Consider the following 57,091-nt stretch of genomic DNA (forward strand, 5'->3'; position numbering starts at 1 on the left):
CACTCCCCCCGGCTCGCTTTTTCGTGGTGTTCTAACGGGCCAGCCAGGGGGTTCCGGGTCCCCACGTTGGTGAAATCGATGTTGCGCCCCCCCGGGCCGCGCGGCGCGCGGTGACGGCCGCCGCGGCATGGCCCCGGGTCCGCACCGCACTGCATGTACTGGTGGTGGCGGTCGGGGTCGCCGCGGCGGGGAAGGAGTGACTGTGCCGATCACGCTCGTCCACGTCGCCAAGGACTCGGTGTGGGTGCGTTGGCTGCGCCAGGAGTGGATCGACCGGCTCGCGGTCACCCGGATGGTGCCTGGCATCGAAGTCGCCGATGTGGTGCCACCGGCGGGGGATCTGATCGTCATCGTCAGCGAGGTACTGCTGGCGGTGTGGGGCAGGGAGTCGTCGAACTGGGCCGACCTGGTCGCCGCCGATCGCGCGATCACGGTGTGCCTGAGAGGGATCGACGCGGCGGCGCTGCCTGCGGCGCTGGCGAGCCTGCCGCTGGTCGACCTGGCCGCGGACGAGGATCATGTCCGCGCGCGGCTCGGACTCCCGCCCGCCACGGGCGCGCTGCCGTTGCGCGGGGACCGGGTCCGATTCCCCGGGCCGACGGCGGGTGCGCCGAAGGTGGTGCCCGAGTCGCTCACCGAACCGCGCTGGTTCTACGGGCGCTACGGCGAACTGGACGCCATCCGGGCCGGACTGGCCGTCACCGGGGCGGTGGTCCTGGTCGGTACCACCGCGTCGGGCAAGACCTCGCTGGCCAAGACCTACCTCGACCGGCACCGCTCGCAGTACGACCTGATCGCCTGGGTGAACGCGGGGAATCCGACGACGCTGCGCCATGACCTCGTCCGTCTCGCCGGGCCGCTCGGGCTCGAGAATGTCGTCGGAAATCAGGACGCGCATCGGCTGGTCGTGCAGCATCTCGTCCAGATGCCGCAGCGCTTCCTGCTCGTCTACGACGACGCGCGCCCCGATTCGGCAGGCGATCGACAGGCGGTGGGGTCCAAGCCCGCGCCGCTGGCCGAAGTCGTCCCGTGGGGCGGCAACGGGCACATTCTGTTCACCTCGAAAGTCCAGCGCTGGCAGGGTCCCCACACCGTCACGGTCCCGCTGTTCACCGACGACGACGGCGCCCGCTTCCTCAGCTATCACGTGCCCGAACTGGCCCACGACCTGATCGAACTAGCGGTGGAGGAGTCGGCGGGCAGTCCGCTGCTGCTGCACACGATGGCCCGCCGCGGCCGCGAGGACGCGGCCCGTCTCGCTGCCGACCTCCGCGAGAAAGCTTTCACAGCACCGACATTCATGCTCGACAAAGCCGATGCCCGCGAATACCGCGCGGTACAGCGGATACTCGGCAACTCGTTGCGCAGGCTCATCGACGCACCCGCCGGATCCGACGAGCGCGCCGCAGGCTACCTGCTGCGACTACTCGCCTACTTCGCGCCGAACATGCCGATCCCGCTGGTTCTGCTCGAGGCGGAGCCCGACGGTGTCCCCGTTGCCGACACCGTCGATCCGGGCTGGCAGGCCACGGTCCGCCGCAGCCTGCGCGACGAGGACCGGCGCACGCGGTTGCTCGAACTCATCCGCACCGAATCGCTCGCCGACACGCTCACCTTGACGACCCCGGTCGCTGTCGCGGCGACCGGGGTGGTGCTGCACTCGGTCATCACCATGGGTATCCAGGTCAATCTGTCCGACAGCCGCGTGCAGAGCATCCGGCACGAAGCCCATCGCATCCTGTGTGCCGCCGACCCGCGCCGCCCCGACCTCCCTGAACACTGGGAGCGCTACCACTGGCTGTGGCGCCAGCTCGATCCGAGCGGCGCGCTGGCCTGCGACCGGCTCGGCGATCCGCGGCACTCCTGCGGTGGCCTGCTCGGCATGACCGGTCACATCGTGCAGGCGTTGCGCAACCGCAGCGAGCTCACCGCGTCGGCCGCGCTCGGCGAGCGCGCCACCGACGCGTGGGCACCGCATCTGGGTGCGGACCACATCGGGATCGTCCGGCTGCGCACCACCACCGGCGATGTGCTGTGGCAGATGGACCGCTGGGAACAGGCACACGAGATCGCGCGGCGGGCACTGGCGGGGGTCGCGCCGAACCGGGACCGATATCCCGAGGAGTACACCGCGGCCTCGGATCTGATCGCGGCCTGTCTTCGCTCGTCCGGGGACTGGGCCGGATCGGTGGGCTACAACGAGGCCTCCTACGCGACGGTGCGCGCGGTCCTCGGGCCGGAGCATCGCGAGACCTTGCGCGCTCAGCACAATTTCGCGGTCGCGGTGCGCATGATGGGCCGCTTCGCCGAGGCGCTCGAGCTCGACAGCGCCGTCTACGCGAGCAGGCGCGGTGATCCCGACGACGAGGACCAGATCTTCGCGCTGCACTCACGCAACAATGTCGCCCGCGATCTGCGCGAACTCGGCCGCTACACCGAATCGGTGCGGGTTCAGGAGGAGGTGGTGCGCGACATGCTCACCCTGCTCGGTGACCCGCGTCAGCAGCACGTGCTGCGGGCGGAGAAGAACCTGGCCGTCTCCTACCGCAAGGCGGGCAGCTTCGCCGACGGCTACCGGTTGCAGCTGCGTGCCCTCGACCACCACGTCGCGGTGTACGGGCCCGACCACCCCGAATCGGTGGCGGCGCGCACCAACCTGGCCAACGACTGCCGCCTGCTCGACCGGCACGACGAGTCGCTCGAACTGGCCGAGGAGGCCTATCAGCGGTGCGCCGCGGTGCGCCCCGCCCATCCCTATACCGCCGCCTGCGCGGTGAACTTCGCGGCAGCACTGCGCACCGGCGGCGATTTCACCGACGCGCTCGACCTGGACCGGCAGGCCGTGCGGATATTCACCGATCGTCTCGGCGCGGCCCACCCGTACACCCTCGCGGCCGGTAGCGGCATCGCAGCGGATCTGGCCGGGCTGGGCGAGTACGCCGAGGCGGTCGAGATCGGCGCGGTGGTGCTCGACCGGTCGACCGAGGCGCGCGGCGCCGACCACCCGTACACCCTGCAGGTGGCGATCAACTACGCGCTGGACCTGCGGGCGCTGGGCCGGGTCACCGAAGCGGACGGTTTCGAGGCCGATGCACTGGGCAGATATCGCGCGACCCTTGGGCCGGATCATCCGGACACGGTGCAGGCGACACAGCGGCGGCGCGGCACCTGCGATGTCGAACCGCCGCCGATGTAGCCGCTCAGGAAATCGGGAGATAGGTCGACACGGTGACCGAGGCCGTCACCTCGGTGATCTCGGGTAGGGCCGCGATGCGTGGATCGTCGGCGGGGGTGCCGTGGAAGGCAGACGGGCCCATCGCCACGACATTGGTGACGTCAGGGCGGGACAGCTTCATCGGGAACTCGACGGCGGTGTGCTCGGCGCGAGTGAAGGTGCCTGCCAGTGAGTCGGCCAGGCGGCGGTCCTTGTCGGGGTCGACGCTCACCATCCCGAGAGGGCCGATCAGTTCGCCGAGATGACGAGCAGTGGGCGCGACGACGACGAAGCGTCCGCCCGGCGCGAGGACGCGGGCGACTTCGGCGGGGTTGCGCGGGGCGAAGACCGAGAGCACGCCGGTGATGGCGTCGTCGCGCACCGGCAGGCCGCGCCAGGCGTCGGCCAATACGGAGGCCATGCGGGAGTGCGCGCGGGCGGCTCGGCGGGCGGCGGGCTTGGCCACGTCCAAGGCGATGCCGAGGGCACCGGGATGCGCGTCGAGTACATCGGCGAGGTAGTAGCCCGTACCCGCGCCGATTTCGAGCACCGTGGGATCGGTGTCGAAGGCACGGGCGATCGCCGCGGCGATCGGGGCGAAATGGCCCGCACCCTGAAAAGCGGCGCGGGCGTCGAGCATGTCGGCGGTATCGCCGGTCATCTTCGTCGATGCGCCGGTCAGCAGCCCGACATAACCCTGGCGGGCGATGTCGAAGCTGTGGCCGGTACCGCATCGCAGCGCATGATCGTGCGGTTGCAGTGCATCGCCGCACTCCGGGCAGGCCAGAAGTGCGGCGACCTCGGTCAGCGCATTCAGCTGGTGACGCTCTTCAGTTCGTCACCGAGCGCCGCAGCCTCGTCCGGTGTGAGTTCGACGACCAGACGCCCGCCACCCTCGAGTGGAACCCGCATGACGATTCCACGACCTTCCTTGGTTGCTTCGAGGGGACCGTCCCCGGTACGGGGCTTCATGGCCGCCATCCTCTGCTCCCTCCAGATCTGCGCGGTGGTTCTGCGCACTGTTTTCTCGTCTGCCGGTTGTCGCCAACCAGCGGGCTCGCCGGGTGTTCGGCGGGCCACACCGGTCCTATTCTTCCCTATTGCCGTCGCGGGCGGACACCTGAGTGCGAAATGTGACTGCTGAGTCGGTTCCGTTCGGTACCGCGGTCACCCAGCAAACATCCAGGTGATCGTCCACCATGCCGGTTGCCTGCATGAGGGCATACGCCGTCGTCGGGCCGACGAAAGCGAACCCGCGACGCTTCAATTCCTTTGCCAGAGCAACGGATTCGGGTGTGGTGGCGGGCACATTCGCGATCGAGGTGGGCCGTGGGCGTGGCGCGGGTGCGAACGACCACACCAGCTCGTCGAGGCTCACCGGCAGGTCGCGAGCAACTCGGGCATTGTTGATCACCGCGTCGATCTTGGCGCGGTTACGCACGATGCCGACGTCGGCCAGCAGCCGCGCGCGGTCGTGATCACCGAATTCGGCGACCTTCGCGATCTCGAAACCGGCGAACGCGGTGCGGAACGCCGGTCGCTTACGCAGAACGGTGATCCAGGCCAGCCCGGACTGGAAGGCTTCGAGGCAGAGCCGTTCGAACATGGCGTCGTCGCCGTGCAGGGGCCTGCCCCACTCGGTGTCGTGGTAATCGCGGTACAGCTGTGAGCCGGTCGACCAGTCGCAGCGAACGAGGCCGTCGTCGGCGAGCTCGCTCACCCGCGATCCTGGCCCGCCGCCACCTGCGCCTGCCACTGCCGAGCCTGCGCCAGCTCGAACTCGAGTTCATCGATCCGCTCGGCCAGCCTGCTCAGCGCCCAGTCGACCTCACCGGCCTTGTAACCGCGCACCACCTGCTGGAACCGCAACGCCCGCACATCGGCCCCCGTGACGCCGTCGGCGGGCAGCACGGTAGCGGTGGTCCCCTCGGGCAGGGGCCCGAGCTCCTCGGACCGCCCGAATACCGCACTGGCGACGAGGAACAGCATCGCCGCGACCAACCCGACGATGAGCACGTATAGAAGCAGCGTCAGCATGAAGCTCCCCCGCCTCTCCGGGAATTCAGGCCGGATTCGTGCACGGACTTGCGCACCGTTGGCGGCCGACGGTTCTCGAGGTGATCAGGTTTGCCCGTACCCGGTGAGTTACCCATGTTCTACAGATGCCGAGTGGTGTCGATTCCCAGCGACATGCCTGCCAATCCGCGCTTGCGGACGGCGAGTTTGTCGGCGATACCGAGCAGGGCGACGGCGGCGGGGTTCTCCGGGTCGGAGAGCACGATCGGGTTGCCGTCGTCGCCGCCTTCGCGCAGGGCCTGCTCGATCGGGACCTGGCCGAGCAGTGGCACATTCGAGCCGACGGCGCGGGTGAGGCGGTCGGCGACGACCTGGCCGCCGCCGGAGCCGTAGAGCTCCATGCGTGAACCATCCGGCAGGTCGAGCCAGGACATGTTCTCCACGACCCCGGCGATGCGCTGGCGGGTCTGCAGGGCGATCGCACCCGCACGCTCGGCCACCTCGGCGGCGGCGATCTGCGGGGTGGTCACGACCAGGATCTCGGCGCTCGGGATGAGCTGGGCAAGGGAGATCGCGACGTCGCCGGTGCCGGGCGGCAGGTCGAGCAGCAGCACGTCCAGGTCGCCCCAGAACACGTCGGCGAGGAACTGCTGCAGCGCGCGGTGCAGCATCGGACCGCGCCACACCACCGGGGTATTGCCCTGGGTGAACTGCGCGATCGAGATCATCTTCACGTCGTGCGCGACGGGCGGCATGATCATCCGCTCGACCTGGGTGGGCTTGGCGTCGGAGCCGAGCATGCGCGGGATGGAGTGGCCGTAGATATCGGCGTCGAGCACACCGACCGACAGCCCGCGCTGGGCCAGCGCCACGGCGAGGTTGGCGGTGACGCTGGACTTGCCGACGCCACCCTTGCCGGAAGCCACCGCGTAGACACGGGTCAGCGAGCCGGGCTGGGCGAACGGGATGACCGGCTCGGCCGAATCGCCACGCAGCGACTTGCGCAGCTCGGTGCGCTGCTCATCGCTCATCACATCGAGGTCGACGGTCACCGCGCCCGCTCCGTTGACGTCCGCGACGGCCTTGGTGACCCGCTGAATGATCTCGGTCCGCAGCGGGCACCCGGAGGTGGTCAGGTAGATCTCGATGTGCACATCACCGCTGTCGGCGATGGCGATGGACTTGACCATCCCCAACTCGGTGATCGGTTTGCGGATCTCCGGGTCGTCGACCTTCGCGAGCGCCGCCCGCACATCCGCTTCCGTAATCACTGCCATACGCCCGATGTTATCCCCCCAGCGATAACGAGCCATTCGGGGATTCGAAGACGGTCCCGAGACTTCAGCGGGAATCGGCCCGGTTCTGCTCGACCGCCGCCACGAAATCCGGGTGCGCGGAAACGATCAGCTGGTCGGCTGTGTCGTTCATCCAGACATCCGCGAAATACCCGGATCGACTCCAAGCCAGCACCGCCGACAACAACGCGATCGGCATGCACCCAGGGATCACTGCCAATCCCAGCGGTATATAGAACTGCGTGAGCTCGAGTTGTGTGGCTGTGAGAAGGCCGACGATCGTCAGCACTACCGCGAGCAGCGACAGCGCCGCGATCCACCGGAACCGCCGGACCTCGGCCAGGCAGTATTCGCAGGCCGGACACTGGAACCTGACGCGCGCCTCGGCACTACTCCATCGGCTGGGCGGCATCGAGCTCAGTAGGACCCGCACTGTCGGCATCTCCGAATTCGGCCCGCTGGAATTCACCACGAAGTCACGGCGGTCCACAGCAGGCAGGCCGTGCTCGCTGCACAGCTCGGGCATCGACTCGGTCAGGACCAGCTCCATCGGCGTCGCCGCGTAAATCGGGAGCCATTCCGGATTGACCTCGGTGTCGAACACCACTTGCTCGCGGGTCATCCCCGCCCCCGCGAGACCGTCATTGCAGCCACCCCCGTTGCCGGCGTCCGTGGAAATACATTCGCCCCCCTGTCATCGGCGACGCTAGTGGATCCGGGGGAGGTCTTGCGGCTTGGGGGCGAGGCCGCTGGAGTACGAACCCGACCAGGCCATCACGTTGGCGACGTAGGCCATCGAGTTGTTGTAGCGCAGGATCGCCTTCGACTGCTGGGAGAGATCGCGCATGTTCAGGCCGCCGTCGCACAGGTAGCGGCCCGCGGTGAGGGCCGCGTCGAAGAGGTTCTGGGGGTCGGCGATGCCGTCGGCGTTGCCGTCGGCGGCGTAGCGGTGCCAGGTTTCGGGCAGGAACTGCATCGGGCCGATGGCGCGGTCGTAGCCGCCGAGGCCGTCGAGCTCGCCGTCGTCGCTGTCGTGGATGACATTGTTGCCCGAGAGGCTGCCGTCGAGGACGGGTCCGTAGACCGCCTTGATCGGATTGCCCTGCGCGTCGGCTTTGCCGTAGGCGTGGGTGGATTCGACGCGGCCGATGCCCGCCAGCAGCGACCAGGACATTCCGCAGTGCGGATTCTCCACGGCCAGTTGCTGTTCGGCGGTCTGATAGGCGGCGACGGCGATGCCGGGAATGCCGAGCGGACCCGCAGGCATATCGGCGGACGAGCGATCACCCGACAGCGCAACGGTTTTCACGACCGGCGTGGCCGAGGCCGACTGGCGCGCTTCCGCGTGTACGACCTCGGCGAAACCGGCCTGCGGCGCCGCGACCAGCTCGGCCGTCGCCTCCGGCTCGGCGCCGGGCAGCAGGTCGTGCTCGACAGCTGCGTTGGTTGCTGTGGTCGCCTCGGTGGCGGCCGCGGTAACGGCTACCAATCCAGCGGGGACCAAACCGGTCAATGCGATGAGCGAGCTACGCCGAACTGTCGTAGCAGGCTGTTTCCGATGACGACCCACTGTGTGGTGCCCTCCTCAACCGTGTTGGATGAGAAGAGATTACCGCACCCGAGACCTTTTTGTTACCCCTCTGTGATCTGAGTTTCGGTTTGATTTCTACGGAGCCGGTGCGGGGGCGGGCGGCAGCGGGATGACGATGCCGAACGGCAGCGTGATGCCGGGTTGCTGGGTCGGCGCCGCCGGGGCGGGCTCGGCGGGTGCGGGTTCCTCGGCGGGCGCGACACCTGGTTCCGGTGTCTTCTCCGGCGTGACGGGTGCGGGCTTCTCGGTGGGCTCGGCGGCGGCCGGCGCGCACGCGGCGGGTTCGACCACCGGCTGCTCGGGCACGGCCGGATCCTTGGGCGCCGCGGCGCCGTAGGTCTGCTGGGCGGGCTTGTCGGCGGGCCGCGGTGCGGGTTCGAGCGGGTTCGGCATCTGCGCGGGCACCGGCTCGCTCACACAGGTTTCGGGCGGCGCGACCGGCGCCGGGCAGAAGATGCCACACGGGATCGGCGGCAGACCGGGCAGCGTGATCATCACCTGGGTCGGCGTGGTGACCTTCGGGGTGGTCGGGGTGGTCGGCGTGGGCGTGGTGGAGGGGGTGTTGGTCGACGCGGCCAGCACATTGGGCGCCACCAGCGGACCACTGCCCGGCGGGATGATCTCCGGCGAGATGGCCACCTGGCTCGGTGCGCCGCCGGTGCGATACGCCGCCGACCAGCTCAGCACATTGGCCGCGTAGGACATGGAGTTGTTGTAGCGCAGTACCGCTCGCAGTTCCTGGGCGGCCTCGCGCAGGTTCATGCCACCTGAGCAGAGGTACTTGCCCGCGGCCAGCGCGGCGTCGAAGACATTGTGCGGGTCCGAGGCGCCGTCGCCGTTGCCGTCGGCGGCGTAGTGCACCCAGGTGCTCGGCAGGAACTGCATGGGACCCATCGCCCGCACGAATCCGCCGTCGGCTTCCTTGATGATCTCGTTGCCGGGCAATGTGCCGTCGAGGGCGGGCCCGAAGATCGGCGTCGTGGTCGTGCCCGCGGGGTCGGTGCGGCCGCTGCTGGCGTGCCCGGATTCGATCCGGCCGATACCCGCGAGCAGGTTCCAGGTGAGACCGCAGCCCGGCTGTGCCGATTCCAGGGCCAGCTCGGCATTGCGGTAGGCGGCGAGCACGATCTCCGGGATGCCGAGTGCGCCGCTGCCGATGGGTAGCGAAATGCTCTGTAGCGGAACGGTCCCCGCGAAGGGCGCGGCGCTGTTGGCGTTCGGCGAGAGGGCACGCAACCTGCGGGGGGCCTCCTGCGCGATCGGTAGCAGGCCGACGACCTCGGACGGATCGACTTCGGGCGTGTCCTCGGCGGTGCTCGCGGTGGCGGCCAGCAGGGCCTCCGGTGCGGTCGGCGCGGTGCTCGAGTCGCTGGTGTTCACCCCCGATCCCGAGGCGACGAGACCTGCGACTACAAGGGCCGACATCGTTATCGGAGCTGAGATTCGCACGGCCACACCCTTTTCGTCGAAAAGCAGCGAGCCGCAGAGTCCCCCTCCGGCCCGCCCGGAACAACGTGATCCAGGTTACCTACCGGTCAGGAAGTTGTTGAGCATTTCCGGTCATACGTCTGGAGCACCAGGCGAAATCGGGGCGGAAGAGGGCGTTTGACCGGAGGTTTTCTTGCGGACCGCTTTCCGCTTTTTGTCCGTCTTCGGCGCGCCGTCGGGCGTGGTGACCGCGTCGATGCGGTCGAGCATGTCTTTGATCTCTTCCAGTTCCCGGCGCAGGTAGTCGCGGGTGGCGACCTCGCCGACCGCGAGGCGCAGCGAGGCGAGCTCGCGGGCGAGGAACTCGGTATCGGCCTTGGTCTGCGCGGCCCTGGTCCGGTCCTCTTCGAGGGAGACCTTGTCCCTGTTGTCCTGGCGGTTCTGCGCCAGCAGGATCAGCGGCGCCGCATAGGCGGCCTGGGTGGAAAAGGCCAGGTTGAGCAGGATGAACGGGTACGGATCCCAGCGCAGCCACACCACGAACACATTGAGCACGATCCACACGATGACGATCAGCGTCTGGATCGCCAGATAGCGTCCGGTGCCGAGGAACCGCGCGACCCGCTCGCTGCTGCGGGCGAACGCGTCGGAGTCCCAGTCGAAACTGAACCGCGACCCGACCGGGGTCTCCAGTCGCTGCCTGGCCGGATTCTTCTCACTCACGCCGAACTCCCGTGCACCAGACTCTCATCCACCCGGCCGAGCGCCGGTGGTTCCTCTTCCCGCCAGTCCTCGGGCAGCAGATGGTCGAGGACGTCGTCGACGGTCACCGCGCCGAGCAGGTGATTCTCCGCGTCGACCACCGGCCCGCACACCAGGTTGTAGGTGGCGAAATAGCGGGTCACCGCCGAGAGCGGCAGATCGGGTGACAGCGGCGCCAGATCACTGTCGACGATCCCGCCAACCAGATGCGCGGGCGGTTCCCGCAGCAGCTGCTGAATGTGCACGCAGCCCAGGTAGCGGCCGGTCGGGGTGGCCGTCGGCGGTCGCACGACGAAGGCCATCGAGGCCAGCGCGGGCGTGAGGTCGGGGTCGCGGACCCGAGCCAGCGCCTCGGCCACCGTTGTCGCGGGCCCGAGGACGATCGGTTTCGGCGTCATCAGACCGCCCGCGGTGTCGGGGGAGTGCGCGAGCAATCGGCGCACCGGCTCGGATTCCTCGGGATCCATCAGGGCCAGCAGCGATTCGGCTTCGCTCTCCGGCAGCTCGCCGAGCAGGTCGGCGGCGTCGTCGGGGTCCATCGCCTCGAGCACGTCGGCGGCGCGGCGCACCTCGAGATGGCCGAGCAGGTCCACCTGGTCGTCGTCGGGCAGTTCCTGGACCACGTCGGCGAGGCGTTCGTCATCGAGGGCGATCGCCACCTCGATGCGACGTTTCTCCGGCAGCTCACGCAACCGATGCGCGACATCGGCCGCGCGCAGCCCCTCGAACTGGGTGAGCAGGGTCGTCACGTCCTGGCCAGGCCGGTCCACCTCGGCCGGGGTGAGCCCGTCGACCTGCGACCACTCCACGACGTGCACCGCGCGCCTGCGCCCGATCCGCCGATGCCCGCGCACCGCGACCCGGCTGACGATCCAATCCCGTGTCCTGGTCTGCTCCATCCCCAGATCGGCGACGAGCACATCGACGTCGGCCAGATCCGGCAGATCGGGGTCGTTCACCCGCACCTGCGAATCCACGATCTGCGCCAGGGCGAGGAGTTCACCCACGCGCTGGGCGAACCGGCGCAGGCTCACGGTCCCGGTATTGAGCGTGACCATGCCGGGTTCGATCGCGGTGACTCGCAGCATCGGCACGAAAATTCGTCGCCGGGTGAGCAATTCGACGACGAGCCCGTGCACACGCGGCGGCTGGCGCCCGTGCCGGACGGCGACGACCACGTCGCGGACCCGGCCGATAGACTCCCCGTCCGGACCCAGCACCGTCAGGCCGGCGAGCCGGGCGACATACACCCTGGTGGTTGCCATGACCATCAGGTTATCGGTCGGGTACGGCCGCATCAGTCAGGAGGCGCTCCTCATGAAGCCACGTCGTTCGGTGCTCGCTGTACCGGGAAGCAACCCGAAGATGATCGCCAAGGCGAAGACTCTGCCGGTGGACGAGGTGTTCCTCGATCTGGAGGACGCGGTCGCCCCCGGCGCCAAGGCCGCCGCGCGGGCGAACATCGTCGCCGCGCTGAACGAACCCGGGTGGGGTGCGCAGTTGCGGGTGGTCCGGGTCAACGACTGGTCCACCGAATGGACCTTCGCCGATGTGATCAGCGTGGTCGAGGGCGCGGGCAGCTGGCTCGACGCGATCCTGCTGCCCAAGGTCACCGATGCGGGACAGGTGCAGGCCCTCGATCTGCTGCTGACCCAGCTGGAGAAGGCCGGCGGCCTCGAGGTCGGGCGGATCGGCATCGAACCGCAGATCGAGAACGCGCTCGGCCTGCGCAATATCGATGCGATCGCCACCGCGAGCCCGCGCGTGCAGACGCTGGTGTTCGGGCCCGCCGATTTCATGGCCAGCATCAATATGCGCACGCTGGTGGTCGGCGAGCAGCCGGAGGGTTACGACGTCGGCGACGCCTACCACCACATCCTGATGACGATCCTGCTCGCCGCCCGAGCACACGGTTTGCAGGCGATCGACGGCCCCTACCTGCAGATTCGCGATATCGACGGTTTCCGCCGGGCCGCGGGCCGTACGGCCGCACTGGGTTTCGACGGCAAGTGGGTGCTCCATCCCGGCCAGGTGGACGCGGCCAACGAGATCTTCAGCCCACGCCAAGCCGACTACGACCGCGCCGAATTGATCCTGGAGACCTACGCCTTCCACACCTCCGAGGCAGGTGGCGCGCGCGGAGCTGTCATGTTGGGAGATGAGATGATCGACGAGGCAAGCGCCAAAATGGCTCAGGTTGTAGCAGACAAAGGCCGAGCAGCCGGGATGACGCGTTTCACTGCGGCACAGCCGGTCCAGGAATAGCAGAATAGGACTATGACGAATCCCTTGGGCAACTCGAATCGCGGGCGGCAGGCGTTGCCGACGCCGCCGTCGGGCTGGCCGGTCGGCTCCTATCCCACCTACGCCGAGGCGCAGCGTGCGGTCGACTACCTGGCCGACGGGCAGTTCCCGGTGCAGGACGTGACCATCGTCGGTGTCGATCTGATGCAGGTCGAGCGGGTGCTCTACCGGCTGACGTGGGGCAAGGTCATCGGCGGCGGCGTGGTGTCGGGTGCGTGGCTTGGCCTGTTCCTCGGTCTACTGCTGAGCCTGTTCACCACCACCGGTGGCGCGCTCGGACCCCTTGTCGTCGGTCTGCTCGGCGGCATCGTCTTCGGCGTCATCACCACCTCGATCCCGTACGCGGCCACCAAGGGTCAGCGCGATTTCGCCTCGACCATGCAGTTGGTGGCGGGGCGCTACGACGTGCTGTGCGATCCGAAGTCCGCCGAACAAGCCCGCGACATGCTGGCCCGATTGGCCCTGTAGCGCAATGGATGTAGAGAACACGGTCCGCACCGCGGTGCTGGATCACTTCGAAGTCGAGCGCGCACAGGTCGACTCGGCCTCGGTGACCTTCCTCGGGCTCGAACCCGTGGAGATCCTGCGTATTCCGGGCGACGGCGCGGTCCACTACGCGACGCTGGGCGGTTCACGTCATCCGATGGGTGATCCGACCGATCTGCTGGCCGATCCGGTGCGCGGACCGCGCGCCGAACTGATCCTGACGCTGTTGATGAGCGCCGACCCGCAGGTCGGGGTGGCCAAGTCCCTCGGTGTCCTGGTCGCCTCGCCGTCGGTGGAAGGTGTTGTGCTGCAAGCCGACGCGCTACTCGATCTCGGCGAACCGCTGTGGCGCAACGCGAAGTTCACCGCGGTGGTACTAGGCGAGAGCGACATCCCCGCGATTCCGCTGCCCGATCCCGCCGACCCGGTGCGCTACCTCAGCGTCACCCCGGTGACCGCGACCGAGGCCGCCTGGGTACGGGTCCGCGGTGCGCAGGCGCTACGCGACGCGTGGGCCGAGGCCGGCATCGACGTGCGTGACCCCGAACGTGGCGCGGTGAACCTCTAGAGCCACTTGTTTCGGCGGAAACTGCGGAACAACAGCGCGCACAGCCCTCCCATGAGCATCAGCACGGCGGGATAGGCCCACACCTGGTGCAGCTCCCACATGTGGTCGAAGTTCATGCCGTAGACGCCCGCGATCATCGTCGGCACCGCCGCCATCGCGGCGTAGGCCGAGATCTTGCGCATGTCGGTGTTCTGCTGGACGCTGATCTTGGCCAGGGCCGCGTTGACCAGCGCGTTGAGCGATTCGTCGAAGTAGGTGATGTGCTCGGAGACGCTGGTGTGGTGATCGGCGACGTCGCGCAGGTAGCGGCGAATCTCCTTGGGTAGCGGCAGCTCCTGGTTGTGGACCAGTTGCTGCAACGGCAATCCGAGTGGCCCGACGGCCCGCCGCAGTTCGACGACTTCACGTTTGAGCTGATAGATCGCCCCGATGCCGATCTTCGACGTGGGCGTGAACACGGCCTCTTCCATCTCGTCGATGTCCTCTTCCACCGATTCCGACACCTCGACGTAGGAGTCGACCACGTGGTCGGCCACCGCGTGCAGCACCGCGCACGGACCCAGCCGCAGCTGATCGGGATTGCCCTCGAGTTCCCGGCGCACCCCGGCGAGGCCGGTGTGTTCGCCGTGGCGCACGGTGATCGCGAAATGCGGGCCGGTGAAGACCATGATGTCGCCGGTCTCGACGATCTCGCTGATGGCGTGGATATCGTGCTCGACGTAGCTGACAGTGCGCATGACCAGGAACAGGGTGTTGTCGTAGCGCTCCAGCTTGGGGCGCTGGCGGCCCTGCACTGCGTCTTCCACCGCGAGCGGGTGCAGGTCGAAGATCCGGGCGATCTCGTTCATCTGCGACTCATCGGGATCGTGCAGGCCGACCCAGACGAAGCCGGATTCGGTCTTGCTCGCCTCGCTCAATGCCTGCTGCGGGGTGAAGTGTCCCGGTGTGCGTACTCCGTCGACATAGACGCCGCAGTCGACGATGGCGCGCGCGGTCGGCACCGGGATCCGCGGTCGTGGATGCGTGGCCCGGCCCGGGCCACGAAACGACGGCATCGGCGGTAGGGAGGGCACCAGCGCGATCCTACGGCCACCACCCGTCTCGGCGGACGAGCGCGCGCAGGCCGAGACCGCACTGTAAGACTGAGGGTGTGCGCATCGACCTGCATACCCATTCCACCGCCTCCGACGGCACCGACACCCCGGCCGAACTGGTGCGGCATGCCGCGGCGGCCGGTCTCGACGTTGTCGCGATCACCGACCACGACACCACCGCCGGCTGGGCCGAGGCCGAGGCCGCCCGCCCGCCGGGGCTCACGTTGGTGCGCGGCATGGAGATGTCGTGCACGGGCATGGGGGAGGACGGCCACCCGGTGCCGGTGCACCTGCTGGCGTATCTGTTCGACCCCACCGACCGCGGGTTCGCCACCGAACGTGAGCGGTTGCGCGGCGAGCGGGTGGCCAGGGTGCGGGCGATGGCCGACAAGATGGCGGCCGACGGACTGCCGATCGATCCCGACGCGGTGATGGCGAGCGCCGGTCCCGCCGTCGGCAGGCCGCATCTGGCGCAGGCGCTGGTCGCGGCCGGAGTCGTCGAGAGCGTGAACGCCGCGTTCACCGAGCTACTGGCCCCGCACGGGCCGTACTACGCCGAGAAGGCCGACACCCCGCTGACCCGGGCGGTGCAGTTGATCGCGGCCGCCGGCGGGGTCAGCGTGATCGCCCATGCCCGTGCGCGCACGCGGGGCAGGCTGCTCGCGCTCGACGAGATCAGGGCGCTGGCCGAGCTCGGCCTCGGCGGGCTCGAGATCGACCACCCGGATCACAACGCCGCCGATCGCCTTGTGCTGACCGGACTCTCGCGGGAATTGGGCCTGGTCCGAACCGGCTCGTCGGACTATCACGGCAGCAACAAGACCATCGAGATCGGCGCGTGCGCCACCGATCCAGAGCAGTACGAAGCGCTCATCGACAAGGCGAGCGGGACGCCGGTGATCGCCCCGTGACGCTGGTGCGCACGGTCAGCGGCGTCGTCGCGGGCGGGGTGCTCGTGCTGTTGTGCGTGGTCATCGGCGCGGCCGTGATCGGCTCGCGCCGCGACTTTCCCGGGCCGGGCGCCGAATCGCTGACTTGGCATTTCGTGGCCGCGGTGGTGGTGGTCGTGACCCAGGGCTTCGCCGATCGGCGTCGCGGGATGCCGGCATTGCTGGGATCCGTGGCGGTCTTGGTCACGGCCGGCGTATTGCTTTGGACACAATGGTGGGGTTGACGGACGCGTAATGGTTGCGGGCGGGTGAACTGTGCCCGAATATTTCTCTTGTGACCAGCATCGAAACGGACGTCTTGATCCTCGGCGGTGGACCCGCCGGGCTCTGGGCCGCCGTCGCTGCCGCGGCGACGGGTGCGCGGGTGGTTCTGGTCGACAAGAGCCGCTGCGGTTCCAGCGGTCCCACCGTGTACGGCACCACCGTGCTCTGGGACATTCCGCCCGGTCCCGGCCGTGCCGAGGCGGTCGAGAAGGTGTTCGTGGCCGGCGGCGGTCTCGGTGACCGGGCCTGGCTGCACCGCGTCGTCGACGAGACCCACCGGCGATTGCAAACCTGGTCGGGCACCCGCCACCGCGTGCCCGACCCGAACGGCGACCCGGCCCACGTGCACTTCGACGGCGCGAGCTACCTGCGCAGACTTCGTCGCGGCGCGCTGGAGGCGGGCGTGCGCATCCTCGATCATCATCCGGCGCTACAACTGCTCGTCGATCCGGCGGGCACGGTGGTCGGGGCCGCCGGGGTTCAGCGCCACAACAAGTTTCGGCCGTGGGCCATCCGGGCGGGCGCGGTTGTGGTTGCCACCGGTGGCTGTGCCTTCCTGTCCGGCGGTGCGGGCACCGAGGTGAGCACCGGCGAGGGCCTGCTGATGGCGGCCGAGGCCGGTGCCGAACTGTGCGGGATGGAATTCTCCAGTGCCTACGGACTGGCGCCGGTGCTCTCCCGAGTACATCCGCATCCGGCGGTCGCGCCCGGTCTGTCGGTGCATTTCGCGGCCCTCTACGACGAAGCGGGCACCGAACTGCCCGACCGGTATCCGGCGGCGCTCACCGCCATCGCCGACGGCAGGCGGGTCTTCGCCGCCCTGAACGAGGTGCCCGACACCGTCCGGCACTGGCTGAGCAGACACGGCGCGGTCGATGCCACGGGACGGGTTCCCGTCCGGGCGGTGCTGGAGGGAACCATCCGTGGCGCGGGCGGACTCGCTCTCGCCGACACCGATTGCTCGACAACGATCCGTGGCCTGTTCGGTGCGGGCGATGTGACGGGCAGACAGGTGGTCACCGGGGCGGCGGGCGCCGCAGGCGGTCTCAACGGTGCGTGGGCACTGGCCTCTGGCACCTGGGCGGGGCAGGGTGCCGCCGCGTTCGCGGTGGCCAACGAACGGGCCAGCAGCGCGCGCCCCGTGCCCGGCGCGGGCCTTGGCCCCCATGCCCACATCGATCCGCGTTCGGTGGTCGGCCTGGTGCAGGAACACACGCTGCCGCTGCGCCGCAGCTACCGGCGCAGCGCGGGCAGCCTCGCCGACAGCATCGCCGAACTGGACGCCATGTGGCCCGGCGCCCAGTTCGAACTCGGCGGCCTCGGCGTCGGGCAGCTGCGCGCACGCCAGGCGGCTGCCCTGCTCGCCGTCGCCCGGTGGGCGGGCTACAGCGCGCTCGTGCGTGCCGAGAGCCGCGGTATCCACCGGCGCATCGACCACCCCGACGCGTGCCCGGATTGGCTGGTCCGGCTGCGCTGTGGTGGGCTCGACGACGTCTGGGTGCGTCGAGAGGAATGGCCGGAGCCACTCGGCGGCGAGCTCACCGCGGCCACCCCCGCCACGGTGTGAAAGTTCACCGGATGTTCCCGCTGCGCTGCGAGTTTTCGCTTACGCCACGGCAATTCGACACGGCTACGCTCGACACATGACGCGGTTTGGCAATCGACGCACCATGCTGGCAGAATGTTGCGGATTCCCTTCCCTTGCCACCGCCGGGATCGGGGACATCGGCGACCTTCCGCCGTGCGACGCACCGTCGCAGCGTCGGTCGACCCTGCTCGCCCGGACACACCCGTCCGGTTCCGCTCGGCAGATCAGTGCCGCGCCACGCGTACCGGTAGCCACCGCGAAACGCGTGCGGTCGCGCACCCGAAGAGCGTTGTAGCGATCCAACGCCGTAGAAATCCGGCGTCCCAGAAATTAGTAGTTCCGATATACCCGGCGGTAACCGTCCCCCGGTTGAGCCCGACTCGAGCAGGAGTGAAATCGTGTCACCTGTGACTGACGCACCGAATGCCACCGCGGCGCCCAAGGCCGATGACGCAGCGAGCCTCGCTGCCATCACCAACGACGAGATCTTCGCGGGCCACCTCGGCGGCAAGCTGTCGGTCGAGCTGAGCGCCCCCCTCGAGACCCAGCGCGATCTGTCCATCGCCTACACCCCCGGTGTCGCCCAGGTCAGCCGTGCGATCGCCGAGGACGCGGCGCTCACCAAGACCTACACCTGGACCGACCGCCTCGTGGTCGTGGTCAGCGACGGCACCGCCGTGCTCGGCCTCGGCGACATCGGCCCGCGCGCCTCGCTGCCCGTGATGGAGGGCAAGGCCGCGCTGTTCAAGAAGTTCGCGGGCCTGAACTCGATCCCGCTGGTGCTCGACACCACCGACCCCGACGAGATCGTCCAGACGCTGATCCACCTGCGTCCGAGCTTCGGCGCGGTGAACCTGGAAGACATCTCCGCCCCCCGCTGCTTCGAGATCGAGCGCCGCGTCATCGAGGCGCTCGACTGCCCGGTCATGCACGACGACCAGCACGGCACCGCCATCGTGGTGCTGGCCGCCCTCAAGGGCGCGGCCGCGGTGCAGGGCCGTGACATGTCGGCGCTCAAGGTCGTCGTCTCCGGTGCCGGTGCGGCCGGTGTGGCCTGCGCGAACATCCTGATCGCCGCCGGTGTCCCCGACGTGGTCGTGCTCGACTCCAAGGGCATTGTCAGCGCCGGTCGCGACGGCCTCAACGGGGTGAAGGCCGACCTGGCCGCCCGCTCCAACCCGCGTGGCCTGACCGGTGGCCCGGCCGACGCGCTGGCCGGTGCCGATGTGTTCCTCGGCCTGTCCGCGGGCACCATCCCCGAGGAGCTCATCGCCTCGATGGCGCCGGAGGCGATCGTGTTCGCCATGTCCAACCCGGATCCGGAGATCCACCCCGACGTGGCCGCCAAGTACGTGGCGATCGTGGCGACCGGCCGCAGCGACTTCCCGAACCAGATCAACAATGTGCTCGCCTTCCCCGGCGTGTTCAAGGGTGCGCTCGATGCCGGTGCCCGCCGGATCACCGAGGGCATGAAGGTCGCCGCCGCGAACGCCATCTTCGGTGTCGTGGCCGACGAGCTCGCCGTCGACAAGATCATCCCGAGCCCGCTCGACCCGCGCGTCGCTCCGGCTGTGGCCGAGGCCGTCGCGGAAGCCGCGCGCGCCGAGGGTGTCGCCTAGTAAATTCTCCGCTCACAGCGCCTCGTTCCCATCGGAACGGGGCGCTGTCGCGTTGCCGACCACCCGCAGGCTTTACTCGGTGACGACCGATATTCGGGGGTCGGCCTCCGCGCGCGTGAGTCGGCCGGTGCCCGGCGTGCCCGCCCACACCGCCACCGCGAGCAGCCCATCGAGCACCAGCGCCAGCACCGCGACCAGCAGCGCACCGACCAGCACCAGGTCGTATCGGTAGAGCCCGATCCCGTCGAAGATGTAGCGGCCGAGCCCACCGAGGTTGACGTAGGCCGCGATGGTCGCCGTGGCGACAACCTGCAAAGTGGCGCTGCGCAAGCCGCCGAGCAGCACCGGCAGCGCATTGGGCACCTCGACCCGGAACAGGATCTGGCTCTCGGTCATCCCCATCGCCCGCGACGCGTCGACCACATCGGCGGGTACATTCGCGATCCCGGCGTACGCGCCCGCCAGCAGCGGCGGGATGCCGACGGTGATCAGGGCCAGCAGCGGCGGGATCAGCCCGAGCCCGAGTCCGAGCACCAGAAAGGTGAGCAGCCCCAGCGTCGGCAGCGCCCGCATGGCATTGGCGAAGCCGACCATCACCGCGCTGCCGCGGCGCGTGTGCCCGATGAGCAGCCCGAGCGGCACCGCGATCACCGCCGACAACGCCACCGCCAGGAAGCTGTACCAGAGATGTTGCAGCAGCCGATGTTCGATGCCGGTGGGACCACCCCAGTTGGCACCGTCGCTGAGGTAGTTCCATGCTTCGACGAACAGGTTCACGACCGCACTCCCTTCACCCGCGCGTCGGCACGGGTCCACGGGGTCGCGAGGGTGCCGAGCAGGAACGCCAGTCGATCGAAGATCAGCGCCAGCACCAGGGTGACGATGATGCCCGCGATGATCTGGTCGGGATAATCACGCTGATAGCCCTGGGTGAACAGCTTCCCGAGCCCGCCGACGCCGATCAGCGCGCCGACCGACACCATCGCGATATTGGTGACCACCACCACGCGCAGCGAGGCGGTGAAAACCGGCAGCGCCAGCGGCATGTCGACGGTGACGGTACGTCGTAACCGCCCGAATCCGACCGCGTCGGCGGCATCGATCACGCCGGCCGGCACCGTATCCAGCGCCATCGGCACCGCGATCAGCAGCAGCGCGGTCGAATACACGGTGAGCGCGATGATCACATTGAGTGGGTCGATCATCGAGATGCCGACCAGCGGCGGAATGATCACGAACAGCGCGAGCGATGGAATGGTATAGGCCAGGCTCGACATCGTGGTGGTGATCCGCCGGGCCCAGCGGTTTCCGCGCGCCAGCGCACCGACCGGGACCGCGATCACCAGGCCGAGCAGCAGGGGAACCAGCGCGAGCACCAGGTGGGTGCGGGTGATCGCCATGATGTCGGCGAAATTGTCGATCAGATATCTCACGACGCGCCCTGGACGAAGAACTCCTGATTGCGTTCGGCGTCTTCGGTTGCCCGCTGTGCGGCGAGTTGGGTCAGCACGTCGGTGGCGAGCAGTCCGCCGCGCACGGCACCCGCCTCGTCGACGGCGACACCGACGCCAGAGGGTGAGGAGATGGCCGCGTCCAGTGCCTGCCGGAGGTCGCCGTCCGGGGTGAACAGCGAACCACCGGCGGAAACGCTGGAGTCCAAGGGTTTTCCCGCACGCACCCGCTCCACGCCGGTGACGTCGATCCAGCCGCCCGGCTTGCCGAGGGTGTCGACGACCAGCGCCCATTCGCCTTGGGCGAGCCGCAATCCGGCGATGTCGTCCGGCTTGATCGTCCGAATCGGTGCCAGCGCAACAGCTTCGGCACTACGGAACGACAGCCCTCGATAGCCGCGATCCCTTCCGACGAACCCGGCGACGAAATCCGTTGCGGGCTGGGCTAATACGTGCTCCGGGGTGTCGTACTGCTGCAACACCCCGCCGCGCCCGAACACCGCGATCTTGTCGCCGAGGGTGATCGCCTCGTCGATATCGTGGGTCACGAACACGATCGTCTTGTTCAGCTCCGCCTGTAGCCGCTGCATCTCCGATTGCAGTTCGGCGCGCACCACCGGGTCGACCGCGCTGAACGGCTCGTCCATCAGCAGCACGGGCGGGTCCGCGGCCAGCGCCCGCGCCACCCCGACCCGCTGCTGCTGACCACCCGAGAGTTGCGCCGGATACCGCTGCGCCAGACCGCGATCCAGCCCGACCCGGTCCATGACCTCCAGCGCGGCCGCGCGGGCGGCCTTGCGTGATTGCCCGAGCAGGATCGGCACGGTCGCCACATTGTCGACCACCTTGCGGTTGGGCAGCAGCCCGCCGCTCTGGATCACGTAGCCGATGCCGAGGCGCAGTTTCACCGGATCGACCGTCGCGATGTCGCGTCCGTCGATGGTGATGGTGCCCGCGGTGGGGTCGACCATCCGATTGATCATCCGCATCGAGGTGGTCTTGCCGCAGCCGGACGGCCCGACGAACACGGTGAACGATCCCGAGTCGATGTGCAGGTTCAGATCGCGCACCGCGTGTGTGCCGTTCGGATAGGTCTTGTCGATACCGCGGAATACGATGTCGGACAATGGTTTCTCCTCGATGCGCCATACACGCCTAACCGATGGGGGAGTTCAAACCCTGCGCGGTGATCCAGGCGAGCGCGGCGGCCTTCGGTTCGATCTTGCTCTCGCCCGAGACGGCTGTGTTCAGCGAGATCAGTTCGGTGGTGGTCAGTTTGGCCGATACCGCGTCGAGCACGGCGACGGCCTTGTCGGTCTTCTTCGCGGCGTTGAACAGCGGCACCACGTTCTGCGCCGCGAAATTGTGTGCGGGATCGGCGAGCACGACCAGGTCGTTCTGGGCGATCGCCGGCGAGGTGGTGAAGATGTCGGCCGCGTTCACCTGGCCCTCGACCAGCGCGCGCACCGTCGCGGGCCCACCGCCGTCGGCGATCGGCACGAAATCGGCGTCGCTGATATCGAGGCCGTAGGTCTTCTTCAACCCGGGCAGACCGCCGGGGCGCTGCGCGAATTCGGCCATGCCGCCGAACTTCACCTCGGCCGAGTGCGGCGCGAGATCGGCGATGGTCTTCAAGCCCCATTTGTCGGCCGTCGCGCGGGTGACGACCACCGCGTCGGAATCCTCGCCGGGGGCCGGTGTCGCGATGGCGAGGTCGTCGCCGAGTGCCTTGGCGAGTGCGGCGTTCACCTCGGGCGCGGCGGTGGCCGTGGCATCTTTGTCGAGGTATTGCAGCAGGTTGCCGGTGTATTCCGGGATCAGCGAGATCGCGCACTGGCGCAGCGCGGGAATGTAGGCCTCGCGAGAGCCGATATCGAACTTGGTGTCGACCTTGAAGCCGTTGATCCGCAGCACCTCGGTGTAGATGTTGGCCACGGTCTCGGACTCGGGGAAGTTGGCCGACCCGACGATCAACGCGTCGCTCGCGCAATCTCCCTTGGCGGCAAGCGGATCGCTGTTGCCACAGGCGGCGACGATCATGGCGGCGGCCAGCGCCACCGCGGCAACCAGTACCCGGCCCGCCCGCACGGCGAGGCGGCGTGCCGGTCGACGTTGTCCTGGTGAGGAGGAGGCGAAGGCTGTTTTCACTGGTGTCCTTCCGGCAAAGGCGGGCAGTGCGCTGTGCGTGCGACCCGGGGGCCACAGGTACATTCTGGTAGTTCATACTGCCCGCCGTCGGGCCGAATTGCGCGGGTTGACGGCAAATACAGAAAGTTGGTGTCGCCGGATGCACTCGGTCGCCGTGCGTCGAACCGCCGCCGCGATCCTGGTCGCAGCCTGCGCTTTCACCACCATTTCCTGTGCCTCCGACGACGCGAAGACGGTGGTCGCGGTCGGCGCGGATTCGTCGACGGAATCGGTTCTGCTCGCCGAGATCTATTCCCAAGCACTGGAACGCGCGGGCACCGAATCCACTGTCGTCACCGGATTGACGACCCCCCTCGCCGACCTCGACGCAGGCCGCATCGCGGTCCTGCCCGCCCGCAACGGCGCCCTCCTCGACCGCTGGAACCCGACCTCGCCCGCGCGTAAACCCGACGAGGTCGCCGCCGCGGTCAACGCCGCACTCCCACAGGGCCTTTCGGTGACCGACGCGGCGGACGGCACCGACCTGCGCCCCCGCGACGCCCTTCCCGACCCCGACTACACCCTCCGCGCCCAGAACATTCTCGCCCTCTACCGCACCGGCATCTTCGACCGCCGACAGCTGAAAAAGCTCAACTACGTAGCAGGCGAACTGACCACCGAGGGCCTGATCGAGTCGATCAACCAGATCGAAACCGGCACCCGCCCCGCCGACGCGGCCAGAACCTGGCTGGACGCCCACAGCCTGTAGAGCAGGGCCCCGCCGAACACGCGGCAAGTCAGCGAGCAGTGCTGGACCAAGCGGCCTGGGCTCGGCCGATCCGCAGGATGACCGCGATCAGGCACGCCGCGGCGACGGTGAACAGCAGCGCCGACGCCGATCGGCTCGCGCTGAAGATGAACAGGCCGTCGACTTCGGAGTCACGCATTGTCTGAATGGTGTCGTGGTCGTCGGGCATGCGGAGCGAGACGATGCCTGCCCAGAAGGCGATCCAGGCGAGGACCCAGGTGATCCACCAGGTCGCGATCAGTCCCTGGCTGCGGCGCCGCGGTGCCGACGCTGTGTCGACATCGTGGACGAACAGCGCGGGGAACCACAGCGAGACGATCGGAACCACCCAACCCCAGAACGCCCACGGGCGCGACAGATGGTGCGCGGCCGGGGCGAAATTGTCGGCGTTGGCCCGCGCCCGCGACAGCCAGACGGTCACGACGATCCAAGCCACCAGCATCGCCAGGAACGACATCAGCCACAGGGCCACCTCGATCGGAAACAGCGTGTCGCGCGCCCAGTTGTAGTCGGCGCTACCGATATCACCGTCATAGCGTGCCGCGACAATTCGGTAACCGATCCACCGCAGAACCACGGCAGCCCACTGGACGACGACCACGATTGCCGCGAGCGCCACGAAGGCCGAACCCAGCCCCCGTACAGCACGGAAATTCCCGGCATGATGCTGCATTGTCTTGCTCCCCTCCAACATTCGCCTCTGACGGTAGCCGACTCGAGCATGTCGGGCAGGCCGTTGTTCGATGAGAACGGTCGTCCTGTCTCAGCGGATCCGGCCAGGAGCCGACGCGGCTAGGCTGACCGGCCGAAGGGTAGCGAGTTCAACGCTTGGGGAGTGAATAGCTGTGTGGACGAAAATATTTCGATGCATTCCGGTTCTGGCTCTACTGACATTGACCACGGTCGACGTCGTAGCACACGCCGAACCAGACCTGCCGCAACAGGACTCGGTGGTCGTGTCACTGCCGGAACCCTCTGGTTCGGAGGCGATCGGTGTGGTGGATCTGCGCTTGGTCGATACCTCGCGGCCCGATCCGTACAAGCCGACTGTGCCGCGCGAATTGATGGTCAGCGTCTGGTATCCCGCCGCCGATGTGACGGGAGCGCCCGCGCGGCCTTGGCTTTCTCCCGGTCTCACCCGCATCTATGCCGAGAGTCTTGCTCAGATCGGTGCGGCGTCGACGGAACGATTGACGGTCGCGCCCAGCCACGGTCGCCTCGGCGCGCCCGCGGAGACCTCGCGTGGGCCTCGGCCGGTCGTTGTGTTCTCGCCGGGTCTCGGGATGCCGCGTGAGCTGAGTACAGCTCATGCCGAAGACCTCGCCAGCCACGGTTTCGTCGTAGTCACCCTGAGTCACACCTACGAATCATTGGCGACGGAATTCCCCGACGGGCGGATCGAACGCAGCGTGCTGCCGCCGACCACCGATCCCGGCGAAGTCGAGGCTCAGGGCACCAAGGCGACAGCGACGCGGGTAGCCGACACACGGTTCGTGCTCGACAGGCTCGCCGACATCACCGCGGGGAACAACCCGGATACCGACCAGTACCCGCTCCCCGCGAACCTCGCCCGCGTGCTCGACGTATCGAAGGTGGGGATGTTCGGACATTCCCTCGGCGGCGCCACCGCGGCGCAAGCGATGCACGACGACCGCCGGATTGCCGCAGCGGCCAACCTCGATGGGCGCCTCTGGGGCTCGGTCGTCACCGACGGGCTGGACCGTCCCTTCCTGCTCATCAGCCGCGAGGGCCGCAACCGTGACAACGTCGCGAGCTGGAAACAGTTCTGGGCCACCAGCGACGGCCCGAAACTGAATTTCCAGCTCAACGGCGCACAACATCTGTCGTTCTGCGATACCCCGCTGATCGCCGCGCCACTTGTCGCCGCGGGCCTCGTCCCCGCCGCCGCCGCGTCACGGACGGTCGGCACCATCGATCCGCACAAGTCGCTCGACGTCCAACTCGACTACCTGCGCGGCTTCTTCGATACGACGCTGGGCCGATACGACGATCTCGCCCAGCTGCCTGCCACGTTGCTGAACCCGGAGATGGTGCTGGTCCCGTAGGCCTGGCAGGCAGGTCTTTCGGCGACCTCAGCGGGTCGGGGTGATGCGGATTTCGATGCCCTTCAGGGTGGCGTCTTCGATGGGAACGTCGGCGTTCGAGGGGATCGAGCACAGCATGTTGACGCCGCCTCGTGCGACGTCGATGGTCGCGGGAGTGAGGTCCTCGTTGTTGTTGCGGCGATCCTGGATGAATTTCGTGATCGTCAGACGCTGGTCGTCCGCGTCCTGATCGAGGTAGTCGCGGCAGGGGGTGGCGCCGCCGCGGTTGAGTGCTCGTTCCAGGTCGCCGCAGCTGGTGGTTGTGATGGCGACAGCCAGCAACGCGGTGGCTGCGGACCGGAATCGAAGTGCCCCCACGGTGATCCCCCAGATCGTCATGTTCGACTGCCGTAAGTCTACGGCGGTTCTGGCGGCATCGGCTGGTTTCAGCCTTGCCATGCTATGTTCCACTCCGTATATTCCTACTGGAATATTTGGTCTGGAACACAGAGCTGAGTGGAGGTGGCGGGGTGGGGCAGCCTGGGCGGAACGCGATGACGCCGTTGGCTATCGCGGTGCTCGCGTTGCTCGATGAGCGGCCGATGCATCCGTACGAGATGTATCAGCTGTTGATCGCTCGGCGGGAGGATCTGCTGGTCAAGGTGCGGCCGGGGTCGCTGTATCACGCGGTGTCCCGGCTGGCCGACGACGAGATGGTGGCGGCGGAAGGGGTCGGCCGGGCCGGGAATCGGCCCGAGCGGACCACCTATCGGATCACCGATTCCGGACGTACCGCGCTGCGGGGGCGGATCGCCGAGCTGCTGCGTACGCCGGTGCAGGAGTATCCGATTTTCCGGGTGGCATTGGCCGAGGCGCACACCCTCCCGCAAGAACAGGTCGTCGCGCTGCTCGATGAGCGCGTGGAATACCTGAGCCAGTCGCGGACCGACATGGACGTGCTGCTCGACTGGACGCGCAGCCGCGCCGTCCCGCGCCGCTATTACGTTGTCCTGGAATACATTCGCGCCAATATCCACGCCGAACTCATGTGGATCGAAGGCTTCGCCGCCGAACTCGGCAGCGGTGCCGTGCCATGGGAGCAATTCGACCCCGTCACCGGCGAACGGATCACCGACGATCACGCCCACGAATGGCCGGATGGGGATCACCCCGACGCCGCGCCCCGGCCCCGCTGGGCTGCCCGAAGCTGAATCCCTCCCCCCGATTGGAACGAATTCGATGACCACCCAACGCAATCCGTGGCTAGCGCTCTTCGCGCTGGTGGTCGGGTTCTTCATGATCCTGTTGGATATGACGATCGTCGCGGTCGCCAATCCGGCCATCATGACCGAGCTCAGCACCGATATCTCCAACGTCATCTGGGTGACCAGCGCCTATCTGCTCACCTACGCGGTGCCGCTGCTTGTCACCGGCCGTCTGGGGGACAAATTCGGGCCGAAGAACATCTACCTGATCGGCCTCGCGATCTTCACCGCCGCCTCGCTGTGGTGCGGCCTGTCCGGCAGTATCGGCATGCTGATCGCCGCCCGCGCCGCCCAGGGCATCGGTGCCGCGCTGATGACGCCGCAGACGATGGCCGTGATCACCCGCACCTTCCCGCCGGACAAGCGCGGTGCCGCGATGGGCCTGTGGGGCGGCGTCGCGGGGCTGGCGACGCTGATCGGCCCCATCCTCGGTGGCGTGCTGGTCGACAACCTGGGCTGGGAGTGGATCTTCTTCGTCAATGTGCCGGTCGGCATCATCGCGTTCGGGCTGGCCGTGTGGCTGGTGCCCGCGCTGCCGACCAGCGACCACAAGTTCGACATCGTCGGCGTGATCCTCAGCGGAGTCGGCATGCTCGCACTGGTTTTCGGTATCCAGGAGGGCAATTCGCAGGACTGGTCGTTGCGGATCTGGCTGCTGATCGGCTTCGGTGTGGTGATGCTGGTCGTGTTCGTGATCAACCAGGCGCGCAACTCCGGCGAACCGCTGGTGCCGCTGAGCCTGTTCCGCGACCGCAATTTCGCGCTGTCGAACCTGGCGATCGCCGCGATGGGCGCCGCGGTCACCTCGATGATGGTGCCCACGTACTTCTATCTGCAGTCGGTGCGCGAGATGACGCCGACGGTCTCGGCGCTGGTCTTCGCGCCGATGGCGATCATCACCGGTTTCGCCGCGCCGTTCATCGGCAAGATCTCGGACCGGATGCCACCGCGCCTGCTGCCGACCATCGGTTTCACCCTGTTCGCCGGTTCGGTCTTCATCTTCGGTGTGCTCATGACGCCGGATTCGTCGATCATCTGGTTCCTGATCGCCGCCGGTGTCGCCGGTCTGGCCAACGCGTGCATCTGGGCGCCGCTGGCCACGACCGCCACCCACAACCTGCCGGTCGCCCAGGCCGGTGCGGGCGCCGGTGTCTACAACACGACCCGCCAGGTCGGCTCGGTTCTCGGTAGTGCCGCGATCAGCGCCCTGATCGCCGCCCGCCTGACCGCCAACGGTCTCGGCGGTGGCGGCCCGGTCGGGGAGGGCGCGGCCACCGGCCCGCTCCCGCCCCAGATCGTCGACGAATTCAGCACCTCGCTGGCCCAGTCGATGATCCTGCCCGCGGCGATCCTGCTGATCGGCGTCGTCGCCTCGGCACTGTTCGTCGGCCACGGAAAGTCCGGCGCGAACACATCGCCCGAACCGGCGAAGGCCGACGCGAGCAGCTGATCACCAGTCGGCTATTGCACCTGGACGGTGAGGGTGGGGTAGCCGGTGGCGCCGTCGGGGACGACGTCTTGTTCGACGGCGGTTTGGGGTAGGCCGGTGTTGTCGGTAGCGCGGGCGCGCAGGGTGTGCTGGCCGGGGGTGGCGTCCCAGTCGTAGACCCATTGGCGCCAGGTGTCGGTGGTGACTTCGGTGGACAGGCGGGCGGGGCGCCAGTCGCCGTTGTCGATCTGGACCTCGACGCCGGTGATGCCGCGATGCTGGGCCCAGGCGACACCGGCGATCGCGGTGCGGCCCTGCGGGATCCGGCCGCGGCCGCGCGGGGTGTCGATGCGGGTGCCGGTCTTGATCGGGCCCTGCGCCGACCAGCCGCGGCGGGTCCAGTAGGCGGTGGCTTTGTCGAAGCGGGTCACCTCGAGTTCGGTGACCCATTTGGTGGCGGAGACGTAACCGTAGAGGCCGGGGACGACCAGCCTTGCGGGATAGCCGTGCTGGACGGGCAGTGGTTCGCCGTTCATGCCGATGGCGAGGATCGCGTCGCGGCCGTCCGTGAGCACCGACAGCGGGCTGCCCGCGGTCCAGCCGTCCTTGCTGTGGGACAGCACCATGTCGGCATCGGGCAGCGGGCCTGCTTCGGCGAGGAGTTCGTCGAGGCGGTAGCCGAGCCAGCGGGCGTTGCCGATCAGGTCGCCGTTGATCGGGTTGGAGACGCAGGCCAGCGTCACCAGGTGCTCCACCGGGGTGCGGCGCAGCAGATCGTCCCAGCTGAGCTGGATTTCGCGTTCGACCATGCCGTGGATGCGCAGGGACCAGGAGTCTGTGGACACCTGGGGAACGATCAGCGCGGTGTCGATGCGGTAGAAGTCGCTGTTGGGGGTGATGTAGGAGGTGAGCCCGGGTAGCCGCAGATCGGCGTCCGGCGGAAGATCCGGCAACGGTGTTGCGGCCCTTGGCAATTCGACGGTCTCGCGCTCGGCTGTCACGTCGTGGCGGGTACCGCCGAGCAGTCGGCCCGCGAGCCCGGCTCCGAGAGCGAGCAACCCGGTCGCCGCGAGTCCACCGAGCACGCGCCGCCGCCCGGCTCCCGCGATCGTCGCATCGGTGCGGGACCGAGCTTCATCGGGTGCGTCGTCGATCCGCCTGGTCAGCCCACGCAATGCGAGAATTCCGGCGGCGGTACCGATCAGCGCGGGCAGCGCGCCGGCGAACCCGCCAACTCTGCCTGCGCCGATGACAGCGGCGATTACCCCGAAAACCGCGAACGCGACCGACCCGATCGGCCGGGCCGTCCGTTCCGAGATCCCGGCGAGCCCCGCGACGACGACCGCGACAATGCCCATGCACACGAACAGCACGGCCTTGTCGTTCGTCCCGAAGGTCGAGATCGCCCACTCCCTGATCCCATCGGGTGTGTGGTCGACAACCGTCGCCCCGAGTGCGTACGCGGGCGCACTACCGGCCCCGGTGAACACCGCGACCAGCTCCGCCACGCCGAGTACCAGCGCAGCGGCCACGATCCCGGCCACTGCCCGCAAGAACGCCATGGATCGAGCCTACGTCGCGGACCGGATCGCACCGGTGACCATTTCGTGACGGCCGAACGCCTGCCGAATACGCCCGCTGAAAACTACACTGCGTAGTAGAAATGATCCCGCCCGGTAGGAGACCTCATGACCGAGACAACACCGGACTCGACCCTGCGCGCCACCGCGGCGGTCTTCGCCGTCGCACTCGTGGTCCACGGCGCCGACCATCTACGCCGTGGCATGGACGCCACCTCCCAACTCGTGAACGCCCTCGGCACCCTGCAACTACTCTTCGCGCTGCTCACCGTGGTCCTGGTGTTCCGGGGCCACTCGGCGGCCCCGCGCGCCGCGGTGTTCATCGGTTTCGCGAGCGCCGCCGGCTTCACGATCGTGCACCTGCTCCCGGACTGGTTCGGCCCACTCAGCGACAGCTTCATCAACGTCCCGCCGAGCGCCGGCGTCACCGGATTCTCCTGGTTCGCAGCGTTATTCGAGATAGCAGCCGACCTCGCGATCGCTGTCGCGGGCCTGCGCGTACTGCGATCCGTGCAGGTGAGTCCGGCCTGAAAGCACCAGGCGAATGCGCACCCGCCCTTGCGGCGGCGGCGCGTCGCCGGGACCGGAGACGATGGTGAATGCTCGCGGTCGGTAGTCTGCGCGGCATGACAGCACGTTCCTTCTCGCGATTCGTGTCTGCAGTCTTCTTGGCAGCCGCGATTCCCCTGGTATCGCCCATCCAATCCGCTACCGCCGCGCCCTGTTCCGATATCGAGGTGGTCTTCGCTCGCGGGACCGCCGAGCCGGGTGGCGAACTCGGTCTGACCGGTATCTCCTTCGTCGAAGCGCTGCGGGCGAACGCGGGCGGGCGCTCGGTCGGCTCGTACGGCGTCGACTACCCGGCCAGCAGCGACTTCACCGACCGGCTCGCCTTCGCGCACACCGTCGTGCGGGGGATCAGCGATGCCCAGCGCCGCGTCGAATACATCGCGGCGAACTGCCCCAACTCCCGGATCGTCCTCGGCGGGTACTCCCAGGGCGCGGCGCTGGCCGGTTTCGCGACCGGTGCCGATGTGCCGGAGGGCGTGCCGCCGGAGTACGAGACGTACCTGCCAGAGCCGATGGCGGCCGAGGTGGCCGAGCATGTCGCGGCGGTCGCGCTGTTCGGCAAGCCGTCGGACCGGTTCATGCGCGACGCGGACGCGCCCGCGGTCTCGATCGGCGCGCTCTACCAGGACAAGACCATCGACCTGTGTATCGAATCGGACAACATCTGCGACGGTTCCCCACTCGCCCAACCCAATGCCCTGCACACCCTCTACGGCATCAACGGAATGACCGTCACCGCGGCACAATTCGCGGCGCAACGGTTCTAGACAGCCGAAAGGCCGGTTGCGGGAGCGCAACCGGCCTTTCGTATGCGAGGGTCAGGAGTAGATCTTGTCTACTTCGCCCGCGTACTGCTTCATGACGACGGCGCGCTTGAGCGACATCTTCGGGGTGAGCTCGCCACCCTCCTGGGTCCAGTCGACCGGGAGGATGCGGATCTTCTTGATCGCCTCGGCCTTGGAGACCTTGCTGTTGGTCTCGTCGATCGCGGCCTGCACCTCGGCCACCAGCGTCGGGTTCTCGATCAGGGTCTCGATCGCGGTGTCGGCGGCGACGCCGTTGCGATCCTTCCAGCCCGGCAGGGCCTCCGGGTCGAGGGTGATCAGCGCGCCGATGAAGGGCTGGCCGTCGCCGACGACCATGACCTGGCTGATCAGCGGGTGCGCGCGCAGGGAGTCCTCGAGGATCGCGGGGGAGACGTTCTTGCCGCCCGCGGTGACCAGGATTTCCTTCTTGCGGCCGGTGATGGTGACGAAGCCGTCGTCGTCGATGGCACCGAGGTCGCCGGTCTTGAACCAGCCGTCGACGAAGGATTCCTCGGTGGCCTCGGCGTTGCCCCAGTAGCCGTCGAACACGACCGAGCCCTTGAGCAACAGCTCGCCGTCTTCGGCGATCTTGGCCGCGTGGCCCTGGATCGGGCGACCGACCGAGCCGACCCGGATGAACGCGGGGGTGTTCACGGTGAACGCGGCGGTGGTCTCGGTCAGGCCGTAGCCCTCGTAGATCGTCACGCCGGCGCCACGGAAGAAGTGGCCGAGGCGCGCGCCCAGCGGGCCACCACCGGAGACGGCCGCAAGGCACTGGCCACCGAGGGCCGCGCGCAGCTTGCTGTAGACCAGCTTGTCGAAGACGAAGTGCTTGAGCTTGAGCAGCAGGTCGGGGCCGCCCTTGGTCTGGAGCGCCGTGCTGTAGGCGATGGCGGTCTCCGCGGCCGCGTCGAAGATCTTGCCCTTGCCGCCGTCGTGCGCCTTCTGCTTGGCGGAGTTGAACACCTTCTCGAACACGCGCGGCACCGAGAGGATGAAGTCCGGCTTGAAGTCGCCGAACTGCTCGACCAGGGTGGTCCAGTCCGAGCTGTGGCGGATGGTCACCTTGGAATCGAAGGAGATCAGTGCGACCGCGCGGGCGAACACGTGCGCCAGCGGCAGGAACAGCAGCGTCTTCTGGCCCTCGGTGACGAAGGCGGACAGCTCGATACCGCCGGAGCGGGACTCGGCGTAGAGATTCGCGTGGGTCAATTGCACGCCCTTGGGCTTGCCGGTCGTGCCCGAGGTGTAGATCAGGGTCGCGGGGGAGGCCGCGCCGACCTGCTTGCGACGTTCGTGCACGACGGAGTCATCCAGCTCGGCGCCGCGCTCGATGAGCGTGTCGATGGCGCCCTTGTCGATCTGCAGGGTCTCGGCCAGCGCGGGCAGCGAACCGGCTTCGATCTCCTCGATCGTGGCGCGGTGCTTGTCGTTCTCGACGACCAGCAGCTTGGTCTCGGAGTCCTGCAGGATCCACTTGGCCTGCTCGGCGGCCGAGCTGTCGTAGATCGCGACGGTCACGCCACCGGCGGCCCAGATCGCGAAGTCCAGCAGCGACCACTCGTAGCGGGTGGCCGCCATGATCGCGACGCGGTCGCCCAGCCCGATGCCTGCGGCGATCAGGCCCTTGGCGACGCCGATGACGGCTTTCTCGAACTGTGCCGCCGTGACGTCGTTCCAGCCGCCGCTGCCGTTCGGGACGTTGAACAAGACCGTGTTCGGCGTCTCCTGCGCGAAGCGGAAGACGTTGTCGGAATTGTTCGCATCGTCCGGGATGGTGTAGGAAGCCGGAACTTCGAACTCTCGCATCTGTGCCCTTCCAGTGGGTTCTACTCGCCAGTAATCTACGACACGTTCGGCCGGGTCGCGATATCGCCGCCCGAATTGGTCGTCACCAGGCTTTATCGTAAATCGTCTATCGATACCGGCTGAATTGCTTCTCGCAGGAATTCTGCGAGTTCGCTGAGGGCCAGCGCTGCCTCGGTGACCAGCGCGGCCTGCAGTTGCGCGACATGCCAGAGGCCGCGGGTTTCGGTGAAGCGGACGTGCACGCCCGCTCCCCGCAAGGCTGAGACGAGCTTGCAACACTGGTCGTGCAGGAGTTCGCTCACATCGACCTGCACATAGGTGGGCGGCAGGCCGATCAGGTTTCCCGACAGCGGGGCGTAACCCGCTTCGGTTGCGGCGGCGTCGCCGAGGTAGTAGGCGGCGCACGCCCGCGACCACGCCCGGTTGATCACCAGGTCGCGGTCCTTGCTCGGCACCTCGGTGGGATCCACCCAGGGTGCGATGAGGCCGAGTGCGGCGGGCGTCAGCTGATGCCGCTCGATCAGCCGCTGGGCCAGCGCCATCGCCAGGCCGCCGCCCGCCGAATCACCGGCAAGGCAGATCTGCTCGGGCCGGTAGCCGACGTTGCCCACCAGGTCCAGGAACGCGGCCTCGGCGTCGTCGAGACCGGCCGGGAACGGATGCTCGGGCGCCAGCCGGTAGTCCAGCGAGTACACCGCGCACGAGGTCTCGCGCGCGAGCCCGGCCACCAGCGAACGGTGCGTGGCGATCGATCCGACCACGTAGCCGCCGCCGTGCAGGTACAAGATCGCGCCCGCGGCACGTTCCGGCGGGACCGCCCTGGTACGCGAACCCGGAATGGCGGTCTCGGCGATCACGCGCTCGGCCGGGCGTCCACCCAGCTGCAGATGCTGCACCACAGAACCGTCGGGCACCGGCTGCAGCCGCGAGACCGCGTCGAGCAGCACGCGCTGCACCACGACCGGTAGCCGCGCGTTCAGTGTCACCCGGAACACCGGGTCGAGCACTATGCGGGCGATCGGCAGTGGAATCTTGAACTCGCGCATGGAGTTTCCTGGATCTTCTCAGTTCGGCATGAAGCGGCCGTTGACCACGGCCGAGATCCGGCTGTAGCCGGAGGCGAGCAAGCGCACGCTCACGTCGAGCACCTTGGCCTCCCAGCCGATGAGCACGCGGGCCTGGCCCTTGCGCACACCCTCGGTGATGGTCTGCGCGGCCATCTCCGGGCTGTGGATCGCCAGGTACTTGTCGAACAGCGAGGCGGCGTTGGCGCCGTCCATGCCCTCGGCGTAGGTGGCGTTGCGGGCGACGGCGGTCTTGATGCCGCCGGGGTGCACACAGGTGACCTTGACCGGCGCCTTGGCGATCTTCATCTCCTGGAACAGCGCCTCGGTGAAGCCGCGCACCGCGAACTTGGCCGAGTTGTAGGCCGCCTGGCCGGGCACGGCGACCAGGCCGAAGAGGCTCGAGACATTGACCACGTGGCCGTCGCCGGACTCGATCAGCAGCGGCAGGAACGCCTTGGTGCCGTTGACGACGCCCCAGAAGTCCACATCCATGATGCGTTCGATGTCTTTGAACTCGGTCTTGACCACGTCGCCGTGGTAGGCGATGCCCGCGTTGTTGTAGATCTGGTGCACGACACCGAAGTGCGCCTTCACCTGATCGGCGTAGAGCAGGAACGACTCACGCTCGGCGACATTGAGCCGGTCGGACTTGACCTGCGCGCCCAGCTTCTCGCAGGAGGCGACGGTCTGGGCCAGGCCCTCGGTGTCGATATCGGACAGCGCGAGCTTGGCGCCACGGGCGGCCAGGTTCTCGGCCAGTGCGCGGCCGATGCCGGAACCGGCTCCGGTGATCACGCAAACCTTGTTCGTGAAGTAAGCGTCTTTGCTCACTGGGCTACCACTTTCTGATCGTCGGCGCGCGAGGCGTCAGAGGTTGTCACATTGTAGGCATCGACATCGAATTGTCTTGTGAGACTGCGGAACCGGAAGGTGAAGTCGGGCCACAGGGTGGTGTTGTTGCCGTGCTTGTCCAGGTACCAGCTCGCGCAGCCGCCAGTGTTCCAGACGGTCTTGGCGAGCTTGTCCTGCAGCTCGCGGTTGTAGGCCTGCTGGACGTCCTTGCGGACCTCCACAGTGTGCAGGCCCTTGGCGTCGATGGTCGCGAGCGCGCTGGCCACGTAGTTGATCTGCGATTCGATCATGAACACCATCGAGGTGTGGCCGAGGCCGACGTTCGGGCCGACCAGGAAGAACATGTTCGGGAAGTTCTCGATCGAGGAACCCTTGTACGCCTGCTGGCCGACCTCGTCGAACACCTCCGACAGTGAGCGACCGTCACGGCCGACCACCGTCTCGTAGACGGGGGAGTCGGTGACGTGGAAGCCGGTCGCCACGATGAGCGCGTCGATCTCGCGCTCGGTGCCGTCCTTGGTGATGATCGAGCCCGCCTTCACCTCGGCGATGCCGTCGGTGATCACGTCGACATTGTCGCGATCCAGCGCAGGGTAGTACTCGTTGGAGATCAGCATGCGCTTGCAGCCGATCCGGTAGTTCGGGGTGACCTTCTTGCGCAGTTCGGGATCGCGGATCTCGATCTGCAGTTTGGCGCGCGAGATGGCTTCGAAGGCCTTCATCAGTACCGGGAACCTGGTCAGGCCGACGACCTGGGTCTCACGGATGGCGTAGATGGCCGCGCGCGAGAGGCGCTGCGCGCCGGGGATGTGCTTGAACGCCAGCCGCTCGGGCAGCAGATACGGGCGATCCGAGCGCGGCAGCAGCCACGGCGCGGTGCGCTGGTAGACGTCGAGCGTGGCGACCTTGCTCGCGATGGCCGGCACGATCTGGATCGAGGAGGCGCCGGTGCCGATCACCGCGACGCGCTTGCCGGTGAGGTCGGCGTCGTGGTTCCAGCGGGCGGAGTGGAAGATCTCGCCCTCGAAGTCGTTGATGCCCTTGATATCGGGCAGCGACGGCTCGCACAGCGCGCCGACCGCGGAGACCACGGTGTCGGCGGTGAAGTTGCCCTTGGTGGAGCCGATCTCCCACTGCGCGGTGTCATCGTTCCAGCGGATGCTCTGCACGTCGCAGTCGAAGATGTGCCGGTCGAGCACGTCGTAGCGCTCGGCGACACCCTTGATGTAGGACTGGATCTCGCCCTGCTTGGAGAACGAGCGCGTCCAGTCGGGGTTCAGCGCGAACGAGTACGAGTAAAGGTGCGAAGGCACGTCGCAGGCGGCACCGGGGTAGGTGTTGTCGCGCCAGGTGCCGCCGACTTCGCTGCCGCGCTCGAGCACGAGGAAATCGTCGCGACCCTCTTGGCGCAGCCGGATGGCCAGGCCGAGCCCGGCGAACCCACTGCCGACGATGATCGTCTTCACGTGGCGGGTTTCGGCGACCCGGGGCTCGACAACGTTGTCTGTAACCTTACGACTCATATACTGCAGACTACGGCCTTATTGAGACGGAGTCAACAGCTATTGAACCAGATTCAGTAGTGGCTAGGATGACCGTTGTGAGTACCAGGAGTGCGGGAGAGACGAAACGTGTGCGGCTCAGCCCCGAGGAGCGTCGGCTGCAGTTGATCACCCTCGGTGCCGAGATGCTGGTCGACCGGTCGCTCGAGGACGTCTCGGTCGACGACATCGCCAAGCAGGCCGGCATCTCGCGCGGGCTGCTGTTCCACTACTTCGCCTCCAAGCAGGAATTCCACGAGGCGATCGCCCGGTATGTGAGCACCGAGTTCTTCACCGCGATCATGCCCAACCGCGAACTGTCGCTGTTCGACATGCTGCGCGACTCGATCGAACGGTTCGTCGACTACGCCACCGAGCACTCCGCGTCCTACCGCTCCGTGCTGCGCGGGCCTGCAAGCGTCACTCCTGATATGGCCGACTATGTCAACGAAACCCGCGGCGCCATCGCCGATCTCATCGTCAGCGAACTGCCGCTGCCGCCCGAGGATCCCGATCTGGCCCGGCTCACCTTGGCCATTCGTGGCTGGATCGCCTTTGTCGAGGAGACCATCCTCACCTGGATGATCGACAAGCCGATCAGTCGCGAGGCGCTGGTCGACCTGCTGGTCGAGTCGTTGCCCGCGCTGGCGTTGAGTCCCGCACTGATCGCCGCGCTGCGGAGCTGAATCCGGCTCCTACTATCGCGTCTCCGCAATCCCATGGATCTCCGCCTGCACCGCGAGCACAGCGGCTTCGATACGGCTGGTAACCCCGAGCTTGCCGAGAATCCGGCTGACGTATTCCTTGACGGTATTCGGGCTGATGAACAGCCGGTCGCTCACCTGACGATTGGACAATCCGTCGGCGATCAACGTCAGGATCTCGCGTTCCCTTCTGGTCAGGGTCGAGAGCTGCTCCGCCAGATCGCTCGCGGTCATATCTACCGCGCATATCGGCGATTGGGGCCCCACAGAAACTACCGCCCCCAGTTTCAGGACCCGCAAAGCCTCGAGCACGGCCGCGATTCCGAGCTTCACCGACAACACGGCATCCACCCGGTCGGCAAGCGGCGACGGTTCGGTATCCCGGTCGATGACGAGAGTGATCATCGGTGGGTACTCGAGTTCCTGCAACCGAACGGCCGCGCCGGGCCACTCACGGTTCGATTCCACAGCGCCGTCCACGATCACGATATCGGGTCGCAGTCGCTCGTGGGCGGCGACTGTGTCGCGCACGCGGCACGTTCCGGCCAGCGTGAAGTCCGCGGCAGCGGCCACAGCCGCTTCGAATTGTGTTCGCAGCAAAGGCGTTTCGGTGACCAATAACAGAGTCGAATGCCGCGGCTGCTGCGGCAGGGCCGGCAGCGAGTCGATCGTCGCTCGTGGTGGTAGCGGCGGTGGTTGTGCGACTCTGGTCGAGGATTCGCGGGGCTCGGGTTCGATCGCCATTGTTGTTCCCCCCGTGGAACTCTCGCACTCTGGATAGTACCAACGGTACCAATGCATCGGGGTCCCGGAATGTGACAGTCGCCATAGTGAGCGGCCGGGAGTGAGCTCGATCCGGTGCCGCGTCGCTACCGCGGCCGGATCGACCGAATGGCTTGGGTGACAGCCGCCAGTGCCATGAGCCGTACCAGGTCGACATCGGCGTCGACCCGGCCTGTCGCGGCCGCGATGAAGCCGTCACCGTCGAACCGGGCATGGGGCGGAGTGATCGCCCGGGCCAACCCATCGTGCGCGCCCTGGGCCACGATGTGACAGCCCATCTTGTCCAGCCTGGCATTGGTGACCACCACGCCGACCGTCGTGTGTGTCCATGCTGTGGGATCGACGGGCCGTGCGAGGGTCATCGCTCCCAGATCGATCTCGGTCGTTCCGTCATCGATGTCGCCGAAGGAGTTCACTACGCAGACCGCGCCGACGACCAGATCATCGAGGCGGCGTTGGGCGGCGGCGATGCCGCCCGGACGCCGCCCGGCGGGACCGCGCCACTGCGATGTGTAGGCACCCGCTCCGGCCCCGACGCGACCGGAGGTGGGCTGGTCCTCGGCGGCCGAGCACGCGGCCGCGTACCCGTTCGCGGCAGTGGGACGGGCGGCGGAACTGCCCGCGGCCAGGTCGAAGATCGCCAGCGTCGGCACGATCGGCACCGGGCCGGCGGGTGTCGCTATACCGCGGCCGCGTTCCTCGAGGAAGCGCATGACGCCGTCGGCGGCGGCGAGCCCGAAAGCCGAGCCGCCGGTCAGCACCGCCGCGTCGGCGAAGGTCACCATCTTGTCCGGGGCGAGCGCGTCGAGCTCGCGGCTCGCCGGGGCGCCACCGCGCACCTCGCAGGATGCGGTCGTGTTCTCGGGAAAGAGCAGAACGCTACAGCCTGTCTCGCCGATCGGGTCCGTCCAGTGCCCGATCCTGAATCCGGGAACATCGATCGCCATGATCTCTCCTGTCGCAGGCGAAGTGGCGTGTCGCCGGCGTTCGTTGGTCATCGGGCAGGTGTCTGTTCGAGGGGGATTGCCTGCTCCGAGTGGTCGGGCTTCGGTGCTTCACCCGACGGTCCGAAGACGAACCCGTTTCGCCATGCGCTCCGTTCGAACAGCCGCTGGAGCGGGCCTGCGACAAACGTGGTGATGATCGTCATCAGGACCAGGACGGTGTAGAGCTGGCTGGTGATCAGGTCGGCGTTGAGGCCGATATTGAGCAGGATCAGCTCCATGAGACCGCGAGCATTGGCCAGGGCGCCCATCGAACCGGCCTCACGTCGGCTCATGCCCTGCCATCGAGCCGCGAGATACACCGAACCGAACTTTCCGGCGAACGCCACCGCGAGGACGGCCACCCCGGCGACCAGTACCGCCGGTTGGAAGATCAGGCTCAACTCGGTGTTGAGGCCGGAATAGACGAAGAAGGCGGGGAGAAGGAAATAGGCGACCAGAGGCTCGAAACGTTCCAGGACGCGGTCGAGTAGCTCGCCGCGCGGCATCACAGCGCCGACGACGAACGCTCCGAAGACCGAGTAGATGCCCACAAGGTCGGTGAACCAGCTGGCCAGCACAATGACGATCAGGACGACCGAGAGGTAGTTGATCGGGATCGAGCTGGATTCCTCCTGGCGAGTCTGCGACGTTGTCCAGGTGTGGAAGCGGGCCAGCAGCCGCCGGGCGACGGTCACCATGAACAGGAAATAGATCGCTCCGCCGCCCACGGCGATGAGCGCCCCGCTCATGGAATCCTGTGTCGTCGCGACGACGGTCGCGAGCAGCACCCAGGCACACGCGTCATCGACCGCCGCGCAGGACAGCGACATCGTTCCGAGCCGGGTGTTCAGCAGCCCCGCGTCGTAGATGATCCAGGCCAGCATGGGAAAAGCTGTGATGGCCACCGCCGCGGCGAGGAAGAGTCCGCCCTGCCATGACTCGACTTCCGCGGTGAAGAATCCGCCTGCGTCGACGAGCAGCCATCCGGTCACGCCACCGAGCACCATGGGCACCACGACGCCGGCGGCCGATGTCGCGGTGGCCTGCCGACTGTGGGATCGCAGGATGTCGAGTTTGAACGACGCCCCCACCATGAACATGTAAAGCACAAGTCCGAGCTGGCCGATCACATAGATGGCGGTCAGGTTCGGGTGGGTAACGGCCGCGCCCTCGACCACCAGTTCGGTGGGGAAGATCCACTCCTGTACCGACGGAGCCACCCAGCCGAGCACCGACGGACCCAACGCGAATCCCGCGACCATCATCGCGACGACTTGTGCCTGACCCAGTCTCCGAAAAATAAGAACAAAAATCCGATACGCGATCAAGATGACAGCGACCTGCAGGAAAAGTTGGGTGGTGACTTCTAACAGCGTTGGCATAATGCCCCCGATTTCTGATCCGCCGACTACGAATCAAACCTTACGCAGACCACTTCGAGATCTGCATCCACCTGGACGGGGGGATGCCTGACTCGGGGTCGCTGACATACGCTTCATCCCATCCGGTCAGAAATGCCGAGACATCGGATGAAGGGTGCCGGAAGGTAGCCGATGAAGCGTGTCATCTTTCGATAGATCGTGAGGCATCATGCGTACAGATGGTGACGATTGGGATATTGTGACCAGCGTCGGTGCAACCGCGTTGCTCGTTGCGACGTTACGGTCACTGGGAGCGGCCGAACCTGATCCACTGGTACAGGACGATTTTGCTCGGCTCTTTGTCGAAGCGGCGGGCGACACATTCTTCTCCCGCGCGCTGACGGATCCTACGCTGACGGCTGGATCTTCTTTTCCGATCGATCATATGAGTCTGCGCACGAAGCATTTCGACGAATTCTTCTTGTCGGCGGCCGCCGAGGGGATCGGGCAAGCGGTGATCGTCGCCGCCGGGCTCGACGCCAGAGCGTTGCGGTTGCCGTGGCCACCCGGAGCGGTCGTCTTCGAGATCGACCAGCCGAGGGTGCTCGAGTTCAAGGATCGCGTTCTCGCAGCACACGAGATCGAATCGGGCCCGCAGCGACAGGTGGTCGCCGTCGACCTGCGCGACGACTGGCCGAGTCGGCTGTGTGCGGCCGGCTTCGACGCGGCACGGGCGACCGCATGGTCGTGTGAAGGACTCCTCGGATACCTACCCGGCGCCGCGCAAGATGCCCTGTTCGAGCGGATCCACGCATTGTCGGCGCCGGGTAGTCGACTGGCGGTCGACACATTCGTATCCGGACTGGACATCGAGCGGGTCGTTCGCGTCGAAGGTCGAGGGATCAACAAAGATCTGATGGGTGGAATAGATGTAACCGAACTATTCTATACCGACGAGCGCAGTGATCCCACTCGATGGCTTGAATCTCATGGCTGGACGGTGCGGTCGACCCTTCCCGGAGAATTGTCGAACGCCTATGGGAAAACGATTCCGAGGGCGGCTTCCGGCGAGGCCAACATGTCCGACTGGACAGAATATCTGACGGCAATCAAATAGCGCGGATAACAACAGTTCTGCTATATGGGGAGGTAATAGGAGATGGATACGCTCTATGGAGCTCCGACACTGCATTCCGGAAAGCGCAGGGTGCGGATCAATCAACTCCGGGAGTGGAAGGATGCCGGACAACCCTGGGCGATGTTGACCGCCTACGACTACTCCACAGCACGGATCTTCGATTCGGCCGGTGTGCCGGTACTGCTGGTCGGTGATTCCGCGGCGAATGTCGTCTACGGCTACGACACCACGCTGCAGGTCGGGCTCGACGAGATGATGCCGCTGGTGCGTGCGGTCTCCCGCGCGGCCACGCGCTCGATGGTCGTGGCTGACATGCCATTCGGTACCTACGAGGCATCGAACGAGCTCGCGTTGACGAATGCGGCGACCTTCATGCGGGAAGGGAACGTACACGCGGTGAAGCTCGAAGGTGGCGAGGCGGTGGCGCCGCAGATCAGCGCCCTGGTGCGCGCGGGCATCCCGGTCATGGCCCATATCGGCTTCACGCCGCAGAGTGTGCACGCGCTCGGTGGATTCCGGGTTCAAGGCCGCGGCGACGAGGCGGCCGAGAACCTCGTCCGGGACGCGAAAGCGGTCGAGCAGGCGGGCGCATTCGCGGTGGTGCTGGAAATGGTTCCCGCGGAGATCGCCGGCCGGATCGCCGCGCTGCTCTCGATCCCGGTCATCGGATGCGGTGCGGGCAGCGGCTGCGATGCGCAGGTCCTCGTCTGGCAGGACATGGCCGGTTTCACCGATGGCCCGAAGCCGAAGTTCGCCAAGCGTTTCGGTGCCATCGGGGATGCGCTGCGGGTGTGCGTCGAGGAGTACATGAACGCCATCGAGTCCCGGACATTCCCCGACGATGACCATTCCTTCCAGTGAGTCACTGATGGACGAATACGATCCGGTCTTCCACTCGTGGTCGGCACAGGCGCGGGTGGACCGGCCGGTGATCGCAGGCGCACTGGGGAGTTGGTTCTGGGACGAGAGCGGGAGACAGTACCTCGATCTCGCGTCGCAGTTGGTGAACGTGAATCTGGGGCATCAGAATCCTGATCTGCTGAGTGCTGTGCGCAAGCAATCCGAGGTCTTGTGTACGGTCTCGCCCCAGTTCGACAACGACGTCAGAACCGAGCTCGCGAGCCTGATCGTGGCCCGCGCCCCGATATCGCGTGGCCGCGTCTTCTTCACCTCGGGCGGGGCTGAGGCCAACGAGAACGCGGTGCGCCTGGCAAGGCTGCACACCGGACGCCAGAAGACGTTGTCGTCCTACCGCTCCTACCACGGCGCCACGGCCGGCGCTATCGCGATGACCGGGGATCCGCGCCGTTGGCCGAACGAGCCGACGGTCGCCGGATCCGTGCACTTCACCGGCCCCTATCTCTATCGGTCACCCTTCCTTTCGTGCACCGAGATCGAGGAATCGGCCCGGGCACTGCACCACCTCTCCGAAACGATTCGGCTGGAAGGGCCGGAAACGATCGCGGCGATCATTGTCGAGCCGGTGGTCGGCACCAACGGTGTGCTCGTTCCGCCGGACGGCTACCTCGCGGGTATCCGCGCGCTGTGCGATGAATTCGGGATAGTGATGATCGCCGACGAGGTGATGACCGGCTTCGGCCGACTCGGGGAGTGGTTCGCCGTCGACCGATGGGGGGTGGTTCCGGATCTGATCACCTTTGCCAAGGGTGTGAATTCCGGGTATGTCCCGCTCGGGGGCGTCATCATTTCGGAGGCTGTTGCCGAGTCCTTCGCCGAGCGGGCCTACGCAGGTGGGCTCACCTACTCGGGACACCCGCTTGCGTGCGCACCCGGGGTCGCTTCCATCGAATACATCGAGCGCGAAGGAATCCTCGACAAGGTCCGCCGCGACGGCGCGGACTTTCTGGCACCGCGCCTGCGGCGATTGGCGGATGACCATCCCGTGGTCGGTGATATTCGAGGTGCCGGCCTGATGTGGGCCATCGAATTGGTGCGAGACCGCGAAACCCGCACGCCCCTGGTCCCGTTCAACGCCACCGGCGAGGCGGCCTCGCCGATGCGCGAACTCGGCGCGGCGATCATGGATCGCGGTGCGTGGCCATTCATACATATGAACCGTCTCCATATCGTCCCGCCGCTGACGATCAGTCGGGATGATCTTGCGCTGGGAATCGAAATAGTCGACGAAGCATTGTCGACTGTCGATCGGTTTGCCGGCCAGATGTGACCAACCGCTTCGATAGGACCCTCACTGTGACCGTGCAACACCTTGTCGACAGAATGCGCAGCGGCCCGCCGGATGTGGAAGTCTCCGAATACGTATCGCGGGCGCGGCGAGCGCAGCGCGAATTCGACGCGTACAGCCAATCCGAGGTCGATCGAGTCGTCACCGCGGTGGGCTGGGCGATCTATGAGCCGACGCGCGCTCGTGCACTGGCAGAGTTGGCGGTTCGGTCCACCGGAATGGGAATTGTTTCCGACAAGTTCGACAAGAACAGGCGGAAAACGCTGGGTACACTCAGCGATCTCCATGGCGTAGTCTCGGTCGGCGAGATCCATCGTGACGACGCGGCTGGAATAGTCGAGTACGCGAAACCGATGGGCGTGGTGGCGGCGATCTGCCCCTCGACGAATGCCGCCGCCGCGCCGGCCAACATCTCGATGCACATATTGAAAGGCCGTAACGCGGTCGTCCTTTCGCCTTCGCCGCGAGCTCTCTCCACCTGTCGTGAACTCGTCGGATACGTTCGCGCCGAGTTGGGGGCGATCGGCGCGCCGGCGGATCTGGTCCAGGTGCTCGATCCGGTCACCAAGGCTCGTTCGGACGAATTGATCGTGGCCGCCGATTTCGCGGTCGTCACGGGATCCGAAGCCAACGTACGGTCGGCCTATCGCAGTGGAACTCCTGTCAGCGGGGTCGGAAAAGGTAATCCGCAAATTATCGTCTGCGCCGATGCCGACATCGTCGCGGCGGTCGAAAAAATTGTCAAGAGCAAGACTTTCGATAATGGAATAAGTTGTTCGTCGGAAAGCGTGTTGCACATTCAGGAATCCGTCTACGGTGCGGTGACCGTGGCGTTGTCCGATGCGGGCGGGCAACTACTCGAAGGCTCCGAGGTCGAGCGTTTGCGGGACCTGATGTGGCTCGATGGAAAGCTGAATCGTGACGTAGTCGGTAGAACTGCTCACCAATTGCTCTCGGCGGCCCGGATCGAACCGCGGCCGGGTGTCGGATTCATCATGGTCGAATTGTCCGACTGTGATGAACTCGACCCGTTCAGTGGTGAAAAAATGGCCCCGATACTGGCCATGCACTCCTACGGTGGCCTGGATGAAGTACTGGGCCGGATAGGGAACATTCTCGACTATCAGGGGGCGGGCCACTCGTGTGGAATTCATACCGTGAGTACGGAGGCTGCGGAAAGAGTGGCCGCGACCGTGCGGGTAGCGCGCGTGATCGTCAATCAGCCGCACGTCGTCGGAAACAGTGGTGCGTTCGACAACGGCCTGGCGTGCACATTGTCCGTCGGTGGCGGTACCTGGGCAGGAAACAGCACGTGTGACAACATCGACTATCAGCACTTCATCAATCGGACAAAGCTTGTCCGGACAATTCCGGCCATCGTTCCGGACGAAGAAATTCTGTTCTCCCGCTACCTCCGTTCGGCTGCACAGGTCGTCAGCGGTGGCGAATTCGCTCCGATCCGTGAGGTGCAACGACATGGTAGGTAGTACGCCGACGGTGCAGCACGATCCATCCACCGTGGCAGCGATCTCGGCGGACCTGCGCGACGCCGGCCGCAGGGTCGCACTCGTTCCCACCATGGGCGCGCTACACGAAGGGCATCTCGCATTGGTGGAACATGCGCGCGCGGACCACGACGACATCATCGTGTCGATTTTCGTCAATCCACTACAGTTCGGCGCCGGTGAGGATTTCGATCGCTATCCACGCACCCTGGAGTCGGACGTCCGGTTGCTGAGTGAGGTCGGCGTCGAGCTGGTTTTCGCGCCGAGCGCCGCGGCGATGTATCCCGATGGTCGGCGCACGACCCTCGTGCCGGGGCCTGCCGGTGCCGACCTGGACGCTGTCACGCGCCCGGCGTTGTGGACCGGGATGCTCACCGTGGTCGCGAAGCTGTTGCAGATCACCCGACCGACGTCAGCGTTCTTCGGCGAGAAGGACTTCCAACAGCTGGTGCTGATCCAGCAGATGGTGCGAGACCTGAATTTCGATATCGACATCGTCGGGGTACCCACCGTTCGAGAGCATGACGGCCTGGCGATGTCGTCGAGGAACCGGTTTCTGAGTGCGGCTGAACGGAAGACGGCGGCGGTGCTCTCGACGGCGCTGATGGACGGGGTTCGGGCGCAGCGCGACGGTGTCGACGCGATCCTGAAGGCGGCCGGGGCCGTCCTGGACGCCGTCGTCGAGATCGACGTCGAGTATCTCGAGGTCCGCGACGATGAACTGGGGCCCGCGCCGGACGCCGGTCCGGCTCGGCTGCTGGTCGCGGGGCGCGTCGGTAGCACACGTCTCACCGACAATATGGCGCTGAAGATCGGGGAAAGGGAACAGGGAGAATAGACATGTTCGCGGTTTCGGACCTCATGCATACCAAGCCGATCATCGGACCCGCTGCCTGGGTGCGTGCTGATTTCACGGGTCCCGACCAGTGGACGGTCGCTTTCAGCGCGGACGACATCGCCGAGTTGTTCGCTGCGCTCGAGCACGCTCGGGCGACCGGGAAGGCCTTCCGGGATCTCACCCGCGACGACTTCCCGCTCGACGGCCTGGTCGCGAAACTCCGCGAGGTCTCCCGAGAGCTCGACGAGGGGCGGGGATTCGTGGTGCTCAGCGGATTCCCGATCGATTCCGATATTCCCGGCATCGATGTCGAGACCATGTACTGGGGCCTCTGCGCGCACCTCGGGACCGCGGTGACGCAGAACGGGCTCGGTGAGGTCATCGTCCGCGTGGCGGACTACGGCAACGGAGGGTTGGCGAACAGCTCGAGTCGTGGCTATCAGACGAACGAGTCGCTACCGTTTCACACCGACAGCTCGGACATCGTCGGGCTGCTGTGCCTCAACTCCGCGGGAGCGGGTGGGCAGAGCAGCCTCACGAGCTCGATGACAATACACAACGAGTTGGTACGCGACCATCGCGAATTGCTGGGTGTGTATTACACGGGGTTCTATTACGACCGCCGCGATGAACAGTCGAGAGACGAGTTGCCCTATTACCGCAACTCGGTCTTTGCCTGGCATCACGATCGCCTGACCTGCCGGTACTATCTCCGTCAGTTCATCGAGTCCGCCCGGGAGCGATTCGGAATTCATGTGTCGGAGGTCGAACAGCTCGCGCTGGACACGTTCGACATGATCGCGAACCGGCGTGAGAACAAGGTGGACATGCATATTCGTCCCGGTGAAATCCAGCTGGTGAACAATAATGTCATCGTGCACGCCCGCGCGGCCTACACGGATACCGACCGGGTGAGCAGGGAATTGCTGCGGATCTGGCTCAATCCCTCCGATTCTCCTGCGCCACCGGCCGGGCACGCGGCATTCCGCGATGGCATGCCGCCCGCAATGCGATGAGATCGACTGTACTGCATAACATTTCAGATGGTGTGCCGCTGTTGCATCGTCCGCACAGCTGTAAACTCCCCCGGTCGGGGGGGTGTGCAGCTGATCGAGCTGCGCATATCCTTGGTCCGGATAAACGGATTGTGAGCATTGATTGAATGCGCAGGAACTGCATGCGCTTCCCCGATGATGTGGTAGTCGATGACAGCTGTCCAGCAGCTGGATTCGCATTCGTCAGTACTGAGCTAGGGGACTGGTATGTCGATTACCGAGTTCGATTGTGTCTTCGGCGGAACCGAGTGTGTGTCACCGCGAGGGCGCACCATACTGGTCGCCTCGGATTCCCCGTCCACACGGAAAAAGTTCGAGCAGGTTCTCGGTGTCGACCAGCGGGTGGCGCTCGTCCGAACCTCGACCTTCAGCGAGCTGGTCGAGAACGCGCGGCACGGTCGGCCCGACATCGTCCTGCTCGAAGCGTCAGGAGGTCTGCGGCCAAACCTGGGCGTGCTCATTCAGGAGCTGCGGTCACTGGATCACCCGCCGCGGCTCGCACTGCTCGTGCAGCGCAGAACGCCGCGCGTCGGAATCGCCTGTGTCGATGCCGTGTTGACCGCCGACTACGGTGTGCCGGCGGTGCTGGAGTCGTTGACGCTGGTGGCGACCGGTGTCGTGGTCGCCGCGGCGCCGGTGACCGCCTCGGCGCGGCCGGCCTCGTCGGCGCAACTCGCCATGCGGCAGAGGTTGTCGAGCCTGACCGAGCGGGAGCGGGAGATCCTTCGGCTCATCGTCTGTGGCCTGTCCAACCGCGACGTCGGCGCCCGGCTGTTCATCAGCCCCGACACGGTGAAAGAACACGTCGGCCGGATCCTCGCCAAACTCGACGTGGCGACCCGCGTGGGGGCCGCGGTCGCGGCGGTTCGGGCGGATCTCGGGCAGTGGGGCAGACCGCTCGAACACGTCGCCGGATGACGGCGAACGATATCCCCCGATCGGGTGGATGTCGAATTCGCGCGCGCCGACTATTCTGAACCTGTCGAACAGGGAAATTGCGGCCGCGATAAAATCGGAAATATCGAGAATTCTGAGGGTGCCGATGCTTCGTCCGCTGAGATTTCACTGGTGCTCGCCGCTCGATAGTGGCCAGCAAAAAGCCACCGATAAATATGATGTCGGGGCACTCGATTTCGACGGAATCGTCGGCTTCGCGCAAGAAGCCGAAGCCCTCGGCGTCGATTCTTTGCTCATGGGAATCAGCTATCATATGCCGGACCCGCTGCCGATGATCGGCGCCCTGGTCCGGGAAACCGAGCGGGTGAAATTCATTCTCGCGTATCGGCCAGGGCTGCTGCCGCCGACACTGTTCACCCAGATCGTCAACACGGTGTCGTGGATGTCCGACGGTCGCATCTCGCTCAACCTGGTCGCCGGGATCTCCCCGGCCGAACAGGCCTACTACGGTGACTTCCTCGCCCACGACGCACGCTACGCGCGTTCGCGCGAGTTCCTCGATGTGCTGCACAGGTTTTGGCGGGGCGAGAGCCCGCTCACCTTCGACGGCGAGCACTACCGGATCGACCAGGCGCAACTCGGGCTCGGATACAAGGGCGGTGGCAGGCCCGAGATCTACATCAGTGGCGCTTCGGAGGTGGCTCAGGAAACCGCCATCGAACACGGTGACTGTTGGCTTCGCTATGGCGACACCCCAGAGGGCATCGCCGTGGCCGCACAACCGGTGCTACACAAGGCAACCCGAGTCGGCATCCGCATGCATGTCCTGGCGCGCGAGACCCGAGCTCAGGCGCTGACAGACCTGGCCGCGACGATGCGTGATCCTGACGAGGATCATCGCGCGTGGGTCGAGCAGTTCGTGGCTGCTTCCGATTCCCACGCGGTCAAGAACTCGTTCCGCCTCGCCGACCAGGCGGATGACGACTGGCTGTCGCCGATGATCTACTCCGGCGCCGTCGCCTACCGGGGCGGACCCGCGCTGTGCGTGGTCGGCAGCTACGCCGAGGTCGCTGAGTACCTCGTTCGATACAAGGCCGCGGGGGTCAGCGAGTTCATCTTCTCGGGGTGGCCGACGCGCACCGAAATGCGCACCTTCTACACCCACGTCCTGCCACTCGTCCGGGAACGCGAGCAGGCGGAGCAGTAGCGATGACATCGCCGCCGGCCCCGGCGCGTGATCGGGGACTGTTCGCCTTCGGCGTCCTGCTCGGCCTGATCGCCGAGCAGGTGGTGCTGTTCGCGGTACCGCTGCTCATCTTCCAGGAAACGAAGTCGCTGGTCGGGCTCGGCGTCGCGTTCGCGCTGGAGTGGCTACCCAGTCTGCTGGCCTACCCGTTCGCGGGGTTGCTGGCCGACCGCGATGGAGGCGCCCGGCTCTTTCGGCGGGTTGCCATCGCCCGAGCTGTGATCCTGTGCTGCGTCGGGGTGATCTGCTTGACCCTTCCGTCCTGGACTACCCCCGCTCTGATGATCGGTGGCGGGTTCCTCTCGCTGTGCATGGCGCCGACCCGCATGTCGGTCGAGAAGATGGTGCCGCGACTGGCCGTCGGGGATCGGGTCGCGACGATGCAGTCGCTCGTGCAGAACATGGAGCTGCTGGCCATGGCGATCGGGCCCGCCGCGGCGGCGCTGGCGGCGGTGTATCTGGGCAAGGTGTGGCTGCTCGGGGTGGCCGCGGTGGTTTTCCTGATCAGTGCGGCGTGCTGGTTGCCGCTCCCGCGTGGCGCGGTACCGGCCGTCGTGAACGGATCGGCGCGCGCGATCGCGCACGAGCTCGGCATCGGTTGGCGGCTACTGGCAGGCAATCGCCCTGTGCTGCTGCTCGGAATTCTGAACTTCGCCATCAACCTGTCGGTCGCGGCGTTGCTCACCTGCAATGTCGCCCTGGTGACGGGGGTCTTTCACGCGGCGGAGTCCTCCTACGGACTGCTCAACGCCGCCGTCGGCGTGGTGGGTCTGCTGAATCTGGCGATGATCCCGTTCCTGGTGAAACGCTTCGGGATCGGCATGATCGCGGTAACGGGATTCACGGTGCTGTGCGCCGCGCTGTTGCTCGTCGGCGCCGCGGCGGCCTTCTCCGTCTACGCGGTGGGATTCGTCGCGGTGATCGCGGGCGTGGCTATCTACAACGTGTACAACCGGACTCAGCGACTGAAGGTCATCCCGCACGAGCATCTCGGCAAGGTCATGGGTCCCTTCTATCTGCTCAACCTCCTGTCCTACCCGATCGCGGGCGTGCTGGTCGCGACCCTTGGTACCGCGGTGGGAGCGCAGCGCCTGATCTTCGGGCTGGCGATCGGGCTGTGCCTGTTCGGTTCGATCTTCCTTCCTCTCACGATGGCGAGTTTCCGGGTGGCGATCGCCGCCAAGGCGAGCATGCCGGTTGGAGTTGTCTCATGAACGCACGTTTTCGATGCGTGCTCAGCACCGTCGAATCCGATTCGCACATCTGGAATCTCGTCTACCTGCAGAAGGTGCTCGAAGAGCACGGCGCCTCGGTCCGGAACCTCGGGCCGTGCACGCCGATCGACGAGGTCTGGCACGCGGTCACCGTTGACCAGCCGGATCTGCTGGTTGTCTCGAGTGTGAACGGCCACGGGTACCACGGGGCCGGTGCGCTGTTGACGGCTCTGCGCGCGCGGGGTCTCACCGTCGCCTGTGTAGTCGGCGGCAAGCTGACCACCGCGATGTCAGCCGGGGACCAGGTGCGGCGTGAACTGCTGGCCCTGGGCTACCTCGATGTCTTCACCAGCGACGACGCGATCGAGAAGTTTCGTCGCTTCTTGAATCACGGTGCGGTATCCGGATTTTCGTCGTGGCAGGCGGAGGCTGCGGTGGTGCCGCCCTGGGACAGCAGTTCCGTGCTGACACCGGAGGTGTCCTGATGCATATCGTCGTAGTCAATCGGTGGCCTCGATTCGCCGACGGAGTGCGTTGGGACAACGAGCTCACCCGGTATGAGGACTTCCTCGACCATGTCGGCAACCAGGTGAGTTACATCGTCGATGCCAACGGCGCCGCGGGGGTTCTGGTGGGGGAGCCGCTGATCGCGCATCTCGAACAGGTCGAGGACGTCAACGATGTGGCTCTGCTCCGCGCCGCGGTCCGGCGGACGGCCGAGCGGGTGGGCCGGGTCGATCGTCTGATCGCTTTGTCGGAGTTCACCCTCGGCGTCGCGGCGCAGGTTCGCGAGGATCTCGCGATCCCGGGACCGACCACCGCGGAGGTCGCCAGATACCGGGACAAAGTGCGGATGAAGCAGGTACTGGCCGATGCCGGAATCCGGGTGCCCCGCTTCGTATCCTGCGGGAGTCCGGATCAGGTGCGCGCCTTCGCGGACCGGTACGGATTTCCGGTGGTGCTCAAGCCCGTCGACGGCGCGGCCAGTATCGGCGTGCACAAGGTGGCGGATCCGGCGGCGCTGGATCAGGTGCTGGCCTCGATCGACCTGTCGGGGTACGAGATAGAGGAATTCGTCGACGGCACCGTCTACCACGTGGACGGCTACGCCGACGGCGAGGCGCGGATCGACTTCCAGGTGGTCTCCCGATACGTCAACGATTGTCTGTCGTTCGCCGGCGGCGCGCCGCTGGGCTCGGTGGTCGTGCAGCGATCGGAATTGCGTGCCCGCATCGAAGAATTCACCCAGCGATGTATCGAGGCGCTGGCCCTGCGAACCACTCCGTTTCACCTCGAGCTGTTCGTGACCGCCGATGACGAGTTGGTGTTCCTCGAGGTCGGCGGGCGGGTGGGTGGGGCCGAGGTACCCCACCTGCTGAACAAGCTCTTCGGCATCAATCTCTACGAGGTGTGGCTCAGAGCGCTTGCCGAGCAACCGGTTCCGTCGCTGGTCAAGGTCGGCGACCCCTCCGGCGGCTGGCTGGTGGTGCCGAAACCCGACCGTTGCGTGCGGGTCGTCGAGGCGGGCTCCATGCGCGCCGAGGTGCCGATCATCTGGCGCGAGCTGCTGCCCGCGCCGGGCGAGGTGCTGGATCCGGGAGGTTCCTACGATGCCGTGCACTCCGGCCGGTTCATCGTGCTGCACGACGACGAACACGCGGCCGAGGCCGGCATCCGAAAGATCATCGACGACTTCTGCTTCGAGGCGGTACCGGTATGACCGAGCACGACGACCTGAATCTGTTCCAGCGCTTGATCGCTCACCTGTCCGATGCCGAGCGGCGCGGCGTCGACGCTGTCGGCGCGGCATTGATCGACGCGGCCGGTGGCATCGACCGGATCGGTGACTACAAGGTCATGGTCGCCTATGGCGGCGGCAAGGACAGCACCTATGTCGTCGCCATCGTCCGCGCTGTCCAGTTGCGGGTGCAGCTCGACCACGGTCGCACGTTCACGCTGCGGGTGGCGAATATGAGACACGCGGGTGTGCCCACCGCGGTGATGGAGAACATCGACCGGGTGTACGCGGCGTTGCGGATGCTCGACGACGACCGGACCGAGCTCCTCACCGTCGACCGCACCGAGATCCGGCGGTTCCGGGTCGACCTGCCGTTGCCGGAGAGCGTGGTCACCGTCAATCGGCTCGACGTGCTCATGAACGGCCACCGATCGGCCGGTGACGGTCGGCCGACGTTCTGCAACAGCTGCAATCTCGCGGTCGCGGACTTCTACGGCCGGGCGGGCTGGTGGGACGGGGGCGTCGACGCGATCATGACGGGCGACTCCCGGCGTGAGCAGGCGCTGTACGCCGCGTGGATCCGGCGGCTGGCTCGCGAGACCGGAGTCGAGCCGGATCGCACTGGGACACTGGACTTCTCGCAGCTGCTGACCGCGCTGCGCGGTATCGGCGACGCCTACTACCGTGAGTTGTTCGGCGATGGTGACGACGTGGTGCTGGCCGAGCGTTCGGTCGCCGTCGGCAACCGGACGATCCAGCCGCGCTTCGTCTCCATCTACGACGTGGTGAGCTATCGCGTGCACGATCACTGGGACCTGATCGTCGACTTCCTCGGATTCCGGTTCGACGACCTGGCCTTCAGCTTCACCGAGTCCGATTGCGCGAACCCCACGCTGATGGCTCATCTGCGTGGACTGCGAGCCGAGCTGGTCGACGGACGCGGTTACGCGGCCGGAATCGGCGAGTACCTGGAGTTCGCCGAGTCGATGATGCGCAAGAAGGAGATGCCCGACCGGCTCATCGCGTTGGCCCTTGGCCGATACGACTCGCCGACGAAGATCAGCGAACGCCGAGCCCTCGCCGCGGACTACGCCCTGCGAGCGTTCGGCCTCTCGGAGTCGGCCATGGCGGCAATCGTGTTCTCCCCCTTCACCGACCAGGGGCAGCGCCTCGCGGCCTTTCTCGAACGGTGCCATGCCGACCATCTCGACAGACTGGACCGGTATCACGCGGCCTTGCGAGCCGAGCCGGGCACCGAATCCGAGGCCGACTGGCTCGCCGGGGTTTCCGGGCTGTCGATCGCGCTGCTGCGCACGCTCTACCACGATGCCCTGGTCGACTTCTCCCGACGCGACACCGTCATGGCGCGGGTGCGCTCCGGTGACCCGCACAAACAGCAGGTGCGGACGGTCGATCCACGCACGGGCGCGCCCGTTGTCGAGCTGATCTCGGGGCGCTGATGTGAGCCGATTCGATAGCTTCGTCGCCGATAGCGCCCGCCTCGGTCGGCTGGTTGTCCAGCCGCGGATGGGATTCGGACGTCCGCCGGACATGCTGGCCGGGCTGGCCCAGCTCGCGCTGCTGGACTTCCCTGTCGTGGGGACACTGACTGTGGACAGCTATACCCGTGTCGGTGACCACCACACCCCGCTGGCGCAGCTCGCAGCCGGCATCGAGCTGAACGGCTACCCGCTGGTATCGCATCCGGTCGAGGTCACCCGGGCCATGCTCGACCAGTTGCCCGGTCCCGCGTTTCCGGTACAGGTGCGGCACGGTACCGCGCTGCCGCTGCACATCTTTCGCCGGCTGGTCGAGGTCGGATTGGATGTCACCGAGGGCGGGCCGGTGTCCTACTGTCTGCCGTACAGTCGGCTGCCGCTCGCGGACACCGTTGCCGCGTGGTCGCAAGGTTGCCGATTCCTGGCGGGCGAAACCGAGTCGTGCCATATCGAGAGTTTCGGTGGATGTCTGCTGGGGCAGCTGTGCCCGCCGTCGCTGCTGGTGGCGATGACCGTGCTGGAAGGGTGTTTCTTCCGGCAGCACGGGATAGGGCATCTGTCCCTCAGCTACGCCCAGGGGACCCTGCCAGAGCAGGACCGAGGGGCGATGCTGGCCTTACGAGAGCTGGCGCAGGACTACCTGGCGGACACGACCTGGCACATCGTGCTCTACACCTACATGGGGTTGTTCCCGAGGACTCCGAACGGCGCCACCCGACTGATCCGGGACAGCGCCGTGCTGGCGCGCGATGCCGGGTGCGAGCGGTTGATCGTGAAAACGGTATCGGAGGCATGGCAGATTCCGTCCGTGTCGGAGAACGTGGCCGCCCTGCGGCTCGCGTCGGCGGAGTCCGCCGGCCCGCCCGCCCCCGCTACCGAGGCCGACTTCGGCTACCGCGAGGAGATCCTGGCCGAGGCACGGTCGCTGATCGACGCGGTACTCGGCCTCCATCGTGATGTCGGCACCGCCTTGGTCGAGGCCTTCGCCAGGGGCCTGCTCGACGTTCCGTTCTGCTTGCACCAGGACAACGCCGGAGCAACGACCTGCCTGATCGACGAGCGAGGTGCCTTGGTCTGGGGATCGCGGGGCCGACTTCCGTTGCCCGCCGGGCCTACTCGTGCCGAGCAGGGCGAGCTGACCTCGGACCGTCTGTTCGGCATGCTCAACCACGTCGCGCGCCACTATGACGACCTACCCGACCACGCACTGGACCCGCGATGACCGCAGACGGGAAGGCCCGCCCCACCCTGGTTTTGGTGGATGCGCTGTCCACCGGCGCGTTGCTCGCCGAGCGTGCCGCGGCCGACTATCGCCTGGTGCACGTGCGGTCACGACCGGAACTGCCCGAGGTCTTCGCCGCGAGCCTGCCCACCGATCTCTTCGCGGCGGACCTGAGCTACGCGGACAACAGCGGTGACGTCCTGTACCGGCTCGCGGCAGACGATCCGGTGGCGGTGATCCCGGCCAGCGAATTCGGGGTCGAAGCCGCCGACGAGATCGCGGACAAACTCGGGGTGCGCGGCAACGATCCGGCGTTTTCCCAGATCCGGCGGGACAAGTTCCCCATGCACGCGGCAGTGGCCGCGGCGGGTCTGCGCATCGCGGGGCAGTATCGGAGCAGCGATGCCGACGCCGTGCTGCGGTGGCGCCGCGACGGGGGCTCGCGACGCATTGTGGTCAAGCCGTTGGACAGCGCGGGATCCGACGATGTCTTCGTGTGCGAGACCGATGACGATGTGCGCGCGGCGGTCGCGACCATCCTGGGTAAGACGAACCTGATGCTTCGGGCCAACAGCGCCGTTCTCGCCCAGGAATATCTCGACGGCGTCGAATTCGTCGTCAACTCGGTCAGTCGAGACGGAACGCACTGGTTCACCGATGCGTGGATCTGCCACAAGCGGACGGTGGCGGGCGGACACAGAATCTATGACTTCGAGGATCTGCTCCCGCCGGATGATCGACGACTGCCCGCGATACTCGCCTACGTCCGCGGCTGTCTGGACGCGCTCGGCATCGTCAACGGACCTGCGCACACCGAGCTGATCCGGACCGGTGACGGCCCGGTGCTGCTCGAGACCGGGGCCAGACTGTCGGGTTTGGCCAACCCCGCGGCACTGGATCGGTGCACGGGCGCCAATCAGGTCGACCTGACCTTGGACTGCTACGCCGGATCTGGCCGAACCTTGGCCGGACGGCCGTCGCTGTACGTCCGCCGCGCGGCAGCCCGGTGCGTGAATCTCATCGCCCACCGACAGCTTCCGTTCCCCCGGGCGAGGCTTGCCGAGGAGCTGGCCGGGCTGCCCGGGTTCGAAAGCGTGCGCTTTCGGATGGGTGAGCGGGAGCCGACCACACCGACGGTCGACCTCAACTCCTCGCCCGGCGCGGTGTTCTTCGTCGACCGCGACGCCGCGCGGATACAGAAATCCTATGCGGCGCTACGGCGACTCGAACACCGTGTGCTGTAGCCGACCGACCGATCATGGTTCGTTCAGGGAGATAGTGTGAGTACTGAATCGACGACGCCCGTTCCGCCTGCCCCGTATACCCACCTGACATCGCCACGTACTGTCGCGGCCTTGACGCTGCAGGCGAGCTTCCTCGCCGGAGCGCGGGAATTCCTCACGGCCGAAGGATTCACCGAACTGCTGCCACCGATCATCGGACCGGTGACCGACCCGGGCGCGCGCGGCGCCAAGCAGGTCGACATCGATTACTACGGGCATCGGTACAAACTGATGACCAGTGGGATTCTCTACAAGCAGGCATCTTTGCTCAGCTTCGACAAGATCTTCTGCCTGGCGCCCAATGTCCGGCTCGAACCACTGGAGACAGCGGTGACCCACCGGCACCTGGTGGAGTTCCATCAGCTCGATGTGGAGTTCGCGGAGGGGTCTCGTGACGAGGCGATGGCGCTGGCCGAACGGCTGACCCGGCATTGCGTCACACATGTGCTGGCGACGAGCGGCCGCGAACTCGAGGCTCTCGGCCGAGATCGGGCCGAACTCGCGAAGACGGTTGCCCTGCCCTACGGTCGGCTCCCGCATACAGAGGTGGTCGGCGAGCTGCGCAGGCTCGGACACCCGCAGGATGACTTCACCGAAATCGACTGGCGTGGCGAGGAACTCATCTCCGCGACGAGGAGCGACCCGTTCTTCATCACCGACTACCCGAAGGGGTCGCGGGGGTTCTACGACCGGGAGTCCCCTCATGAACTCGGGGTACTGCGCAACTTCGACCTGATCTTTCCCGCCGGGTTCGGGGAAATGATGAGCGGCAGTGAGCGGGAAACGGACTATGCCCGGGTGCTGCGGCGAATCCGGGAAACCGGTGAGAATCCCGCGAAATACGACTGGTATCTCACGCTGGTCCGCGCCGGGCTGCCGCCGAGTGC

55 protein-coding genes (1 of these 55 only partly in view) are annotated in these 57,091 nt (G+C 66.8%); 30 read left to right on the forward strand and 25 right to left on the reverse strand.

The features are described from left to right. The first annotated feature begins 202 nt into the window (after window positions 1–202). Window positions 203–3,196: an FxSxx-COOH system tetratricopeptide repeat protein gene (fxsT, locus tag ACFWPX_RS05950; RefSeq protein ID WP_378926412.1), complete on the forward strand. Its 2,994-nt coding sequence runs from the start codon at window positions 203–205 to the stop codon at window positions 3,194–3,196. A gap of 4 nt (window positions 3,197–3,200) precedes the next feature. On the opposite strand, the gene ACFWPX_RS05955 is transcribed toward fxsT, so the two are convergent. From ACFWPX_RS05955 to ACFWPX_RS06000, 10 genes are all read right to left on the reverse strand, one after another. Next, complete coding sequence (locus ACFWPX_RS05955) at window positions 3,201–4,031, reverse strand: putative RNA methyltransferase (protein WP_378926566.1); 831 nt, start codon at window positions 4,029–4,031, stop codon at window positions 3,201–3,203. Continuing rightward, the gene (locus tag ACFWPX_RS05960; protein ID WP_011211259.1) at window positions 4,028–4,195 is read right to left on the reverse strand and encodes a DUF3117 domain-containing protein; all 168 of its coding nucleotides are present in this window, start codon (window positions 4,193–4,195) and stop codon (window positions 4,028–4,030) included. The genes ACFWPX_RS05955 and ACFWPX_RS05960 overlap by 4 nt, the downstream gene beginning before the upstream one ends. Window positions 4,196–4,301: 106 nt before the next feature. Further along, entirely contained in the window at window positions 4,302–4,934 is a 633-nt protein-coding gene (locus ACFWPX_RS05965; RefSeq protein ID WP_378915484.1) for a DNA-3-methyladenine glycosylase I, read from the reverse strand. Next, window positions 4,931–5,251, reverse strand: a complete 321-nt coding sequence (locus ACFWPX_RS05970; protein ID WP_378915485.1) for a DivIVA domain-containing protein — start codon at window positions 5,249–5,251, stop codon at window positions 4,931–4,933. The genes ACFWPX_RS05965 and ACFWPX_RS05970 overlap by 4 nt, the downstream gene beginning before the upstream one ends. A gap of 119 nt (window positions 5,252–5,370) precedes the next feature. After that, window positions 5,371–6,507: an Mrp/NBP35 family ATP-binding protein gene (locus tag ACFWPX_RS05975; RefSeq protein WP_378915487.1), complete on the reverse strand. Its 1,137-nt coding sequence runs from the start codon at window positions 6,505–6,507 to the stop codon at window positions 5,371–5,373. A 64-nt stretch (window positions 6,508–6,571) separates the two neighbouring features. Next, on the reverse strand, window positions 6,572–7,147 hold the full coding sequence (locus tag ACFWPX_RS05980) for a hypothetical protein (RefSeq protein WP_378926413.1): 576 nt from the start codon (window positions 7,145–7,147) through the stop codon (window positions 6,572–6,574). 84 nt (window positions 7,148–7,231) lie between these two features. Then, entirely contained in the window at window positions 7,232–8,095 is an 864-nt protein-coding gene (locus ACFWPX_RS05985) for a lytic transglycosylase domain-containing protein (protein WP_378926414.1), read from the reverse strand. Window positions 8,096–8,191: 96 nt separating this feature from the next. Then, window positions 8,192–9,496, reverse strand: a complete 1,305-nt coding sequence (locus tag ACFWPX_RS05990) for a lytic murein transglycosylase (protein ID WP_378926415.1) — start codon at window positions 9,494–9,496, stop codon at window positions 8,192–8,194. A 180-nt stretch (window positions 9,497–9,676) separates the two neighbouring features. Further along, the gene (locus ACFWPX_RS05995; protein ID WP_378915492.1) at window positions 9,677–10,267 is read right to left on the reverse strand and encodes a DUF1003 domain-containing protein; all 591 of its coding nucleotides are present in this window, start codon (window positions 10,265–10,267) and stop codon (window positions 9,677–9,679) included. Next, the gene (locus ACFWPX_RS06000) at window positions 10,264–11,571 is read right to left on the reverse strand and encodes a magnesium transporter MgtE N-terminal domain-containing protein (protein WP_378915493.1); all 1,308 of its coding nucleotides are present in this window, start codon (window positions 11,569–11,571) and stop codon (window positions 10,264–10,266) included. Before ACFWPX_RS06000 ends, ACFWPX_RS05995 begins: the two co-directional genes overlap by 4 nt. Before the next feature lie 52 nt (window positions 11,572–11,623). Here ACFWPX_RS06000 and ACFWPX_RS06005 point away from each other — a divergent pair, with 52 nt between their 5' ends. The 3 genes from ACFWPX_RS06005 to ACFWPX_RS06015 are packed head-to-tail and all read left to right on the forward strand — an operon-like array spanning window position 11,624 to window position 13,664. After that, window positions 11,624–12,571 carry an HpcH/HpaI aldolase/citrate lyase family protein gene (locus ACFWPX_RS06005; RefSeq protein WP_378926568.1) on the forward strand — a complete coding sequence of 316 codons (948 nt, stop codon included), beginning with the start codon at window positions 11,624–11,626 and terminating at the stop codon, window positions 12,569–12,571. A gap of 12 nt (window positions 12,572–12,583) precedes the next feature. Then, window positions 12,584–13,078 carry a general stress protein gene (locus tag ACFWPX_RS06010; RefSeq protein ID WP_056813349.1) on the forward strand — a complete coding sequence of 165 codons (495 nt, stop codon included), beginning with the start codon at window positions 12,584–12,586 and terminating at the stop codon, window positions 13,076–13,078. Between the two features lie 4 nt (window positions 13,079–13,082). Then, complete coding sequence (locus ACFWPX_RS06015) at window positions 13,083–13,664, forward strand: suppressor of fused domain protein (RefSeq protein WP_378926416.1); 582 nt, start codon at window positions 13,083–13,085, stop codon at window positions 13,662–13,664. On the opposite strand, the gene ACFWPX_RS06020 is transcribed toward ACFWPX_RS06015, so the two are convergent. Beyond that, window positions 13,661–14,746 (reverse strand): magnesium and cobalt transport protein CorA, encoded by a 1,086-nt coding sequence (locus ACFWPX_RS06020; protein WP_378926569.1) that lies wholly within the window; start codon window positions 14,744–14,746, stop codon window positions 13,661–13,663. The genes ACFWPX_RS06015 and ACFWPX_RS06020 overlap by 4 nt on opposite strands. A gap of 68 nt (window positions 14,747–14,814) precedes the next feature. On the opposite strand from ACFWPX_RS06020, the gene ACFWPX_RS06025 reads away from it, so the two are divergent. The 4 genes from ACFWPX_RS06025 to ACFWPX_RS06040 all read left to right on the forward strand — a co-directional run bounded on the left by ACFWPX_RS06025 (window position 14,815) and on the right by ACFWPX_RS06040 (window position 19,179). Beyond that, window positions 14,815–15,669, forward strand: a complete 855-nt coding sequence (locus ACFWPX_RS06025) for a PHP domain-containing protein (RefSeq protein ID WP_378915497.1) — start codon at window positions 14,815–14,817, stop codon at window positions 15,667–15,669. Further along, the gene (locus ACFWPX_RS06030; protein WP_378926417.1) at window positions 15,666–15,932 is read left to right on the forward strand and encodes a hypothetical protein; all 267 of its coding nucleotides are present in this window, start codon (window positions 15,666–15,668) and stop codon (window positions 15,930–15,932) included. The genes ACFWPX_RS06025 and ACFWPX_RS06030 overlap by 4 nt, the downstream gene beginning before the upstream one ends. Window positions 15,933–15,982: 50 nt before the next feature. Then, window positions 15,983–17,539, forward strand: a complete 1,557-nt coding sequence (locus ACFWPX_RS06035) for an FAD-binding protein (RefSeq protein ID WP_378926418.1) — start codon at window positions 15,983–15,985, stop codon at window positions 17,537–17,539. Window positions 17,540–17,958: 419 nt separating this feature from the next. Beyond that, window positions 17,959–19,179, forward strand: coding sequence for an NADP-dependent malic enzyme (locus ACFWPX_RS06040; RefSeq protein WP_378926420.1), 1,221 nt, complete (start codon window positions 17,959–17,961; stop codon window positions 19,177–19,179). A 72-nt stretch (window positions 19,180–19,251) separates the two neighbouring features. On the opposite strand, the gene ACFWPX_RS06045 is transcribed toward ACFWPX_RS06040, so the two are convergent. From ACFWPX_RS06045 to ACFWPX_RS06060, 4 genes are read right to left on the reverse strand one after another with little or no spacing between them, the layout of a single operon-like run. Then, complete coding sequence (locus tag ACFWPX_RS06045) at window positions 19,252–19,956, reverse strand: ABC transporter permease (RefSeq protein WP_378926421.1); 705 nt, start codon at window positions 19,954–19,956, stop codon at window positions 19,252–19,254. Continuing rightward, the gene (locus ACFWPX_RS06050; protein ID WP_378926422.1) at window positions 19,953–20,612 is read right to left on the reverse strand and encodes an ABC transporter permease; all 660 of its coding nucleotides are present in this window, start codon (window positions 20,610–20,612) and stop codon (window positions 19,953–19,955) included. The genes ACFWPX_RS06045 and ACFWPX_RS06050 overlap by 4 nt, the downstream gene beginning before the upstream one ends. Further along, window positions 20,609–21,757, reverse strand: coding sequence for an ABC transporter ATP-binding protein (locus tag ACFWPX_RS06055; protein ID WP_378926423.1), 1,149 nt, complete (start codon window positions 21,755–21,757; stop codon window positions 20,609–20,611). The genes ACFWPX_RS06050 and ACFWPX_RS06055 overlap by 4 nt, the downstream gene beginning before the upstream one ends. Before the next feature lie 28 nt (window positions 21,758–21,785). Further along, window positions 21,786–22,718 (reverse strand): ABC transporter substrate-binding protein, encoded by a 933-nt coding sequence (locus ACFWPX_RS06060; RefSeq protein ID WP_378926570.1) that lies wholly within the window; start codon window positions 22,716–22,718, stop codon window positions 21,786–21,788. Window positions 22,719–22,917: 199 nt separating this feature from the next. Between ACFWPX_RS06060 and ACFWPX_RS06065 the strand changes: the two genes are divergently transcribed. Beyond that, window positions 22,918–23,526 (forward strand): hypothetical protein, encoded by a 609-nt coding sequence (locus tag ACFWPX_RS06065; RefSeq protein WP_378926424.1) that lies wholly within the window; start codon window positions 22,918–22,920, stop codon window positions 23,524–23,526. A gap of 28 nt (window positions 23,527–23,554) precedes the next feature. Here the strand turns inward: ACFWPX_RS06065 and ACFWPX_RS06070 are convergent, their stop codons facing one another. Then, complete coding sequence (locus ACFWPX_RS06070) at window positions 23,555–24,238, reverse strand: DUF4328 domain-containing protein (protein ID WP_378926425.1); 684 nt, start codon at window positions 24,236–24,238, stop codon at window positions 23,555–23,557. Between the two features lie 220 nt (window positions 24,239–24,458). On the opposite strand from ACFWPX_RS06070, the gene ACFWPX_RS06075 reads away from it, so the two are divergent. Further along, window positions 24,459–25,631 carry an alpha/beta hydrolase family protein gene (locus tag ACFWPX_RS06075; RefSeq protein WP_378926426.1) on the forward strand — a complete coding sequence of 391 codons (1,173 nt, stop codon included), beginning with the start codon at window positions 24,459–24,461 and terminating at the stop codon, window positions 25,629–25,631. Window positions 25,632–25,658: 27 nt separating this feature from the next. Here ACFWPX_RS06075 and ACFWPX_RS06080 read toward each other — a convergent pair whose 3' ends face one another. Then, window positions 25,659–26,069, reverse strand: a complete 411-nt coding sequence (locus tag ACFWPX_RS06080; RefSeq protein WP_378926427.1) for a hypothetical protein — start codon at window positions 26,067–26,069, stop codon at window positions 25,659–25,661. A 95-nt stretch (window positions 26,070–26,164) separates the two neighbouring features. Between ACFWPX_RS06080 and ACFWPX_RS06085 the strand changes: the two genes are divergently transcribed. Together ACFWPX_RS06085 and ACFWPX_RS06090 are read left to right on the forward strand one after the other, a co-directional pair. Next, window positions 26,165–26,821 (forward strand): PadR family transcriptional regulator, encoded by a 657-nt coding sequence (locus ACFWPX_RS06085; protein WP_378926428.1) that lies wholly within the window; start codon window positions 26,165–26,167, stop codon window positions 26,819–26,821. 28 nt (window positions 26,822–26,849) lie between these two features. Next, complete coding sequence (locus ACFWPX_RS06090) at window positions 26,850–28,325, forward strand: DHA2 family efflux MFS transporter permease subunit (RefSeq protein ID WP_378926430.1); 1,476 nt, start codon at window positions 26,850–26,852, stop codon at window positions 28,323–28,325. 11 nt (window positions 28,326–28,336) lie between these two features. On the opposite strand, the gene ACFWPX_RS06095 is transcribed toward ACFWPX_RS06090, so the two are convergent. Beyond that, complete coding sequence (locus ACFWPX_RS06095) at window positions 28,337–29,866, reverse strand: molybdopterin-dependent oxidoreductase (protein ID WP_378926432.1); 1,530 nt, start codon at window positions 29,864–29,866, stop codon at window positions 28,337–28,339. A gap of 126 nt (window positions 29,867–29,992) precedes the next feature. On the opposite strand from ACFWPX_RS06095, the gene ACFWPX_RS06100 reads away from it, so the two are divergent. Beyond that, window positions 29,993–30,415, forward strand: coding sequence for a hypothetical protein (locus ACFWPX_RS06100; RefSeq protein ID WP_378926434.1), 423 nt, complete (start codon window positions 29,993–29,995; stop codon window positions 30,413–30,415). 95 nt (window positions 30,416–30,510) lie between these two features. Next, a complete protein-coding gene (locus tag ACFWPX_RS06105; protein ID WP_378915527.1) occupies window positions 30,511–31,221 on the forward strand; it encodes a cutinase family protein in 711 nt (236 codons plus the stop codon). A 51-nt stretch (window positions 31,222–31,272) separates the two neighbouring features. Here the strand turns inward: ACFWPX_RS06105 and ACFWPX_RS06110 are convergent, their stop codons facing one another. The 4 genes from ACFWPX_RS06110 to ACFWPX_RS06125 form a co-directional block, all read right to left on the reverse strand. Beyond that, entirely contained in the window at window positions 31,273–33,069 is a 1,797-nt protein-coding gene (locus ACFWPX_RS06110) for an AMP-dependent synthetase/ligase (protein WP_378915529.1), read from the reverse strand. Window positions 33,070–33,161: 92 nt separating this feature from the next. Beyond that, complete coding sequence (locus ACFWPX_RS06115; protein ID WP_378926435.1) at window positions 33,162–34,115, reverse strand: alpha/beta hydrolase; 954 nt, start codon at window positions 34,113–34,115, stop codon at window positions 33,162–33,164. Window positions 34,116–34,133: 18 nt separating this feature from the next. Further along, entirely contained in the window at window positions 34,134–34,967 is an 834-nt protein-coding gene (locus tag ACFWPX_RS06120) for an SDR family NAD(P)-dependent oxidoreductase (protein ID WP_378915533.1), read from the reverse strand. Continuing rightward, entirely contained in the window at window positions 34,964–36,511 is a 1,548-nt protein-coding gene (locus ACFWPX_RS06125) for a flavin-containing monooxygenase (protein ID WP_378926436.1), read from the reverse strand. The genes ACFWPX_RS06120 and ACFWPX_RS06125 overlap by 4 nt, the downstream gene beginning before the upstream one ends. A gap of 68 nt (window positions 36,512–36,579) precedes the next feature. On the opposite strand from ACFWPX_RS06125, the gene ACFWPX_RS06130 reads away from it, so the two are divergent. Beyond that, window positions 36,580–37,215, forward strand: coding sequence for a TetR/AcrR family transcriptional regulator (locus tag ACFWPX_RS06130; RefSeq protein ID WP_378926438.1), 636 nt, complete (start codon window positions 36,580–36,582; stop codon window positions 37,213–37,215). A gap of 12 nt (window positions 37,216–37,227) precedes the next feature. Here the strand turns inward: ACFWPX_RS06130 and ACFWPX_RS06135 are convergent, their stop codons facing one another. The 3 genes from ACFWPX_RS06135 to ACFWPX_RS06145 all read right to left on the reverse strand — a co-directional run bounded on the left by ACFWPX_RS06135 (window position 37,228) and on the right by ACFWPX_RS06145 (window position 40,384). Continuing rightward, a complete protein-coding gene (locus ACFWPX_RS06135; protein WP_378926439.1) occupies window positions 37,228–37,977 on the reverse strand; it encodes a response regulator transcription factor in 750 nt (249 codons plus the stop codon). Between the two features lie 125 nt (window positions 37,978–38,102). Next, window positions 38,103–38,963, reverse strand: a complete 861-nt coding sequence (locus ACFWPX_RS06140; RefSeq protein WP_378926440.1) for a P1 family peptidase — start codon at window positions 38,961–38,963, stop codon at window positions 38,103–38,105. A gap of 47 nt (window positions 38,964–39,010) precedes the next feature. Then, window positions 39,011–40,384: a cation:proton antiporter gene (locus ACFWPX_RS06145; protein ID WP_378926441.1), complete on the reverse strand. Its 1,374-nt coding sequence runs from the start codon at window positions 40,382–40,384 to the stop codon at window positions 39,011–39,013. 208 nt (window positions 40,385–40,592) lie between these two features. On the opposite strand from ACFWPX_RS06145, the gene ACFWPX_RS06150 reads away from it, so the two are divergent. The 15 genes from ACFWPX_RS06150 to ACFWPX_RS06220 form a co-directional block, all read left to right on the forward strand. Next, the gene (locus ACFWPX_RS06150; protein ID WP_378915545.1) at window positions 40,593–41,480 is read left to right on the forward strand and encodes a class I SAM-dependent methyltransferase; all 888 of its coding nucleotides are present in this window, start codon (window positions 40,593–40,595) and stop codon (window positions 41,478–41,480) included. A gap of 42 nt (window positions 41,481–41,522) precedes the next feature. Beyond that, complete coding sequence (gene panB, locus ACFWPX_RS06155) at window positions 41,523–42,362, forward strand: 3-methyl-2-oxobutanoate hydroxymethyltransferase (protein ID WP_378926442.1); 840 nt, start codon at window positions 41,523–41,525, stop codon at window positions 42,360–42,362. Further along, on the forward strand, window positions 42,343–43,689 hold the full coding sequence (locus tag ACFWPX_RS06160; protein ID WP_378915549.1) for an aspartate aminotransferase family protein: 1,347 nt from the start codon (window positions 42,343–42,345) through the stop codon (window positions 43,687–43,689). Before panB ends, ACFWPX_RS06160 begins: the two co-directional genes overlap by 20 nt. Before the next feature lie 26 nt (window positions 43,690–43,715). Continuing rightward, complete coding sequence (locus ACFWPX_RS06165) at window positions 43,716–45,194, forward strand: aldehyde dehydrogenase family protein (RefSeq protein ID WP_378926443.1); 1,479 nt, start codon at window positions 43,716–43,718, stop codon at window positions 45,192–45,194. Continuing rightward, window positions 45,184–46,050: a pantoate--beta-alanine ligase gene (gene panC / locus ACFWPX_RS06170; protein WP_378926444.1), complete on the forward strand. Its 867-nt coding sequence runs from the start codon at window positions 45,184–45,186 to the stop codon at window positions 46,048–46,050. The genes ACFWPX_RS06165 and panC overlap by 11 nt, the downstream gene beginning before the upstream one ends. Before the next feature lie 2 nt (window positions 46,051–46,052). Continuing rightward, complete coding sequence (locus ACFWPX_RS06175; RefSeq protein ID WP_378926445.1) at window positions 46,053–47,066, forward strand: TauD/TfdA family dioxygenase; 1,014 nt, start codon at window positions 46,053–46,055, stop codon at window positions 47,064–47,066. Between the two features lie 291 nt (window positions 47,067–47,357). After that, window positions 47,358–48,023, forward strand: coding sequence for a LuxR C-terminal-related transcriptional regulator (locus tag ACFWPX_RS06180; RefSeq protein ID WP_378926446.1), 666 nt, complete (start codon window positions 47,358–47,360; stop codon window positions 48,021–48,023). A 124-nt stretch (window positions 48,024–48,147) separates the two neighbouring features. Continuing rightward, entirely contained in the window at window positions 48,148–49,209 is a 1,062-nt protein-coding gene (locus ACFWPX_RS06185) for an LLM class flavin-dependent oxidoreductase (RefSeq protein WP_378915665.1), read from the forward strand. A gap of 2 nt (window positions 49,210–49,211) precedes the next feature. Next, window positions 49,212–50,462 carry an MFS transporter gene (locus ACFWPX_RS06190; RefSeq protein WP_378926447.1) on the forward strand — a complete coding sequence of 417 codons (1,251 nt, stop codon included), beginning with the start codon at window positions 49,212–49,214 and terminating at the stop codon, window positions 50,460–50,462. Further along, window positions 50,459–50,947, forward strand: coding sequence for a cobalamin B12-binding domain-containing protein (locus ACFWPX_RS06195; protein WP_378926448.1), 489 nt, complete (start codon window positions 50,459–50,461; stop codon window positions 50,945–50,947). Before ACFWPX_RS06190 ends, ACFWPX_RS06195 begins: the two co-directional genes overlap by 4 nt. Next, on the forward strand, window positions 50,947–52,182 hold the full coding sequence (locus ACFWPX_RS06200; RefSeq protein ID WP_378926449.1) for an acetyl-CoA carboxylase biotin carboxylase subunit family protein: 1,236 nt from the start codon (window positions 50,947–50,949) through the stop codon (window positions 52,180–52,182). The genes ACFWPX_RS06195 and ACFWPX_RS06200 overlap by 1 nt, the downstream gene beginning before the upstream one ends. Next, a complete protein-coding gene (locus ACFWPX_RS06205; protein ID WP_378926450.1) occupies window positions 52,179–53,660 on the forward strand; it encodes a hypothetical protein in 1,482 nt (493 codons plus the stop codon). The genes ACFWPX_RS06200 and ACFWPX_RS06205 overlap by 4 nt, the downstream gene beginning before the upstream one ends. Window position 53,661: 1 nt before the next feature. Next, entirely contained in the window at window positions 53,662–54,921 is a 1,260-nt protein-coding gene (locus ACFWPX_RS06210) for a methylaspartate mutase (RefSeq protein ID WP_378926451.1), read from the forward strand. Beyond that, the gene (locus ACFWPX_RS06215; RefSeq protein WP_378926452.1) at window positions 54,918–56,165 is read left to right on the forward strand and encodes an ATP-grasp domain-containing protein; all 1,248 of its coding nucleotides are present in this window, start codon (window positions 54,918–54,920) and stop codon (window positions 56,163–56,165) included. Before ACFWPX_RS06210 ends, ACFWPX_RS06215 begins: the two co-directional genes overlap by 4 nt. 36 nt (window positions 56,166–56,201) lie before the next feature. Continuing rightward, window positions 56,202–57,091: the 5' portion of an asparagine synthetase A gene (locus ACFWPX_RS06220; protein ID WP_378926453.1), read on the forward strand. The gene runs 106 nt beyond the window's last position; 890 of the gene's 996 nt are visible here — the first part of the coding sequence; it begins with the start codon at window positions 56,202–56,204; its stop codon lies beyond the right edge, outside the window.

The organism is Nocardia sp. NPDC058518 (assembly GCF_042719655.1).
In the GTDB taxonomy this organism is placed as follows: domain Bacteria; phylum Actinomycetota; class Actinomycetes; order Mycobacteriales; family Mycobacteriaceae; genus Nocardia.

Excerpts from the sequence above, each read along its gene's own strand:
- panB (WP_378926442.1), top strand. The coding sequence starts at position 41,523 with ATGGATACGCTCTATGGAGCTCCGACACTGCATTCCGGAAAGCGCAGG.
- ACFWPX_RS06185 (WP_378915665.1), top strand. The coding sequence starts at position 48,148 with ATGCTTCGTCCGCTGAGATTTCACTGGTGCTCGCCGCTCGATAGTGGC.
- ACFWPX_RS06140 (WP_378926440.1), bottom strand. The coding sequence starts at position 38,963 with ATGGCGATCGATGTTCCCGGATTCAGGATCGGGCACTGGACGGACCCG.
- ACFWPX_RS06175 (WP_378926445.1), top strand. The coding sequence starts at position 46,053 with ATGTTCGCGGTTTCGGACCTCATGCATACCAAGCCGATCATCGGACCC.
- ACFWPX_RS06130 (WP_378926438.1), top strand. The coding sequence starts at position 36,580 with ATGACCGTTGTGAGTACCAGGAGTGCGGGAGAGACGAAACGTGTGCGG.
- ACFWPX_RS06000 (WP_378915493.1), bottom strand. The coding sequence starts at position 11,571 with ATGGCAACCACCAGGGTGTATGTCGCCCGGCTCGCCGGCCTGACGGTG.
- ACFWPX_RS06135 (WP_378926439.1), bottom strand. The coding sequence starts at position 37,977 with ATGGCGATCGAACCCGAGCCCCGCGAATCCTCGACCAGAGTCGCACAA.
- ACFWPX_RS06095 (WP_378926432.1), bottom strand. The coding sequence starts at position 29,866 with ATGGCGTTCTTGCGGGCAGTGGCCGGGATCGTGGCCGCTGCGCTGGTA.
- ACFWPX_RS05960 (WP_011211259.1), bottom strand. The coding sequence starts at position 4,195 with ATGGCGGCCATGAAGCCCCGTACCGGGGACGGTCCCCTCGAAGCAACC.
- ACFWPX_RS06005 (WP_378926568.1), top strand. The coding sequence starts at position 11,624 with ATGAAGCCACGTCGTTCGGTGCTCGCTGTACCGGGAAGCAACCCGAAG.
- ACFWPX_RS06085 (WP_378926428.1), top strand. The coding sequence starts at position 26,165 with ATGACGCCGTTGGCTATCGCGGTGCTCGCGTTGCTCGATGAGCGGCCG.
- ACFWPX_RS06065 (WP_378926424.1), top strand. The coding sequence starts at position 22,918 with ATGCACTCGGTCGCCGTGCGTCGAACCGCCGCCGCGATCCTGGTCGCA.
- panC (WP_378926444.1), top strand. The coding sequence starts at position 45,184 with ATGGTAGGTAGTACGCCGACGGTGCAGCACGATCCATCCACCGTGGCA.
- ACFWPX_RS06100 (WP_378926434.1), top strand. The coding sequence starts at position 29,993 with ATGACCGAGACAACACCGGACTCGACCCTGCGCGCCACCGCGGCGGTC.
- ACFWPX_RS06105 (WP_378915527.1), top strand. The coding sequence starts at position 30,511 with ATGACAGCACGTTCCTTCTCGCGATTCGTGTCTGCAGTCTTCTTGGCA.
- ACFWPX_RS06015 (WP_378926416.1), top strand. The coding sequence starts at position 13,083 with ATGGATGTAGAGAACACGGTCCGCACCGCGGTGCTGGATCACTTCGAA.
- ACFWPX_RS05980 (WP_378926413.1), bottom strand. The coding sequence starts at position 7,147 with ATGACCCGCGAGCAAGTGGTGTTCGACACCGAGGTCAATCCGGAATGG.
- ACFWPX_RS06205 (WP_378926450.1), top strand. The coding sequence starts at position 52,179 with ATGACCGAGCACGACGACCTGAATCTGTTCCAGCGCTTGATCGCTCAC.
- ACFWPX_RS06160 (WP_378915549.1), top strand. The coding sequence starts at position 42,343 with ATGACCATTCCTTCCAGTGAGTCACTGATGGACGAATACGATCCGGTC.
- ACFWPX_RS06070 (WP_378926425.1), bottom strand. The coding sequence starts at position 24,238 with ATGCAGCATCATGCCGGGAATTTCCGTGCTGTACGGGGGCTGGGTTCG.
- ACFWPX_RS06080 (WP_378926427.1), bottom strand. The coding sequence starts at position 26,069 with ATGGCAAGGCTGAAACCAGCCGATGCCGCCAGAACCGCCGTAGACTTA.
- ACFWPX_RS06145 (WP_378926441.1), bottom strand. The coding sequence starts at position 40,384 with ATGCCAACGCTGTTAGAAGTCACCACCCAACTTTTCCTGCAGGTCGCT.
- ACFWPX_RS06215 (WP_378926452.1), top strand. The coding sequence starts at position 54,918 with ATGACCGCAGACGGGAAGGCCCGCCCCACCCTGGTTTTGGTGGATGCG.
- ACFWPX_RS06090 (WP_378926430.1), top strand. The coding sequence starts at position 26,850 with ATGACCACCCAACGCAATCCGTGGCTAGCGCTCTTCGCGCTGGTGGTC.
- ACFWPX_RS05975 (WP_378915487.1), bottom strand. The coding sequence starts at position 6,507 with ATGGCAGTGATTACGGAAGCGGATGTGCGGGCGGCGCTCGCGAAGGTC.
- ACFWPX_RS06125 (WP_378926436.1), bottom strand. The coding sequence starts at position 36,511 with ATGAGTCGTAAGGTTACAGACAACGTTGTCGAGCCCCGGGTCGCCGAA.
- ACFWPX_RS06200 (WP_378926449.1), top strand. The coding sequence starts at position 50,947 with ATGCATATCGTCGTAGTCAATCGGTGGCCTCGATTCGCCGACGGAGTG.
- ACFWPX_RS06010 (WP_056813349.1), top strand. The coding sequence starts at position 12,584 with ATGACGAATCCCTTGGGCAACTCGAATCGCGGGCGGCAGGCGTTGCCG.
- ACFWPX_RS06195 (WP_378926448.1), top strand. The coding sequence starts at position 50,459 with ATGAACGCACGTTTTCGATGCGTGCTCAGCACCGTCGAATCCGATTCG.
- ACFWPX_RS06115 (WP_378926435.1), bottom strand. The coding sequence starts at position 34,115 with ATGCGCGAGTTCAAGATTCCACTGCCGATCGCCCGCATAGTGCTCGAC.
- ACFWPX_RS06190 (WP_378926447.1), top strand. The coding sequence starts at position 49,212 with ATGACATCGCCGCCGGCCCCGGCGCGTGATCGGGGACTGTTCGCCTTC.
- ACFWPX_RS05970 (WP_378915485.1), bottom strand. The coding sequence starts at position 5,251 with ATGCTGACGCTGCTTCTATACGTGCTCATCGTCGGGTTGGTCGCGGCG.
- ACFWPX_RS06150 (WP_378915545.1), top strand. The coding sequence starts at position 40,593 with ATGCGTACAGATGGTGACGATTGGGATATTGTGACCAGCGTCGGTGCA.
- ACFWPX_RS06110 (WP_378915529.1), bottom strand. The coding sequence starts at position 33,069 with ATGCGAGAGTTCGAAGTTCCGGCTTCCTACACCATCCCGGACGATGCG.